This is a genomic window from Acetobacter nitrogenifigens DSM 23921 = NBRC 105050 (genome assembly GCF_000429165.1).
Lineage (GTDB): Bacteria > Pseudomonadota > Alphaproteobacteria > Acetobacterales > Acetobacteraceae > Acetobacter > Acetobacter nitrogenifigens.
On the sequence record NZ_AUBI01000006.1, the window covers coordinates 57337 to 115007 of the forward strand.

The window sequence follows — 57671 nt, forward strand, 5'->3', positions numbered from 1 at the left end:
GGCGAATGTTAGCTTTTTGTTCGCATGACCGAATGGCGCTTACAGAGTGACAAGATGGCGGGAGGTCACGTCTGGCGAGAGCGCCCGGCCCCGCCTTCTCCCAACGCACGCAACAGGCTTTCCTCCAGCGTGCGTGGTGAAAACTCGACCTCGATCAGCGCCCTGCCCCGGTCCGAGCGCTCTCGCCACAACGCGTCGTCTCGTAAAAGCGCGACGATGGCGTCTGCAAAGACTACAGAATCTTCAGTGATGGCGCAGACGTCATGAATGCCCGGAATCCCCTCGGCGCCGATCGGCGTCGTCACCAGAGGCAGGCCGTGATGCAGGGCCTCCACCACTTTTCCCTTCACGCCAGCGCCGAAACGCGGCGGCGCGGCGGCGACGCGGGCGCTTGCATACAGCGCCTCCAGTTCCTCGTCGGTGACGTATCCGGTCACCCTCACCCGCTCACCCGCCATAGCGAGGACCGCAGGCGCGGGTTTCGATCCGGCCAGAATCAGTCGCGCGTCGGGCATTGCGGCAAGCACACGGGGCATGACTTCCTCGACCAGCCATTTAGCTGCGTCGATATTTGGTGGATGAGCGAAGCCGCCGACGAACAGGATCGTCGCTCCGCTCGACGGCGCGCGGGCGGGGTAGTTGTCCCTGAAACAGAACGGCGTCACGGCATGGGCGGGCGCGCCGGGCAGGATTTCGCGCACCAGAGCGGCTTCGTATTCCGCGAGGTAGATGATTGAGTCGACCTGTCGCCAGAGATCGATTTCCAGATCGCGCATGTCTTCGGCGTCGTGGCGAAGTGCGTCGTCGCCAGTCAGATCGACTTCCCGCATCATTCGCAGAAAATGAATGTCGACTCCATAAAATGACAAAAATGGCCGTGGGGATGTCTTCAGATACGGCATGTACCAGCGCGCCACCGTGGGGCGCATGAGCATGACGTGGTCCAGATCCGCGCCGTTCACCGCAATCCACTCGGGAAATTCCGGCGGGCTTGTGTAGTCCAGTATTTCCACCCCCAGGCGTTCCAGAGCCGGGGAGTAGGGCGTGCGGGCGCGCGGCGCGTGCGGCCAGAACTTGACCAGCCACCCAGCGTCGAGCAGGGCGCGGATGACGCACATCGTGGCGCGCGAGCCGGCGTCCCGGTCCGGCTCCGGCACGTAGTGGTCGACGATCAGGATCGTGCGGCGGTGACGCGCGCGCGCAGTCGCCCGCAGAACATGCGCCCCGGGCGAGAAGTGATCGGCCTCCAGGGTATCTTTCCACCGTGACAGCATGATCTCGCGGTTGCGCGCCTGATAGGCTTTCACGCCGCTCGCCTCATCCGTTCCGTGAGATAGCCCCTCGTGGTGGATCACGCGCGACTTTGGCTCGAAAATAACGCGGTAGCCTGCCTGTCTTACGCGAAAAGCGAGATCGGCGTCCTCGTAATAGGCAGGGGCGAAAACCTCATCAAAACCGTCGAGCGTTTCGAAAAGGTCGCGCGGGATGAGGATCGATGCGCCGGAGATGTAGTCGACCTCGTGCGGCCAGTTGTAGGCGGCGCGTTCCGGGGCGTCGTTTCGTCCGACATTCCAGCCCGAGGCGTCGTTCCAGATGACGCCGCCAGCCTCCTGCAATCGCCCATCGGGGAATAGCAGTTTCGATCCCGTCAGGCCGACGCCGGGATCGGCTTCCAGTCTCGCCACCAGCGCGTCGAACGCTCCCGGCAAGACTTCCGTGTCGTTGTTCAGGAAATGCAGGTAACGCCCCGCCGCCTTCTTCGCCGCATCGTTGCAGTTTTTCAGAAAACCGAGGTTTCGGGGCTGTTCGATCAGGATCAGGCCGCGAATTTCGGCCAGCCGGGCGATTGCGGGGTCTCCCGACGCGTCCTCCGCCACGATTACTTCATAGGGCGCGGTCGGAGGGTTATCGACGATCGATTGCAGGCATCTGAGTGTGACTGGAACCTGCCCATAGGTCGGAATGACGATGCTGAGAACCGGTTCTGCATGCCGTGGAAAGAGCAGGGGGCGGGACGGCTGAAATTCCACCGGCATGGGCGAAACAGCCAGCGCGCCGGTTGCCGGGGGCTTTGGCCCGGACGCTTCGGATGTGGGGGGGGCAGGCATGGCGCCCGGGCCGGGCGGCAGTGTGCGGGGTGCGTTGATCAACTCTACAGCGCTAACGGCGGCAGGCGCCGTCATCGCTGGCGCTGTCAGTTCGGCGCTGGTGCGGATTTGATGGAGTTGCGCCCGGCTGAGACGGTAGAGCTGAAAACGGGTCGGGAATTGTCCGCTGGCGATCCACCAGACCGATTTGAGGGACAGGCGCATCAGCCGCGCCAGCCTAGGCGCGCGCTTCAGAGCGACGCGGGCAGGGTAGGTGATGCGCCAGAATGTGCTGTTTTCGAAGGAATCGACCTGCTGCCGCAGGCTTGCAATTGTGGCGTTCGCCTCGGCCAGAGCGCGCTCGACTTTGTGCAGATGGTCCAGTTGCTTATGCGCGGCGATGTCTTTCTGTGGCGTGGACTGCTCGGTGGAGACGTTTGGAGGAAACGACAATGAAGTAATCCGTCAGGCCAGAAAACTCGAAGTTTTTAACGTAGCGTCTGACGGCGGTGCGATAAAGCGCTCTGTTGCGCGGTCGTCCGCAGGTCGCGGCCACACCGGCTTGATGAGCTCGCAGCGCCTACAGGGGCGCCGTGCGCTCCGGCAGACGGGCGATCAGGTCGATTTCGATCTCGACGTCAGGCCGTTCGAACTCGGGAACGACAAGCAGGGTTGATATCGGCTGCCTCTCACCGAACGCGCCATACAGAAATGGCGCACAATGCGGGAGGCCTTCGGTGTCCTTGACGCGATAGATGACCCTGACCACGTCGGTCATTGATGCGCCGCGGGCGGCGAGCGCTGCCCGTCCGGCGGAGAACGCGAGACGAAGCTGCTCGCTCATGCGCGGAGGGAAGTGGTCAGCGTGACGGTCGAAGCCTCTGACGCGCCGGAGACTGATGCCGTCGCGCTCCTGCTCGCATACCATGGTCATTGCACGGCGCGCCGGCAGGCGTCGCTGTCGGTGGGCGTTACGATCGAGCCGGCATTCACGTCCCGCGCTCTCCCCTGGCTGTTCGAGGCGCGGGGTGCGTCTCGCAAAAACGTCTCGCGTCAGCCGGGTTTCCGGCGCCGCCACAATGTGGTCATAATCGTGAAGCGAGCAAAACGAAAGACGTTGCCGGATGGTAATGCTCACCCCGCGCGAACAGGACGCCGCCTTCCCAGCCCTTCGTTCGCTGCACGCCTGCTGCGCCGCCAGAAATGGGGCCGGGGTTTTGATTTTCGGGCCTTCCGGGGCCGGAAAATCGGACCTACTTCTTCGTCTCGTTCATGCGGGGTACGACCTTGTCGCCGATGATCGGGTGTTGCTCGCAGACGGGGTGGCGTCGGCGCCGGCGCCATTGCGGGGGATGATGGAGGTTCGGGGCTGGGGGCTGGTGCGCATGCGGTTTGTTGAACGCGTGAGCGCGTATCTCGCCGTTGCGCTTATCGCGCCCGGAGGCGATGAAACCGCGATGACCCCAGAACGGTCCCCGGAGCCGGAGACGCATGGACCGAGCGGGTTGCCGCTCTTGCGACTGAACGGGTTTCACGCTTCCGCCGTCGCGCGGATCGACGTCGCGCTGGACTGCATGGCGCCCGTGTCACTCCGTAGCCGCATTGGGGTTATGTCGCTTGGTGATATCTGAAGGCTACGAAATGTTGCCACCTTGCGGGGACGTACTGATATGATGCGTGCGAAAGCGATGATAGCGCGCAGGTTCGCCCGCGCCCCGTGTTTGCTCTGGGCCTCAGCCGTTATTCTCTGGGGCCTGCCCATTTTCATCACACAAGGCGCCTTTTCGGTTCCATGGTGACACTTAGTCCTTCTGAAGACAGCGTTACGCCGCGTCAGATTCTTCTCGTCACGGGTCTGTCCGGGGCGGGGAAGTCGTCTATCCTGCGGATTCTGGAGGATTTGGGTCACGAGGTGATCGACAATCCCCCGCTCGGCATGCTCGACGACATCGTGGCGCGCGCTGATCGCCCGATCGCTATCGGCGTCGATTCCCGCACGCGCGGTTTCGATGCGTCCGCCGTGCTGGAGGCGCTGGCCCGGCTTCGCGTCAATCCCCATCTTCATGCCGAACTGATCTATGCGGCCGCCGAAGAGGCGACGTTGCTGCGTCGTTATACGGCCACCCGGCGCCGTCACCCGCTGGCGCCGCATGGCAGCGTGAAGGAAGGCATCGAGGAGGAGATCGCCCTTACGGCGAGATTGCGTGGCAGCGCTGATCTGGTCATCGACACGTCAGACCTGTCCGCCCCGGAACTGCGCCGTCTTGTGGAGGCGCGTTTCGGCGCCTGGCTCACCGGACCGGATGAGGGCCTGACGGTCATCCTGATGTCATTCGCCTATCCGTCTGGCCTGCCGCGTGAAGCGGATATGGTGTTCGATGCACGGTTCCTGCGTAATCCGCACTACGATCCGGTCCTGGCGCCGATGACCGGTCTTGATCAGGCCGTGGTCGACTATGTGCGCGCCGATGCGGATTACGAGCCCTTTCTCGCCCAGATTCAGGCGATGCTGAAGCTGGTCTTGCCGCGCTTCGTGCGTGAGGGAAAGAAATACGCGACGATCGCGATCGGTTGCAGTGGCGGGCGACATCGCTCCGTCACGCTTGTGGAAGCGCTGGCGCGCCGCTTGACGGAAGAAGGCGTGCGCCGCGCCGAAGAAGACGAGGAGCGGTGTCTGGCGGCCGGCGACTGGCCCATAGCGGTGGCGCATCGGGAACTCGCCCGGCTGGGCGTGGGCGGCACGAGCGGCGGCTGGCGTTGGGCGCGCGAGCCGACCGATGGAATTTCGGATGCGCATGAATCGGGCGCTGGCGATGCGCCGTCCATAGACCGTGCGTCCGGGGAGGCCTCTCCCTCGGCTGGCGCCGACGTCGCATCGAGGCATGACGAGTCTGCAACGGCCTCTGCCGAACGATTGACGAGCGGGTCGCGGCGTGCTTCGTCCGAAGCAGACGCACTACGTTGCATAACGCAAGGAAACGCATGATCGGTATTGTTTTGGTCACGCAAGGATCTCTTGGCGTGGCCCTGCGCGAGACGATGGAGCATGTGGTCGGTCCGCAGACGCAGATCGCAACGGTCAGCGTTGGCGCGGATGACGATCTGGCGGCGCGTCGGGCTGAACTGAGCGCGCGCGTAGACGATGTGAACACTGGCGATGGTGTGGTGCTGGTCACCGACATGCTCGGCAGCACGCCGTCCAATCTGGCGGTGGCGATGAGCTGCGCGGGTAAAATTGAGGTTCTGGGCGGCGCCAACCTGCCCATGCTGGTGAAGCTCGCCAAAATGCGCGACCACCGCAACCTTACTGAATGCACGACGCTGGCGGAGCAGGCTGCCCACAAATACATCGCGTGTTCCTCCCACCTGCCGCAGCAATGTCTGGAAGGTGCGCGGAGATGCGCGGAGAGCGCGACGGTCAGGCTTGTTTCGGACGCCCCGGTTGAGCAGGCGGCCGGTGTGCCCGACTGCGTTCAGAAACAGCCCGTGTTACAGTCTCCTGACGCAGGGGCGGCTCTCCGTCCGTCGCTGCGGTCCGTCGACCGTAAGGCTGGATGATGCCCGACGGCGCGGTGGGCGAGGTGACGCGATCCGTTGCCGTCGTCAACGCCAAAGGCCTTCACGCCCGCGCTTCAGCCCGCTTTGTCGCCCTTGCGGAGACCTTCGACGCCCAAGTCACGGTTGATTATGGAGAAGAGAGCGTTCCCGGCCAATCGATCATGGGATTGATGATGCTCGGTGCCGGCAAGGGCGCGGAAATTCAGTTGCGCGCCACCGGTCCTGATGCATCAGCCGCGCTGGACACGTTGGTGGCGTTGATTGCCAGCGGCTTCGGAGAAGACGACTGACCCTGTAGACAGGCGCGCGGCGTCTGGCGCAACATGGCGTTACAAACACAGATCGCGGCCATGAAACACTCGAAACAAGGGACGGAACGGGCGACAGCGGATAGCGGTCGACGAGCTCACACGAAGGAGCGCCCGCATTCGCTGGAGACCAGAACCGAGCAGGTTCTGACCGGCGAGTCGATCGGGGTCGGCGTTGCGATAGGGCCGGCGTTTGTCGTGCGAGAAGATCCGGCTCCGGATCTGCGGGAGCGATTAAGTTCGCTAGACCGAGACGAGGAAGAGGGGCGTTTCCGCGACGCCGTCATCCGGTCGATCTCGCAACTCGGAAAACTGCAGGCGAGACTGGCGTTGTTGCCGGAAGACAGTCAGTTCGAAATCGGGTCACTGCTTGACGTCTATCGGCGGATGTTGGGACCGTCGCGTCTGCAACGCGGGGTGATCCGGCGCATCGCGGAAGGCCTGTCTGCAGAGGTGGCGGTCTTTGAAGAAACGGAGGCTCTTGCGCAGGCGTCGCATCCGCCACAGGGCGCAAGAGCGGGCAGTGGCGAAGACGCTGCTGCTGCCAGAAGGCGGGCTGACGAGTTTCGCGAAATCGGGCGTCGCCTTCTGCGCAATCTGACGCGGACGCCTTTTCTGACGTTGCGGGGCATGCCTGACGGCGCGATCCTGGTTACTGAATCGTTGCGTCCCTCTGACGCTGCGTTGATCGACCCGTCGCGGGTCGCCGCCGTCGTCAGTGAAGAGGGTGGCGCGACCGGCCACACGGCGATCATGCTTCGGGCGCTGGGCATTCCCGCTGTCCTCGCCGTAGCGGGGGCGCTCGACGCGGTGGCCGGTGGGGCGCAGGTGGTGGTTGATGGAGATCGCGGGCGTATCGTCGTCGATCCGGCCCACGACACTCTTGTGGAGGCGAGAGGGGCTGTCGCGACCTATGCACAGGATCGGCAGAAGCTTGGACGGATGCGCCGACTTTCGTCCAAGCTGGCGAGCGGCGAGAAAGTCTTGTTGCAGGCCAATCTGGAATTACCCGCAGAACTGCCGTTGATTGCGCAGTCCGGCGCCGCGGGGATCGGTCTGTTGCGTACGGAGTTTCTATTCATCAACTCCGAAGAACTACCGGATGAAACGACGCAGTTCGAGCTTTACGCCAGTCTGGTCGAGGCGATGGGCGCGGATACGACCACGATCCGCGTGCTCGACTGGGGCGGTGAAAAACCGAGTGAGGCGCTGGAGCGGGCGGGGCTGTCTACGCTGGGGGAGACGCCGAATCCGGCGCTCGGGCTGCGGGGGATACGCTTGTTGCTAAAGCATCCGGCGCTGCTGGAGACCCAGCTTGCCGCGATCCTTCGCGCGTCGGCGGTCGGCCCGCTGCAGGTTCTGTTACCGATGGTGACGGTTGCGGAGGAAATTACGGCCGCGCGGGATATTTACGAGCGCGTGGCCCGCAGGCTGCGGCGCAAAGGGGTCGCCCTCGCGGAAACTCTGCCGCCGTTCGGCGCCATGATCGAAACGCCTGCCGCAGCGCTTACGGCAGGCGTGCTTGCGCATCACGCCGATTTTCTGGCGATCGGAACCAATGACCTCACCATGTACGCCCTGGCGGCCGACCGTGCGTCCGCCGATGCCGCGTCGCTTTATGACGCGCGGCATCCTGCCGTGCTGCGCATGATTGCGGACGTGGTGAACGCCGCCTTGCAGCACCGCACGCCCGTTTCCCTGTGTGGGGAGATTGCCGGGGACCCCGCTCTTGCGCCATTGCTGGTCGGGTTGGGGTTACGGTCGCTGTCGATGACGGCCTCGGCCGTGCCGCGCGTCAAACAGGTCATCCGCTCCGTGCGTTACGAAGAGTGCGTGCGTCTCGGGCGCCGCGTGTTGGCGGAAACCGACAGTAGAGCGATCATGAAAGTGTTGCAGGAATTCGGAAACGCCGAGGTAGGGTAGTTTTTTGTGATTGTTTTCTGAAGAGAAAAGAGTTTTTCTAAATTTTCTTGATCGGCGGGCTAACATCCGGGCAATGAGTCGGAGCCGTAGCCGCGAGCCAGTATGAAGGGCAAAGTTTCAGTCGAGTCGAGTGGCGTGGCTTTCGTCCAAAAACCAAAAGCGCACCGGACAGGGGGGAAAGCTGCAAGCTCGTCCGGGCCGACGCCGTGGGGTCGTCAAATGGACAGTTAATCGTGTTTTGAGGATTTTCTCCGATTTGCAATGAGATTTTTGCCGTTAGAAAGGTAATTTCCAAGGAGTCTATCGCTAAATAGGCGCGGTTTTCTGGTGGCGGACGGAGGCTCAGCGCTGATGCGAGGTTTGTGATGCGCCTCGATTTCAAGACGAACTTTCTTCGGCGTGCAGCCCTCAGCATACGCCACCCGGTCCGAGGCGCAGCTTACGCCGCTCTCGTAACCCACAGGCTATGATGGCGGATATATCAGACGGCGGCGTTCGTATTGCCGCCGTCCGGGCGTTTACGCCCGGTTTGTCCGACGCCTCAGTGCTGCTGAGGCGCCGCGGTCGGGACTGCGCCGTATGAATTATCTGCACGATTGACGTCCGGAATGGCGCGGTCCGGATCGAGAACCGCAGTGCGGATCTGTTGTGAACCGGGGATCTGCAGCGTAATTTCGTTGCGCAGCATCCATGTTTCCGTGGGCAGCGTCATACGTGCGGAGCTTCCGTCCGCCCAGGTGATCTGTAGTACGACAGGCAGGGGCAGCCATCCATGGTTGGCGACCTGAACAAGGGCGCCCTTCTTTGGATCTCCATCGACGTAGCTAACTTGTTTGACGGCGTAGTCGGGCGCCCAGTTGTTAAAGTACCAGCCGCGCCAGAACCATGAGAGGTCCTCGCCTGCCTCGCTGTCCATCAGACGGAAGAAATCGGATGGCGTGGGATGGTGGTACGCCCAGAGTGAGATATAGCGTCTGAACGCCCGGTCGAAACGGTCGGGGCCGAGAATCTGTTCTCTCAACAACGTCAAACCGTAAGCGGCTTTGAAGTAGGTGATGGGATGGCGATATTTTTCCGACACCACTTCGCTGGGCGCCATCAGGACCGGGGCGTCAGGGTCCTTAAGAACTTTGATGATGTCGTCTGCTGGTTTTCCTGTATCCGGCGCGTATTCAGAATCATGCTTTGGCGCGAATTCGCCGTGGTTGAAGTGATCCGACGCAAGGGCATCGATAAAAGTGTTGAAACCTTCATCCATAAACGCATTGCGGCGTTCGTTCGAGCCGACAATCATCGGGAACCAGCCGTGGCCGAGTTCATGCGTGGTGATCCAGAAAAGCATCGGGTCGCGATCCTGCATGCCGTCGAAGACGATGCCAGGATATTCCATGCCCGCGCCATGGCCGCCGACGTTGATGGCGTTTGGCCAAGGATACGGGTACCACTTTTCGGAGAAATATTCGATGGCGTGCTTGACGTAACTGGTTGAGCGATCCCACCCGTGCGACCCAATGCCCTCGACCGGATAGACTGACATGGCGAGGCGTGGCGCAGGAGGTTTGCCCGGCGCCGGCGCGACGGGCGGCAGGTCCAGCTTCGCCGCATCCCACAGAAGCGCGGCTGAGGCGACGAACGCGACGTCGCGGCTATCGCTCATGTGGAAGCGCCACGTCTTGGTCGTGGGGGCCTTGTCAGGTTTGGCCTCGGCCTTTGCGTCCGGTTTGGCAGGAGACGGGGTCGCGGTGACGGGAGCAGGCGGTGGCGCTATTGCGGCTTCTACGTCCGCCTGCGTGCGGATCATCACGCGCTGGTCGCTCTTCGACGCCGTCACCAGACGGTCGCGCTGCTCCTGCGACAGGACCTCCGCAGGATTGGCAAGGGCGCCGGAGCCAACGACGATGAAATTCGCCGGGACCGTCACACTGTAATCGAAATCGCCGTAATCGAGGTAGAATTCCTGACCGAGATAGGGCGCTGTGTCCCATCCGCGAATGTCGTCATAGACAGCCATACGGGGATAGAACTGGGCGATCTCGTAAATGTCGCCGTTCTTGCTGGGCGTCACTGATGTACGGCCGCCCCATGGGCCCGGCACGGTGTAGTGCCATGTGATACGGAGCTTGATCTTGCCGCCCTTCGGCAGAGGCTGGGGCAACGGCGTCTGCATGCGGGTGTCGGAGACGAGGGGTTGGATCGGGGTCGTATGCCCGTCGTCGCCGACTGAGACGCTTTCAATGGAAAAACCGTCCGTGTGGTTCGCGTGCCGTTCGGGCGACGAGAAATCCGCACGAGCGCCCTCCTTGTAGATATTCTGGTCGAGTTGCACCCACAGCGTATCAAGATCGCCTGGGCTGTTGTTGGTGTACGTGATGACCTCGCTACCCGTGACGGTCTTGTTGGTCGGGTCGATCGACACCTTGATGTCGTAATCGGCCCCGTTCTGCCATGCCAGCGGGCCGGGAGCGCCGGAGCCGGACCGGTAAGCGTTGACTGGCTGAGGGGAGGCGAGTGGCGCGAAGATCCGTGCAGGTTCAGGCGGAGGAGCGCCGGCGGGCGTCTGATCCGCTGCGCGCGCCGAAAGCCCCGGGCATGTGGTCGCGACCAGCGCGGCGCAGGCGAGAAGCGCCAGCCGTTGGCTCACACGCCTTCCGTTCGGATGTCGTTGATCGGGTTCAAGATCGAAGGGAGCGGTCGTCGGGATGATGTGCCGGGGCAAGGAGCATAACCTTTCGCAATCGGCGCCCATAGCGGCAGGCGCTTCGTTCGTCATGGTGGTGTAAGGTGCAGCCGAACCAGCCTTCGCCGTCAAGCCGCCGCCCGTCTCGATCAGCATTGCCAAGCTGTGCGGGAGAGAACACGATACCGCAATGACGATCCGAAGCTCGCTTTTCGCCCTCGCTCTCTCTGCAACGCTTGCTCACGCCGCGTTGGCTGCTGCTTACGCTGCCTCTCCTGCGTCGGCGGTCTCGTCGGCGGATCACGATTTCGACGTAACGGCGTCGCGTTTTGACGAAATCCGCACTAACCCTGCCCGGCTGCGCCCTTTCATGCAGGCGTTTCCCAAGGGCGCCGACCTGCATAACCATCTCGTCGGCGCGATCTACGCCGAGCATATGCTCGATTGGGCGGCGCGCGACCAACTCTGCGTGTCGGTCGGCGGCGCAATCACATCCGCGCATTGCGCCGCCGGCGGCCATGACGTCAAAAGCGGTGGTTTGCCAGCCGCTGCCGTAATTGCAGATCCAGCACTCTACGCGCGCTCCATTGACGCCCTGTCGATGCGGGATTTCGTGCCGACCCCGGAAGACCGGTCGGGGCATGACCATTTCTTCGCAACGTTCGATCGTTTCATGCCCGCCACATACGCGCATGAGCCGGACATGCTCGCCGATGCGTTGAACCAGGCGGCCATGGATCATGTCCGCTATGTTGAACTGATGATTTCGCCGCAACTGATGCCGGTCGCGGGCCTTGGTGCTAATGCTCAGGTCGAGGACGACGCCGCGCTCAACCGCACATTGGCCTCGGTGTCGCCACGGTTTGCGTCGCTCGTCTCCGCCGCCAGCGCGGAGACCGACAAGATGGAGGCAGGCGCGCGGCAGATCATGCGGTGCGGGTCGCCAGACGCTGCGCCGGGATGTGGCGTCAGCGTCCGTTACCTGTATCAAACGGTGCGTGTGCTTCCGCCCGGTATGGTGTTCAGCCAGCTCGCCTTTGGCTATGCGCTGGCGGAGGCTGATCCACGTTTTGTCGGGATCAACATCGTGGCGCCGGAAGACAATCCCGTGGCCATGCGCGATTATGCGCTTCACATGCGGATGTTCCACTTCCTGTCCGCCCGCCATCCAACGGTGAAGCTGTCTTTACATGCGGGCGAATTGACGGGCGGTCTCGTACCCCCGGAAGGTTTGCGCGACCATATCCGCCAGGCTGTCGAGGTCGCTGGCGCCAGTCGCATCGGTCACGGCGTTGATGTTCTGTCGGAACGCGATCCGGACGGTTTGCTGGCGGAACTGGCGCAGCGTGGCGTCATGGTCGAGATCAATCTGACCAGCAACGATCAGATTCTCGGCGTGCGCGGCGATGCGCACCCTTTCATGACCTACCGGGCGCATGACGTTCCGGTCGCTTTGTCCACGGATGACGAAGGCGTGTCGCGGGGATCGCTGACGAACGAATATCTGCGTGCGGCCCTGACTTACCCGCTGTCCTACACCAACCTGCGCGACCTTTCCCGTACGGGGCTGGAGCACGCCTTCGCGCCGGGGCGGAGCCTCTGGGCGCAAATGACGCCGTTCAGGATCGAGAGCGCGTGTGCGGGAATTGCGCCCGGTTCCGATGCCGCCGCCGGGCCTTGTCACGATTTGCTCGCCAGTAGCGAGAAGGCGCGCCTGCAATGGGCTCTGGAGGGCGATTTTATTCGTTTCGAACACAACGTGGCTGCTGAAAAGCCGCTCTGATCCGTCCTGCTCGACAAAGGTTTTGTTCCATGCGTTTTCGTGCCGCTCTTTTTTCCGCCGCAGCGTTGTCAGCGGTAGTTTCATCCGTCGCAAGCGCCGCGGAGCCTCAGCTTCCGGTTCGCGTCGTCGTGGTGACGACTTTCGAGATCGGTAAGGATTCGGGCGATGTGCCCGGCGAATTTCAGACATGGGTCGAAAAACTGCCGCTCAGCCAGGAACTGGCTGCGCCCGGCACCGATCATGGTCTGATGCGCTACAATCCAGACCTTCAGGTGTTGGGCGTTGTCACGGGAGAGGGGCCTGAGCATATGGCGTCCGCGATGACCGCGCTCGTGCTCGATCCGCGTTTCGATTTGCGAAAGACCTATTTCGTATTGGCGGGAATTGGGGGCATCGATCCGAAATTCGGTTCGGTGGGGTCTGCCGTCTGGGCGCCGCGCGTGATCAATGGCGGTCTCGCGCATCTGATTGACGCCCGGGAGATACCGAAAAGCTGGCCAGACGGTTTCACCCCTGTGATGGGGGCGACGCCGACGGATAAACCGACGCCGCCTTTGCATTCGCAATGGGGTGACATGGCCTACACGCTGGACCCTGCTTTGGTCTCGTGGGCTTATGGTCTGACGCGCGACGTGGCGCTGCAGGACACGGACGGCTTACGGGCCAGCCGGGAGCGTTACCGTGGTTATGCGCACGCCCAGAAGCCTCCACGGGTCATGCTGGGCGACACTCTTTCGTCCGAGACGTTCTGGATTGGCGCGCGTATGAACGCCTGGGCGGAGCGCTGGGTGGCATATTGGACTGAAGGCAAAGGTGTATTCGCCACCACGGCAGAAGAAGATGTTGGCTTTATGCAGGCCCTGACGGCGCAGGCCCGAGCTGGGCGCGTCGATATCAACCGCGTCCTAATTCTGCGTACGGCCAGTAACTACGACATGCCTCCGCCGGGTAAAAGCGCAGCCGATTTGCTGGCTGAGGAGGCGCATGAGTCAGGTTTCTCCGGCTTCCTCCCTTCGCTCGACGCCGCATACCAGGTCGGTTCGGTTGTGGTTAGGGAACTGGCCATGCATTGGGGCAAATATCGTGACGCAGCGCCAAAAGGGAACTGATAGACCGAAGAAGCGCAATTGATCGTCAGTGAGATGAGATTGCGCCGTTTTAGAGGCCTTCTCGCTATGCCAGGCGAAAGGTGTGGTCACGGGCGCCATTGCGTTCGTGACGCTTGAGTTCGTCTTCGGGGCAGTGGAGAGGCGCCAGTTTTTTAGCCTCCACACCCTACGATGAGAACGTCGCCGCCTGTTCTTATCCCCGGGAAATGCGCTGCCGTCGCTTCTGCTCATGAACTTTGAAGTTCATGACCAACTGCATCAGGTGAGTGGAATTTCTTGCAAGCTCGTGGCTTACCCCCGTGGTTCGTCGCATCATGGCTGCGTTACTTCTCATCTCGCGCTCCAGCGTAACTACACCGGCATTGATCTCGTCAATTCGAAGGGCCTGCTCCTCGGCTGCCTCGGCGATTTCGCCAACCAGCCCTCCGGCGTCCACAACCGATCGCGAAATACTCTCGAGCGCAACGCCGGTTTCGTTCACCAGCTTTACACCCTTTGTGACGTCTTCACCGATAGTTGTGATCAGGGCTCTCGTTTCTTTTGCCGCGCCTGCCGAGCGTTGCGCCAGAGCGCGGACCTCCTTTGCGACGACCGAAAAACCCCGCCCAGCGTCGCCCGCGCGCGACGCCTCCACTCCCGCATTCAAGGCCAGGAGATTGGTCTGAAGCGCGATTTCTTCGATGAGCCCAATTATTTGGCTTATCTTTCCACAAGATTCGGCGATCTGATCAACCGCTGCTATCGTTTCCGCAACTACCGTCCGGCTTTGTCGCGCCTCCCGACCGCAAAGAGAAACAGCAGCATCGGCGCTCTTTGCTCGTTGAGCAACAGATTTTACCGAATCCGCCAGTGGGCCGATGGTGTTGCAGACCGATTGAGGGCCTGTAGTTTGCTCAGAAATTCTCTGCAATACCTCTTCACTCGCTTTGCGAATTTCGCGAGCGCCAACCTCTACCGATTCGGAGGAATGTCTTACTTCAAGGATGATCTCGCTGAGGCCGTTGATGACGTTGGCGAAAGCCCCTTCCAAACGCCCTCCGTCATGTGACAAGGCCTCATAGTCGCCGAGTAGAAGGTCTCCCTCCGCGACGCGATCCAAAGCAGAGGCGAGCGTGTCGAGACTTGCTATCCTGGCTTCCTGCGCTCGAACTCTTGCGCCCTCCAGATTCTCCAGATAGGTCGAAATCGCTAAATCCATATCCAGAAGGACAACCTTGATCAGAAGCGCGATTTGCTCGCCCAGTTCCTCCCCTTCGCTCTTCGGAACGGGCGCGGAGAATAAGGATCGCTTGGCGGACGGCCATGCGTTTTTGATCGCGCTGCGAACGACTTCTCCCAAAAGGACACTGTAGCCGGCAATATACCAGCCGGGATTTAATCCAAGCTTGGCATGCATGTTCCCGATTGCGGTAACTGCGGAAATGTAATCCGATCCGAATTTTGCGTCGGTGACAGAATGCCAATGGCTTTTTTGGCGTCCTTTTGCAGATTTTATATGTTCTGAATTCTCAAAAAAATTTGAAAGTTCGGAAACTTGTAAAATTTTTTCATAGAAGAGATCCAGACCTGCTGGTATTGCTTTCATAATGTCTGGTTGGGCGGAGCGAATGATATCGCACTCGCGTGTTCCTAACCCTAAGAACTGAAGCTTGCGTTGTATGTCGTCATGTAAATTATTCACGCTGGAATCCCGTCGAAAAGGCAATAAAACAGATTAAAGACCATAATTTAAAAATAATGCCGAATATATTACCAAAAAGTTGACGAAGGGTGCCGACGCTCTTTAATGCGTCTGGTAACCATTTTTTATCAAAATAGGGCGTTTACTACGTTCGATGGGGCCGTGTGAACGGGATTAGTATTGCGGAGTCAATTCATTTTTCGGCCCGCCAATGAAAGTGGAAAAATGCGCCTGTTTCGTTCTTCTTTGGAGAGTTTTGTTTCGGCGTACATAAGCTGTATGATAATTTTCTTTTGTGCTTTTTCTATGATGTTGCGGTTAGACGGTAGTGAGTTTTCGCCATTTTTAATTGGATTTACGTGTCTCCTATTTTTATTTTCTACTTTCCCCGTGGTTGTTTTTGTTGTCAAAAAAATAATATCGCCGATTCGTGAAATAATTCAGTCTATTAATCAGGTAAGTTCCACATCTAAAATAAATATTTATTCCACCTCTGTTAAATTTGGTATAATAAAAGATTTGTGTCAAGCTGTAGATTGCGCTAACTCGAAGTTCGCCGATCGCGTGGATCATTTAAAAAAAGAATTGAAAAACGAAAATGTAGCAAAAAATAATATTCAACTACGTTTGGATTTAGCAGAGAAAGAGAGGGATTCAGCGAACCACGCTCTGGAGCAGATGGTGGACGCGATGAAGAAGCTCGCCTCTGGTGATTTTAGGTGCCGTTCTTCAAATATTATAGACAATAAATATCAAATTCAAAGAAATATATTCGATAAGTCAATTGAAAAATTAGCCGAAATATTTGGGAGAGTTGCGTCAAGTGTAGCGACTATAGCGTCGGGTTCATCGGAAATTGCGCTAGCGTCTGATGATCTGGCCCGTCGCACTGAAAGGCAGGCCGCCAATCTCGGTGAGACAGCCGCGTCCGTAAATACAGTTACTGTTGGGGTCCAGAAAACAGCTCAGGCTGCCCTTGACGCTAGAAAAGCGGCGGGCGGCGCTCGTGACGAGGCCACGGAGTCCGGTGCGGTGATGAAGTCCACTATAGAAGCGATGCGCGAAATAGAGGATTCTTCAAAAAAAGTCGCAGATATATTGGGAGTTATAGACGAAATTGCATTTCAAACAAATCTACTTGCGCTAAACGCGGGGGTGGAGGCGGCAAGGGCCGGCGATGCAGGGCGTGGCTTCGCAGTTGTTGCGACGGAGGTTAGATCGCTTGCACAGCGCTCTGCGGCTTCCGCAAAAGACGTCAAGGAACTTATCCTATTATCAGGACGCCAGGTTTCACGCGGGGTGACGTTGGTGACACAGACCAGCGCGGCGCTGTCGAAGATATCACACAACGTAGGAACCATATCGTCCCTGATCGAAGACATCTCGTCGTCTGCACATCAACAAGCGGAGAATTTGACAGAAATTAACAGAGCTATTAGTGAAATGGACCAGACGACGCAGCAGAATGCCGCGATGGTAGAGCAAACAACGGCAGCAAGCCACAATCTTACCAGAGAAACGAGGGATCTTGAAAATCTCGTGGGTGATTTTCATATGAAAGATCATATTCGCAACCTCAGTAAAAAAACACAACAAACAAAATCTTTGGTTTCTTTCGATAAAATAGAACAAAAAAACTATCAAAATACAAAAAATAAGGAAAATAAAATATCGTCAGATGAGGGATGGGAAGATTTTTGAAATTCACAGATTTATGGAAATTAAAAAAATGTCGAATATTATTGTCATAGTTGACGACTCACGCACTATAAGAAATTTATTAAGTAAAACTCTGCACGCTGCGGGCTATACAGTGCGGCAGGCGGCCGACGGCGTAGAGGGCGTTCAATTGGTAAAATCGCTCGTTGAAGCTCCCGCCGCAATAATAACAGACCTTAACATGCCCCGCATGGATGGGTATAATTTCATAAGTAAAATTAGAATATTGGAGTTAACAAAAAGAACTCCGATACTCGTTCTTACGACAGAAACGAGTCAAGACAAGAAAATTCTTGCGCGAAATGCGGGAGCTACAGGTTGGATAGTCAAGCCGTTTACTCCTGAAGTTCTTGTGCGGGTTGTCAATCGTATAATTTTCGAAAAATAGGAGTAAATTTATGGATGATTTCGATTCCATAAAAAATATATTTTTCGAGGAGTGCCACGAACTCCTAAGCGAACTTGAACGAAGTTTGGAGATAATTGAAAGTGGCGACTTTACCGACGAAATTGTCAATGCGGCATTCAGATCTGTTCATTCTGTAAAAGGTGGAGCTGGCTCATTCGGGATGCCGGACCTCGTGCGCTTTGCGCATGTATTTGAGACGGCTCTTGATCTTTTGCGTTCAAAAACGCTCCATATTGATTCCGGCGTCATAAAAATATTTCTTAGAGCAACCGATGTTCTTAGTGATTCATTACAAGCGGAGCGCGAAGGGGCCGCCCACCCCTTTGAGAGGCAGAATCAAAGTATCAAAGAGCTTATCTCTCTTGGTTGCGATAATTCATTAAGTGCAGATAAATTTCTGAATCGAGATGATAACCTGCGAGAGTTAGACGGGGAAGAAAAGTCTTTATCTTTGTTTTCCCCGGTTTCCATAGAGTTGTCAGATATTGATAATGCCTCTGGTGAGGAATTGGATATTGCTTTTGAAATATTCGAAGATAGTGAAGGTAATTCATCGCCTAACGGCGCGGACAAATCAGAAAAATCCCGGAAAAAAAATCTCAATAATGAAATTAATGAGGGAGAGTCAGAAAACGCTCCGACCATAATTAAAGTAAGTCCACAAAATAATAATGTAACTATTAGAGTGGATCTGGAAAGAATAGACAAGCTTGTAGATTTAGTAGGAGAGTTAGTAATCGGGCAAGCAACATTGCGAGAAAGGTATGAAAAAAATCATTGGGGACGAGCAGAGCCGGTATCGATAGAAAACGCGTTGAGTGATATTGATCAACTCACAAGAAACATCCAGGATGCCGTAATGGCTGTCAGAGCGCAACCATTGCGCACAGTTTTCCAGAGAATGCAAAGAGTTGTGCGTGAGGCGGCTCACGCGACTGGAAAATCAATTCAGTTAGTGATGGATGGCGAGGATACAGAAATCGATCGAAGTCTGATTGAAAGATTAACAGATCCTCTCACGCATATGCTTCGGAATGCAGTTGATCACGGAGTAGAGTCGACGGAAGATCGGTTAAAAAATGGAAAAAGTGCCGACGGAGTAATTCGCCTATCTGCAATTCAAAAATCTGGAAGAATTATAATTACGGTCGCGGATGACGGTGCTGGGATTAATAGAGAGCGAGTAAAATCAATTGCAATCAAGAAGGGAATTATAAATTCCCAGGCGAATTTAAGTGAAAATGAAATAGATAATTTGATATTTTTTCCCGGCTTTTCAACATCGTCGACAGTCAGTGATTTGTCCGGTAGAGGAGTGGGTATGGATGTCGTAAAAAAAGCGATACTTGATGTTGGCGGGCGTGTGACGATCTTTTCCGAGAAAGGTGTCGGTTCTACTTTTCTCTTGAGTTTACCATTGACGCTTGCGGTAATAGAGGGAATGGCGATAACCTCCTGCGAACAGACGCTTATTCTTCCAGTTTCGTGCATAGTGGAAACTATGTTGTTTAATTACAAAGATGTATTTGTGATGGGTGACGGCGTCTCTGCCCTTTCCATACGCGGCGTATTTATGCCGTTACTCGATATAAGCGTTGTTTTAGGATTTTCAACAGGTGAAAATTTCCAGGATCGTGAAGTTATTTTAGTTGTTGAAGATGATGATGGAAACAGGGTCGCGTTGTTAGCTGATGGCATAGACGGACAGATGCAGGTTGTAAGCAAGAACGTAGAGAAGAATTTTCGTGCGACTCGAGGCATCTCAGCCGCGACTATTTTGGGAAACGGCAATGTCGCACTGGTTTTGGATGCGGCGTCGATAATTCACATGGGCTCGGAAAACGTATGTAGATTGCCATATCCGAGTGGACTTGCGGGCATTGAACGTCGCTCGCCGGAGTGGGCGACATGACAGGCTTTTTGCGACAAGAAATCGATGATGGAGCAAATAAAGTAATATCTTTTCAGGTAGGAAAACAAGAATATTGCATTGACATATTGAAGGTAAGAGAGATACGCGGTTGGCTCGGGGCGACGCCGATCCCATTCGCTCCCGATTTTGTCAGTGGAGTGATCAATCTTAGAGGGATTGTGCTTCCCGTTATAAACATGCGTCAGCTTCTGGGCAACTCCGTAGATCAAGACGGGGGACGTGACGTTGTTATGGTAGTCGAGATTTCTGACAAAATTTTTGGATTTTTAGTGAACAGTGTCTCTGATATAATCGATGTCAAAAAGTCGATGGTTCAGGGCGTTCCAAATGTTGCTTCCGATAGGGAGAAAGGATTTGTGTCTGGCCTCATCTCGATTAATGATCGAATGGTGGGAGTTCTAAGCTTGGAGGTGGTCGCAGCGACGATACTGGAGTCGGTAGCGTGAGACATAGCGTCGGATTCGACGATGAATTTTCTGATGTGCCTTACTGCCAGGACGACATAAGAAATATACAGGATATAGTTTGCGAAAAGTGTGGGTACTCCAGAGATAGATTAAGTAAAACCTTAGTCTACTCACGAGTGTCTCGACGCGTTCGGTTTTGTAATTTTTTAGATTTCTCGACTTACATAAAATTTGTGACCAGCCCGACAGGAGTTGATGAACTCGATCGAATGATTGACGCGCTGACGACAAATGTTACGGGTTTTTTTCGAGAAAATCATCACTTCAAGCATATGAATCGCGTAGTAGTGCCAGAGCTAATTTCCCGCGCTCGACGTGGCGTTCCAGTCAGGATATGGTCCTCGGCATGCTCATCAGGCGAAGAGGCTTACTCGATTGCAATAACGATATTAAGCGCATTTCCTGAGGCTCACAGTTGCGATGTGAAAGTGTTGGCAACGGATATAAACACGGAAATGATTGATATTGCGAAAACAGGTATGTACTCTAGATATAAAGTAGAAAAATTATCGGACGATACAAGGCGACGCTGGTTCTTTCCAATAAACGAGCATTTTTCTGTTGTTAAACAAGTGAAAGATATAGTCAGTTTTCGACGTCTCAATCTCCTGTCAAATTGGCCGTTTAGTCGAGATTTTTTGGTTATATTTTGTAGGAATGTCACCATATATTTTGATGAAGATAGGAAAAATTTTGTGTGGAGTAGGCTCTTTTCCTGCCTTTCCCCGGGTGGATATTTATATCTCGGGCACTCTGAGAAAATTCCGGAGCATTTGCTTATCGCAGCACGGAGCGATTCTTGCCCGACTACCTATCGCAAGAGCGTGAAATGAGCGGGATAATTCGTGTTTTAGTTGTTGATGACTCACGTACTGGCAGAGCGTTAATTGCTGCTGCTCTTCGGCGTGACTCAGCCATCAGAATAACGGGAATGGCGAACGACCCGCTGGAAGCGCGCGACATGATAATCGCCGACCAGCCGGATGTAATCACGTTGGATGTCGAAATGCCAGCGATGAACGGCCTACAATTTCTCGAGAAAATCATGCGTCTTCGTCCCATTCCGGTTGTAATGGTGTCGGGTTTTACCCGGAACGGTGCTGATCTTTCGATAGAGGCGTTGCGTTTAGGTGCCTTTGATTGCTTCCCAAAACCCTCTGCCGGGGAAGGGATTGTTGGGTACGCGCGGTTGGTCCCGATCGTAAAGCAGGCAGCGGCTTTTGGCGTACCGCAAAGGCGCAATCCTCTCGCGGTGCCAAAATTGCGGAATGAGACTTTACCGAACATTTTGAGGCCTGAGATTGAGGCCATTTTTATTGGCGCCTCCACCGGTGGAGTGGAGGCGCTCGGGGAAATCCTCCCGGCGTTGGCGGTCGACGCACTGCCTGTAGTGGTTACGCAACATATGCCACGGCTTTTCACGGCCAGCCTTGCCTCAAGGTTGAATCGATTATGTGGCGTTACAGTTGTCGAGGCGAGTCAAGGGGATGTCCTTCGTTCCGGCACGGTCTATATTGCGCCGGGAGGTGATCGACACCTTCGAATCGACCGCAGTGCGGGGAGATTTGTTTGTGACCTTGCTCCGGGCGGGTCTGTAAACGGTCATTGTCCTTCTATTGATGAGTTGTTTTATTCAGCGGCAGAAAATTTTGGTCCACGCTGCCTGGGAATCATTTTGACTGGAATGGGGTCTGACGGGGCCGCCGGATTGGGCGCGATGCGTAAAGCTGGAGCTTTAACTATTGGGCAGGACGAAGCAAGTTGTGTCGTTTATGGCATGCCGCGGGTGGCTGCGGAAAGGGGATCGGTGGCACGTGTGATGTCTTTACCTGAAATAGCGTCGGTGATGGCGGAGTTTCGATCCATTGAACCGGGAGTAGTGTGATAATGCCCGCCGCGTCGGCAATCCGAGTCTTGATCGTTGATGATCAGACATCAATACGTACTCTATTAAGAAATAGTCTCGCTCAATTGGGAGTATTTCAGGTTTCTGAACGACGTAATGGTAAGGAAGCTTTGGATTTTTTTTCAGAAAATCAGGCGCATCTCATTATTTCGGATTTCAATATGCCGGAAATGAATGGTCTTGATTTGTTGAAAAACATAAGAGCGACACCCAAAACAGCGAAAATCGCCTTTATTATTTTGACGGGGGAAGCGAGTAAAGATTTGGTGCAAGAGGCGATAAAGCACGGCGTGAATAATCTGCTGGCCAAACCCTACACTGTTGGAAAATTGAAAACCGCAATTGAGGCAGTATTCGGTGTCATTACGGTTTGACGTGATTTCACGTGGTGCCCTGCCGTATCAGATTACCGGCGCCATGTTGGGACAAATTCGGATATCTTGCGATTCTCGCGAGATATTCGTTGCCATTCTAGGATCATGTGTGTCGGTTTGCTTATTTGATAGGTGCGCCAAAATAGGCGGTATGAATCATTTTCTTCTACCGCACTCAGCGTTTATTCCCTCACAGTCAAAATTTTCTTCTGGCGTGTACGCCAAGGAGTCTTTGGTAGACGGCCTTCTTTTGTATGGCGCTCGCCGGGGCAATTTGCAGTGTAAAGTATTTGGCGGCGCGACGGTACAGCCGCGATTGGGCGATATTGGGAATCGAAATTCTGAATTCATTAGAGAATATCTTTCTTCTGAGGGAATTATTTGTGTGGCGTTTAGTCTGGGGGGATCAAAAGGACGTCGGATAAGATTTTGGCCGGTGAGTGGTCGGGCGCAACACGCCTGGATGCGTGACGCCGGTGACGGAATTATGGTAAATCATACAAATAGAAATAAAATTCCAGTTCCTGCGCGTGTTGCGGATATGTGATTATGGATTCTGACATATCTTTGAGCGCTGTGCTGGAGCGAATCAGTAAACTGACTTCGGCTTTGGGAGCTAAACTCGAGAGCTTGCAGGGGGTGGTGGAGGAAATCGAGGCTCCTGAAGGCAATGACGCATTGGCGATTGAATTTCAGGCGCTGGATTACGCTACTCAAATGGCGTTCGTGTTGGGGGGGGTCATCGGGCGTATTGCCAAGTGTCCAGCCGTTATCGAACGGCATGTAGAGCTCAATCTGTCTCCGATACTGGATTGCGTCACGCTTGGCGAAATTGCCATGTTCTTGCGCGAAGGCGAAACTGTGCGGCGTGATGAAGCATCGGTGGAACCGGAGATTTTTTGACGGTCCAGTTCCACGGAAATTCTTTTTCTTTATTAAGCGACATCGACCCCGAGATTTCGTAGGGCATCCCAGAACCCCGGATAGGTCTTGCCGACGCATGATGGATCAAGGATTTCTATCCCCTCGATCATCAAGCCTGCAAGAGCGAAGGCCATGGCGATGCGATGATCCGCGTAAGTCTCGATTTGCGTCGGGAGCGATGTCCCTGCGAGTGAGGGATCTCCGTTTACAATCAGATCGTCGCCCTCTTCGGATGCCAGACCCTGACGGATGCGGTTCAGTTCTGTGGAAAGTGCGTTGATGCGATCGCACTCTTTCACGCGAAGATTCCGAATGCCGCAAAAACGAACCGGCGTTGCATTGAACGCAGCCATGACTGCAAGTGTCGGAATTGCGTCCTGCATCTGAGAACCGTCGATCTGTGACGGCATATGCGGGAACGCTCGTATCATCTCGTAAGCGCGCGCATCGGGTTGTGAGAATGCTTCGGGCGCCAGTCCGACGTCGATGACGCCTCCCGTAAGCGCGCCAGCGGCCCACAGGTAAGTCGCGGCGGACGCATCGGGTTCAATGACAAGATCACACGCAACGTAGCGTGCTGGTTCGACACGCCAGCTCATAGGCCCGGTTTGTTCGACCGCACCGCCGAAGGCGCGCATCGCGGTCAACGTCAGATCCACGTAACCTCGGGCGTCAAGCCCAGAACCTTGCAACTGGATTTCGACCGGCGCATCGGCTTTGCCTGCAGCCATGAGGATCGCAGAAACGTATTGGCTCGAAAGTCCGGCGTCGATCGTCACGAGCCCGCCTGAGAGACGTCCAAAGCCCTGCACCGTTACTGGCGGACATCCCGTTGGCGCAGCTGCGTCCACGCCCAGCGCAGTCAGGGCGGCGATAAGTGGCGCAATGGGGCGCTTGTGCATATGTGCATCGCCATCCAGCACAACCATGCCGGGCACGTAAGGCGCTATGCCGGTAAGGAAGCGAACGGCTGTGCCAGCATTGCCCAGAAACAGCGGAGCGTCGGGGCGCTTCAGGTTTCCGGTTCCGGTGACGACGAAAGTCGTGTCGTCGGGTTCTTGCACGTCGACGCCCATTTGGCGTAGTGCGGCAGCCATATATCGCGTGTCGTCGCTCTTGAGCGCCCCGGTCAGACGGCTCACGCCCTCAGACAATGCGGCCAGAGGCAGCGCGCGGTTCGTGATCGACTTCGAGCCGGGCGGCGTGACGTGCCCAAACAGGGGCCGGTTGGGGGGCGTGACGCGCGCCGCAGAAGCGATGACCATGGAACCTCCGCCATTTCGTGGATCGCCGCCTTTACCACGAAATGGCGATGGCGCCTCCCCTGTCCGGGCGGTGTTGGTCAGTACCGTTTCGAGCGGTCGACGAGGCCCTCCGGAGGCTGACCGGAGCGATGGCGGCGGATATTGGCGATGATGCTGGCGACGCCGGTGTCCGGGCGGGTGTTGCTGGCGATATGAGGCGTGATGACGACTTGTGGGTGATCCCACAGCGGATCGCTCTCGGGCAAGGGCTCAGGGTCCGTCACATCCAGAATGGCCCACTTCAAATGGCCGGAATCAAGCGCCTCGATGAGATCCTCGCCGACGACCTGAGGGCCGCGGCCTGCGTTTATCAGGGTCGCGCCAGCGGGAAGTTTCGCGAACAGAGTTCGGTTGAACATGCCGCGGGTTTCATCGGTCAGCGGCAGAAGGCAGACAAGGATATCGGTCTGGGCAAGGAATGCGTCGAGGGTGTCGGCACCGTGAAAGACCTGAACTCCGTCAATATCGCGCGGACTACGATTCCAGCCGAGAGTCGGAAAGCCAAGGTTTGCGATCGCCTGCGCGCAAGGGACGCCGAGAGTTCCAAGTCCCATGATCCCGACCCGCGTTTGCGCAGCTTGCCGCTCTGGCCACGTACGCCACACTTGGCCGCGCTGCTGCTGTGCATAGAGCGGAAGATCGCGATGTGCGGACAGCACGAAAGCGACGACATACTCGATCATCCCCTGCGTCAGGCCGGGTTCGATCATGCGCACCAGGCCGACATGGTCGGGCAGCGTGGACAGGTCGAACTGATCGACCCCAGCCCCCAGGGAGAAGACGAGTTTCAGATTTGGGAAACGTGTGGCCAGGTCCGCTTCCGGTTTCCAGAGCGCGACATACTCCACTTGCTCGGGATCGCCGTATTCCGGCCAGTTATGGAATTCCATTTCAGGCATCTGTTCATGGAACAGCTCCCGCCACGTATTTTCGCGATCCTGAAAGGCCTTGAGAACGAAAGACATAATCGACGCTTCTTCCCCTGATGATGCGATGACGAAACGAGCAACATAGCCTCGTTCCGTCAAGGGCGCCTGTTTCAGGGAATGTCGAGGCGGAGGTCCCGGAACGTCTCCGAGCCCCTGCCGCCTTAGCGTTTAGTCTTCGTCGCTGTCTGCATCCGGGCCGGTCATCATGGCTTCAGCCACGACGCCCGCGTGCTCGCGCACTTTGCGCTCGATGTCAGCCGCCATTTCCGGACGGTCGCGCAGGAACTGCTTGGCGTTTTCGCGCCCTTGCCCGATGCGCTGGCTGTCATAGGAGAACCACGCGCCGGATTTCTCGACGACGCCGGCCTTCACGCCCAGATCGATCAGCTCGCCCATCTTGCTGACGCCTTCGCCATACATGATGTCGAATTCGACCTGACGGAACGGCGGGGCCATCTTGTTCTTGACGACCTTTACGCGCGTTTGGTTGCCGACGACCTCGTCCTTGTCCTTGATCGCGCCGATGCGACGGATGTCCAGCCGGACGGAGGAGTAAAACTTGAGCGCGTTGCCGCCTGTCGTGGTCTCGGGGTTTCCGAACATCACGCCGATCTTGAGGCGGATCTGATTGAGGAAGATCAGCAGCGTGTTCGAGCGTGCGACCGTGCCTGTGAGTTTGCGAAGCGCCTGACTCATCAGACGGGCATGCAGGCCGACATGGCTGTCGCCCATGTCGCCCTCAAGCTCGGCGCGCGGGACGAGCGCGGCGACGCTGTCCACCACGAGTACGTCGATGGCGCCGGAGCGGACCAGCGTGTCTGCGATCTCAAGCGCCTGCTCTCCGGCGTCCGGCTGGCTGATCAGGAGATCGTCGACATTGACGCCCAGCTTGCGGGCGTATCCCGGATCGAGCGCGTGTTCCGCGTCGATAAAGGCGCAGGTGCCGCCAAGCTTCTGGGCCTCGGCGATGGCGTGCAGGGCGAGCGTGGTCTTGCCGGAACTTTCAGGTCCGTAGATCTCGACAATACGGCCACGCGGCAGGCCGCCGACGCCAAGCGCGATATCGAGGCCAAGGGAGCCGGTCGAGATTACGTCGGCTGCTTCCTTCGGGCGTTGCCCGAGGCGCATGATCGATCCCTTGCCGAACGCGCGCTCAATCTGGCTAAGCGCCCCGTCCAGGGCCTTCGTCTTGTCCATTTCCACTCCTCGAACCCCGACCGCGACGACGGGTCGCGCCGTCGCCGCCAGTCTCGGCGCCTCCAGCGTCATAACTGCGCTGTCCGCTGACTCTCTCATAAGCCCAGCCCTCCTCGCAATGCGTCCGGCGAGAATTCATCCGCGTCCGCTGCGTGCGACATGCCTCGTTAACTATTTGTTCGCTTCTGTTCTCTTTTGGAACAAAAAAAGAACAAAGACAAGCGAAATGTCGATGAATGCCGAGCGTGGCTCAGCCGTGCTTCCAGGCCGCTCCCGTATAGAAAAACCTGCCCAGCCCGATGGTGAAGATCAGGCAGCCGTAGAGACTGTGTTCGATGCACGCCACCCGCAGATCCCGATGTCGCGCATAGTCTCTCGCGAACAGCAGGCCGCCGATCGTCGTCATGGCTATGGCGATCCAGTTAAGGAACAGAATATGGGCGAAACCGAACGCCAGAGCGCTGGCGGCGACTGTCCCCCTGTCGCCGCCAAACAGCCCGCCATAGCGTCGGAACAGAAACGATCGGTACAGCATCTCCTGCGGCCAGACGGACAGCAGCGGATAAAGAACCATGATCACGAGCCAGAAACCCGGCTTTTCTCGCGGGAGGATGAACAGGGTCTGTGGCGACCAGATCCAGGCGGCGCCCGTGATGAGCGGCGCGAGGACGATGAAACGCAGCAAAGGCGTACGCAATGCGGCGTCGAGTGTCTCATCAGACTGGGGGGCGGATGCACCGCGCTGGCCGAGCCAGGCGAGAGCTGCTGCAGCCCACAGCAGCCCGAACAGAACGCCCGCGCGATGAAGCGCGAGGATCGCCAGAGGTCCTCCGACGAACAGCAACAGGAATTCAGCCGCCCGGCGAATACGCCAGGGTATGCCCGTCATTGCCCGGCCGCCGGCGCAGCGTAATCATTCGCGTACAGGCCACACGAACACGTCCACACAATACGCCCGACCAGAGACCCAATTTCAGACGATCTGCATCGCGGCATCCCGAAGCTCTCCCGTTAAATTCTCCCCGACGCCCGCTCCGGCGTCTCGCCACGCGTCGCCGCCATCGCCCACCCAGCGATCAGGAACACCCACCCACCCGAAGGCAGCGAAAACAGGGCGCTGGTGCTCGCGATCGGCCAGATCGTCACGACGCAGGCCACGAACAGCATTGCGTTCTCTGGCGTCGGGGCGGCGGCGGGCGTGATTCTGGACATGCGCTCTGCGCCGCGTGAAGGCAGGAACGGACGTGCGATCAGGCGCAGCCAGCACAGGATCATCGCCACGAGCAACGCCAGCCCCGGAAGCCCTGCCGCAGTCGCGACCTGCAGATAGTAATTATGCGGATGGATGTTGCAGCCGTTTTCCGCAGGTCCGACGAAGGGAATGTCGAACTGCGGCAGGCCATGGAAATACTGCGGGTCAAGGCAATGAAACCGGAACCCGTCGAACCCGACGCCCAGCATGGGGTGCTCGGCGACCATCACGGCCGCGCGCGTATAGATCTGACCATAGGGGCTGGCTGTGAAGTGACTGATCTGATCGGCGAATTTTATGACCAGCTTACTATAGGTCGGTGGGGAGATCACCGGCAGCGCCGCCAGCACGACGCCGCCGAGACCGAGGGCGGCGATCACGGGCAGACGCATGCGACGTACGAGCAACGCTGTCAGCAGCAGCCCGGCCACCATCAGCAGATTCGCCATGCGCTGTCCGATCAGGATCATGGTGGCGATGAGCAGCAATAGCCCGGTGAGGCCGACCAACCTTGATCGCCATGTATCACGAGCCAGAAGCCGCAACATCACCGGCATCGCGCCGGGAAACATCACCATCAGCAGGGCGTTGCCCGCGCGCGGCTTCAGAAACGGCCCGGTCAGGGCTCCGTCGCCCCAGCGGCCGTAGCCAAGGGCATTGTACCCGGTCAGGTACTGCTGCCAGCATTCCAGCACGGTCCAGCCGGCCAGCGCCGCGCAGACGCCTGCCGCAGCGCCGCGCGCCCTGCGCCCGGCCAGAGTCCAGAAGGAAGCTGCTGCGGCGAACAGAAAGAACCGGACGCTCAGGACGCCCTGAATCGCTGAGGACGCAGGCCCTGCCAGAACCGACGACACGACGATCACGCCCCAGAGCGCCAGCCCGAATTGCAGCCAGCGAGCCCGCAGCCATGACCAGTCGCGCAAAGCTGCGCTTCGCAGTACGAAAAGAACGGTGACGACGGAGACTACCGCATCCGACAGGGCGCGGGTGCGAAACAGCAGGATCGGCAACAGGATTGTCGCTGGAATAGCGATAACCCCGAGTAACCGTGAGAGCCCGACTGCTATAGGGCCGGGCGAGGATCGATCTGGTCTGAACGTCGCTCTCATGACCGTTTGTCAGCCGCGATATCCGGCGCAAAAGAGAGCGAATGGATCATGGATAACGTGGCTCCGGCTGCGGAGAAATTGCCGAGACGCGGGACGGCGAAGCAACGCCATCCCGTCTAGGTGGAAAGTTTGCAGGAGAAAGGAAACCGAAAAGACGGCCGGCCTGTCAGCCGACGGTGCCGCCGACGGTAAGCCCCGTCATCTTCAACGTCGGTTGTCCGACGCCGACAGGCACGCCCTGCCCGGACTTGCCGCATGTGCCGATCCCGGGATCGAGCGCGACATCGGAGCCGATCATCGACACTTTGGTCATGGCGTCCGCGCCGTTGCCGATCAGCGTCGCGCCACGGACTGGGGCCGTCACCTTGCCGTCCTCGATCAGATAGGCCTCGGATGTGGCGAACACGAACTTGCCCGAGGTGATGTCCACCTGCCCACCGCCGAAATTGACGGCGTAGAGCCCGCGCTTGACCGAGCGGATCATGTCTTCGGTCGTCGCGTCGCCGCCCAACATCAACGTGTTGGTCATGCGCGGCATCGGGGAGTAGGCGTATGACTGCCTCCGTCCGTTGCCGGTCGGCGCGACGCCCATCAGACGCGCGTTCATGCGGTCTTGAATGAAGCCGGTCAGGATGCCGTCCTCGATCATGACGGTGCGCCCGGACGGCGTGCCTTCGTCATCAACGGTCAGGCTGCCGCGACGATCAGGCAGCGTGCCGTCGTCGATCACCGTGACGCCTGGGCTTGCGACGCGCTTGCCGACCAGTCCGGCGAACATAGAGGTGCCCTTGCGGTTGAAGTCGCCCTCAAGGCCGTGACCGACGGCTTCGTGCAGAAGAATGCCCGGCCAGCCGGAACCGAGCACGATCTCCATTTCACCGGCCGGCGCCGGACGCGCGTCGAGATTGACCAGCGCCATCCGCAGCGCTTCGTCCACCGCGTCGCGCCAGACATTGGGCGTGAGCACCCGCGTGATGTCGAAGCGGCCGCCCTGCCCGTGGGAGCCGCTCTCGCGTCGTCCGTCCTTCTCCACAACCACGGAGACGTTCAACCGAACCAGAGGCCGCAGGTCGGCCACGCGCTGTCCGTCGGCGCGGATGATCTGCACCGCCTGCCACTCGGCGCTGAGAGACGCCATGACCTGCACGACCCGGGAGTCCTTGCCGCGCGCATAAGCGTCGATCTCGCTCAGAACTCCGGCGCGCACGCTGAAATCGGTGTCGTGCAGCGGGTTAAGGTCGCTGTACAGGCGCGTGTTGGTGGCGCGCGGGGGATCGGCGCGGACGCCGGAGCGGCCTGCACGCACCGCGCGGACCGTCTCGCCCGCGCGCAGCAGCGACTCTTCACTGATTTCATCGGAATGCGCGAAACCGGATTCTTCGCCCAGCACGCTGCGCAGCCCGAAACCGGCGCTGGTGTTGAAGGATGCGGTGCGGATGACGCCATCTTCGAGCGATACGCCCTCGCTCTCGCGGTATTCGAGGAAGAGTTCCCCGTCGTCCATGCCTTCCAGCGCGCTCGCCGTGAGCGTTTCTGCGGCTGAACGATCCAGTCTGGCGCCTGCCCGCTCGAAAAACAGACGGTCGGTCGTGGCCAGCGCGCCGAGAGGGTCGGTTCGGTTCACGGAGCGACCGCTATCCGGGTTCGGGCTTGAAGATGCGGATGACATAGGCGAGACTCCCGAACTGCTGACCGACGCCGCGATCCGTCACGTCGGACGTCCGAGGCTGGGGGGCGAATGCAAATCATAGCCGCTTTCGCCGATCTCGGAAGACCTGTCGCGGAAAGCGCCCCCTGTATGCGCAAGCGAACCCGGCGCCGGCTTTCAGCGCTCGCTGGATGCAACTCTACGATCATCGACTCATTGTTTCGTAACATGCATATGAGCGGCGAGATCTCGCCATGCAAGATTCGGTTCTTGTTCGGGCTGGCGGAATAAGGAGTCCTTTTGACAGTCAGACTCTTCGGACGTTCAGTTCCCTCACAAACATGCGTATCCCCCGCCCGCATTGCGCTACGCGCAACCCTGCAGGCGTGCCTGCTGGCCGGGGGCGTTTTTGCGCTGGACGCCACCTTGGGATCGGTATACGCGAACGCCGCGCCGACAGACGACCCTAGCGACGCCCGGAATGCCTCTCGCGCCGACGTATCCGCCACGCCGTCCACAGACTTTTCTCAAACACAGGTCGCTCCGGACGGAACGCCCCGTTCGTCAAATGGTAACGATGCTTCCGGCAGGCTGACGCCGGGAAATAACCCGACAACATTCACTGCCCCCGAGATTGAGCCGCCCATGGAGCAAACCCGTGAGAAAGACAGCGCAACCGGGGACGGTCCCGCCTCCGCGTATCCGCACCTTTCGTCTCGCGGAGCTCCCTCAAGTCAAAACCAGCCGCCTTCCACGCAAGATGACGAAGTCCTGCTGATACATCCGACAATCATCCCCGCGCCGCAATCGACGACGCATGTCGATGCGCAGCAGGATTTGCGTCCGCCGTCCATCGCGCTGGACGGGCTGTTCGCCGCGATCGGTCAGGCCCGGATTTTCACTGACGCCAAGGCCGCCGCCGACGCTTATCCAAACCATCCGCCTTCAGAGATTTTGAAAGCCTGGCGTGAGCAGAGGGACGAGCCGGGTTTCGATCTCAAGACCTTCGTCGCAACCTATTTCACGACGCCGGAGTTCACCTCGGCGGCTTATCAGCGTACGCCGGGCGAAAACGTGCGGGATTATATCTCCGGCATGTGGAACGTTCTGACCCGCGAGCCAGACCGGCAGATTCCATGGTCGTCGCAGTTGCCGCTGCCGAAGAAATACGTGGTGCCCGGAGGGCGTTTCAGCGAAATCTATTACTGGGACAGCTACTTCACGATGATCGGCCTGTACGAGGACGGTCGGATCGATCTGATGCGCTCGACCCTTGAAGATCTGGCCTCGTTGATTGATCGTTACGGCCACATCCCGAACGGCAGCCGAACCTATTATCTCAGCCGCTCGCAGCCGGCTTTCTTCGCCATCATGCTGGATCTGCTGGCCGGCCATGATGGGCAGGTCGTTTACACGCGTTTTCTGCCTGAACTGCAGCGCGAATACGATTACTGGACAGACGGAGCTTCGACTTTGGAGCCCGGCCACGCCTGGCGGCATGCAGTTCGCCTTCCCGACGGCACGTTGATGGTGAGGCCGTGGGACGATCTCGACACCCCGCGCGACGAGAGTTACCCCGAAGACATCGCCACGGCTGCGTCTACGTCTCGTCCATCGCACGAAGTGTGGCGAGATCTTCGCGCAGGCGCTGAAACCGGCTGGGATTACTCTGCCCGCTGGCTCGCCGATCACCACACGCTGTCCACGATCCACACCACGGATCTGGTGACCATCGAGATGAACTGCACCGTGGCGCATCTCGCGCAGACGCTGGCCCACGCCTACGAACTTGCGGGCGATCAGGGAAAAGCCACCCGTTATGGCGCTGACGCCAAGGCGCGTGTCACCGCTCTCAGGAAATATCTGTGGGATCCGGAGCGCGAAGCTTTCTACGACTATGACTGGAAGCAAGGGAAGCGGACAGACGTTCTTTCAGCCGCGACCGCTATGCCGTTGTTCCTGCATCTGGCGACTGACGAGCAGGCTCACGCCGTGGCCCACACATTGCGGACGAAACTGCTGAAGGTTGGCGGCCTCGTCGCGACGGATATCACCAGCGGCCAGCAATGGGACGCTCCGAACGGTTGGGCGCCGCTGCAATGGATGGCGGTAAAGGGGCTTAATCAATACGGGGAAGAGGCGCTTGCGGAGGATATCGCCCGCCGCTGGATGGCCCGTGTAATCGGGACGTATGAAAAAAGCGGCGTTCTTTTGGAGAAATACGACGTCGTGGCCCCAGAGATCAGTCCTACTGGGGGAGCGGGCGGTGGTGAGTATCCCATGCAAGTCGGCTTTGGGTGGACCAACGGCACCCTGCTCGGTTTGATGAACCGCTACCCCCGGAACGCGCGGCAGGTTCTCGACAGGAATCCGCTGTCGGACCAGATGTCGAAAGCGGCTGAAACGTCTGGCGGCGTGGCGACCGAGACGCCGTCGATCAAGACCGAGGCCAAACCGACGCTCAAGAAGGTGGGGACGCCGGAAGAGCGGGCGCATGCCGAAATGCATCCCGTCGCAGGAGTTCCGCCCAGTCATGAAGCGCGGGAGAGGTTGGGTGATGGACCGTCCTCCGGTCCGTGATAGGCCTTTGTCCTGGATGAAGCTGAATCTGTAGCGATGCTCTCGCGATTCGGTTGATTGTCTGGTGAAGGTCGTGATCAGAAGTTATTTTTTGGTTTTCCCGAAAGCTCGACTGCGTATTGCAGTTGCATGAGGGCTGGAACGCCTGCAATGCGCTCCAGCCCATCTGCCTCAGCCCTTCGTCCCGTCGAAAAAATCCTTCACGCGACTGAAGAAACCTGCATGCTCGGGGCTGCCCTTCGTATGTTCGCCCGCCTCGGTCTCGAACTCCTCAAGCAGTTCACGTTGGCGTTTGGTGAGGTTTTGCGGCGTTTCCACCGACACCTGGATATACATATCGCCGCGCGACGAGGAGCGGAGCACCGAAAATCCCTTGCCGCGCAGACGAAAATGCTCGCCATTCTGCGTTCCCGCCGGGATTTTCACGCTGGCGCGGCCACCGTCGATCACCGGAACCTCTATGTCCGCGCCAAGCGCCGCCTGCGCCATGCGCAACGGCACGCGGCAATAGATATTCGAGCCGTCACGCTGGAAAAGTTCGTGCTGGGCGACGCTGATATGAACATACAGATCGCCCGGAGCGACGCCCTTGCCGCCTGACTCGCCTTCGCCGGTCATGCGGATACGGGTGCCGTCTTCGACGCCGGCCGGAATGGCGACGTCAAGCGTGCGGGCGCGCTGCACCGTACCGGCGCCATGGCAGGAAACGCAGGGGTCTTTCACGACACGTCCGGCGCCATGGCAGGTCGGGCAGGGGCGCTCGACAACGAAGAAGCCCTGCTGCGCGCGAACCTTGCCTGCGCCGTGGCAGCTAGGACAGGTTTCGACGCCTGCTTCGCGGTCTTTGGAGCCGGTGCCCTCACAGGCTTCGCACACCACGCGGGTGGTGACAGTGACAGTCTTTTTCACGCCAGAGAACGCTTCGGCGAGCGTAATTTCGACCTGAGTCTGGATGTCCGCGCCAGCGCGCTTGGCGCGGCGTCCGCCGCCCATCATGTCGCCGAACATCTGCTCGAAGATGTCGCCAAGGCCGCCTGCGCCGAACCCGCCGCCGCCATTGAAGTCGAATCCGCCCCCGCCGCCTTCGAACGCGGCGTGGCCATAGCGATCGTAGGCCGAACGCTTCTGGTCGTCTTTCAGGATGTCGTAGGCTTCACTGATCTCTTTGAAGCGATTTTCAGCCGATGCGTCCCCGGGATTGCGGTCCGGGTGGTATTTCATGGCCAGCCGCCGGTACGCTTTCTTCAGCTCGTCCCCGGACGCCTCTCGGGTGACTTCCAGAACGGCGTAATAATCCAGTTTAGTGGCCATAGGATCCTCGTGGGGTCCTCCCTCTTCCGGCTCGATACGGCGGCGAGGGATTGAATGGGATAAAAAAGAAGCGTCCGCCCCGACCGGAGCGGACGCCTTGAACCATGCCGTCGGCGAGCGTCGGCTGGGGCGGCCGACCGGGTCGAAACCCGGTCGATATCAAGACGAACCCGCTCAGGACTTCTTGTCGCTGACGTCCTCAAAGTCCGCATCGACGACCTTGTCGTCGGCATGCGGGGCCGCGCCGCCGGGGGCGCCCTGCGTTTCAGCCTGCTCCGCCTTGTAGACAGCCTCGCCGATCTTCATGGCGGTCTGGGTCAGACGCTCGGTAGCGGACTTCAGGGCCTCGTCGTCCGAGCCTTCCAGAGCCGACTTCACGGCGGCCACGGCGCTCTCCGCATCGGCGCGGTCGGCGGCGGGAACCTTGTCGCCAGCTTCGGACAGGGACTTCTCGACCTGGTTGACCAAGCCTTCGGCGTTGTTGCGCGCCTCGACCCGCTCGCGCTTGGCCTTGTCGGCCGAGGCGTTGGCTTCGGCGTCCTTCACCATCTTCTCGATGTCGGCTTCCGACAGACCGCCGGAGGCCTGGATCTTGATCTGCTGCTCCTTGCCCGTGGCCTTATCCTTGGCCGAGACGGACACGATGCCGTTCGCGTCGATGTCGAACGTCACCTCGATCTGCGGAACGCCACGCGGCGCCGGGGCGATGCCCTGCAGGTCGAAGTTGCCCAGCAGCTTGTTGTCGGCCGCCATCTCACGCTCGCCCTGGAAGACCTTGATGGTCACGGCGTTCTGGTTGTCTTCAGCCGTCGAGAAGGTCTGGCTCTTCTTCGTCGGGATCGTCGTGTTGCGGTCGATCAGACGTGTGAACACGCCGCCCAGCGTCTCGATGCCCAGCGACAGCGGGGTGACGTCGAGCAGCAGGACGTCCTTGACGTCGCCTTTCAGCACCGCGCCCTGAACAGCCGCGCCGATGGCGACGACTTCGTCCGGGTTCACGTTGCGGGCCGGGTCCTTGCCGAAGAACTCCTTAACTGCCTCGATCACCTTCGGCATGCGGGTCATGCCGCCGACCAGAATCACTTCGTCGATCTGCGAAGCCGAAACGCCTGCGTCCTTCAGGGCCGCCTTGCAGGGCTCCATCGTGCGGACGATCAGATCGTCGACGAGGCTCTCCAGCTTGGCGCGGCTCAGCTTGACGACGAGGTGCTTCGGACCGGACGCGTCCGCCGTGATGAACGGCAGGTTGATCTCGGTCTCCTTGGAGGAAGACAGCTCGATCTTCGCCTTCTCCGCAGCTTCCTTGAGGCGCTGCAGAGCCAGCTTGTCGGAACGCAGGTCAATGCCCTGATCGCGCTTGAATTCGTCGGCCAGGAACGAAATGATCCGGTTGTCGAAGTCTTCGCCGCCGAGGAACGTGTCGCCGTTGGTCGACTTCACCTCGATGACGCCGTCGGAGATTTCCAGAACCGAGACGTCGAACGTGCCGCCGCCAAGGTCGTAGACCGCGACGGTGCCGCCGCTCTTCTTCTCAAGGCCGTAGGCCAGCGCCGCCGCCGTGGGCTCGTTGATGATGCGCAGGACTTCAAGACCAGCGATCTTGCCTGCGTCCTTCGTGGCCTGACGCTGGGCGTCGTTGAAGTAGGCCGGGACGGTGATGACCGCCTGCGTGACCTTCTCGCCGAGATACGCTTCGGCGGTTTCTTTCATCTTGCCGAGGATGAAGGCGGAGATCTGCGACGGGGCGTAGCCCTTGCCGCGCGCTTCGACCCATGCGTCGCCGTTGTCGCCCTTGACGATGGAATAGGGGACCAGCCCCTTGTCCTTCTGGACGGTGGCGTCGTCGAAACGACGGCCGATCAGGCGCTTCACGGCGTACAGCGTGTTGGTTGGGTTGGTGACGGCCTGACGCTTGGCAGCCTGTCCGACCAGCATTTCCCCGCCTTCGGTGAAGGCGACCATCGACGGCGTCGTGCGCGCGCCTTCGCTGTTCTCGATAACCCGGTTTTCGTTGCCCTCGCGGATCGCGACGCAGGAATTGGTCGTGCCGAGGTCGATACCGATAACTTTGCTCATGAACTCAATCTCCTCTCAGCGGCGCCCTCCGGCCCGAAGCACCGGATGTCGCCCTTATGATTGCTGTGGCCCGTCCGTAATGCGGCGGACCGTTCAAGCTATTGCGATGTAAGATCGGTTGAGGGGCCTTGCAAGGGCGACGCCGACGGAAAACCTGTCGAAAATCGCCGCACGACGCCTCCAGCCGCTTCCACCGTGGGTGATTACTGCCCGGCTTCCGGCGTCGCCGGAGCGGCACCGTCGCCTTTCGCGACGACGACCATGGCGGGCTTGAGCAGCCGTCCATGGAGCGTCCACGCAGGGGTCCACGCCTGAATCACCGTACCGGGCTCATGCTCGGCGCTCGGCTGCTCGGCCATCGCCTGATGCAGGTTGGCGTCGAACGGCTTGCCAGCGGCGTCGTGACCGACCACGCCATGGCGTTCGAGGATGGAGATGAAGGACCGCTCCGTGCTCTCGATGCCTTCGCGCATCTTGGTAAGGATGCCGTCTTCGCCTTCCGTGGCCGGAGGCAGGCTTGCAAGCCCGCGCCGCAGGTTCTCCGCCGCCTCGACGACGTCGCGGGCGAATTTCTGCACCGCGTACTGCCGGGCGTCGTCCACTTCCCGCTTCGCGCGGGCGCGGAGATTCTGCATTTCAGCCTCGGAGCGGAGCCACTTGTCATGGGCCTCCGCCACTTCGGCCTCCAGCGCCTTGATGCGGGCGGCGGCGGCGTTCATCACGTCATCGCCTGTCTCTGCGGCGGCGTGGGGCTGATCATGTTCTGTGCGGTCGGATTCCGCCTGCTCGGCCGGAGAGCCGACCCCGAAGGTGTCTGCTGTGTTGGTCATGGTGCAAGAATTAGGCATCCTCACCGCGCTCGGCAAGGCGCATGAAGCTCCGAAAACGTGACGAATTCGCGGCGCTCCATTGCGATACCGTCGCGCGCCGCGTTCTCGGGCGCACTCCAAGGTTGCTTCTTAGTAACGAGGCCCCCCATGGTCCATGCGTCCGCGTGCGGCTATGGTCAACCGCAATAGCGGAGGATTGGCCGCGCGGTTTGCGGCCGGGAGATGAGGATACGTGACGGAGACGACGAAGCAGACGATCGCGCTGGTGGACGACGACAGGAACATTCTCGCCTCCGTGCAGATGACTCTGGAGGCGGAAGGATACCAGGTCCGCACCTACACCGACGGGGAGCAGGCGTTGCAGGGAATGGCGGCGCGGCCGGTCGATCTCGCCGTGCTCGACATCAAGATGCCGCGTATGGACGGCATGGAGCTCCTGCAGCGTCTGCGCGCGCGTTCGAATCTGCCGGTGATCTTCCTCTCTTCCAAGGACGAGGAAGTCGATCAGCTGATGGGCCTCAGGCTGGGCGCGGACGACTATATTACCAAGCCGTTTTCCCAACGTCTGCTGATCGAGCGCATCCGCGCGCTGCTGCGGCGCAAGGAGGTCAACCGCGCTGAGGCCGCCGGGGAGAGCGCAGGCAGCACGCTCGTACGCGGCAGCCTGACGCTTGATGAACTGCGTCATCGCTGCCAGTGGCGCGGCGCCGAAATACCTCTCACGGTGACGGAGTTCCTGCTGGTCAAGGCGCTGGCCGCCCGGACGGGTCTGGTAAAGTCCCGTGACCAGCTGATCGACGCCGCCTATGGCGACAATATCTACGTCGATGACCGCACTATCGACAGCCACATCAAGCGTCTGCGCAAGAAATTTCGACAGGTAGACGAGGATTTCAACCAGATCGAGACGCTTTACGGCATCGGCTACCGTTACAAGGAAGACTGAGGCATGGACGCGCCGCGCCCGGGCGGCGACGGCGCCGGTCCGGAGAGGGGCGAACTGGGCGCGCCGGTCCGATCCTCGGCGCGGTCGTCCTCTTTCACCGGGCCGCTTCGCGCCCTGACGAATCTGCTGCGTAAACAATTCTCATCGCGCTCGATAACGCGCCGACGATCGGACCGGCGGGCGGCCGAAGCGCTGGAGGCGTCCGAGCGTCGCCTCGTGTCTCCCCTGATGCGGCGAATACTGTTTGCGAACATGCTGCCGCTGGTCGTCTTTGGCCTGACGCTGCTGTTCCTGAATGAGTTCCGTAACAGTCTGCTGACGGGCGAGGTGCAGGCGCTCCGAGAGCAGGCGCGCATCTACGCTGGAGCGCTCGGTGAGAGCGCCGTCACGCACGCGCCGCGTCCCCGCGGTCGTGGCGGGCGCGACGAGGACGGCGCGACGCCGCTTGGCGAAACCTATCTGCTCGAACCATCTCTGGTCCGGCCGCTGTTGTTGCGTCTGACGGAGCCCAGCCCCAGCGCCGAGGCGCGTATCTACGCGCCGGACGGGCGGCTAGTGGCCGACAGCCGGCAGGAAAAACTGGCGCACCGCGCGCCGGGCAGTCCGCCCTTGCCGCCTGACGAGCAGGACGCGCCGCCCCTGCATCGCAGTTTGCTGGAACGGTTGATAAATTCGGTGATCGGAGAAGCCGACGACGGGCCGCTGACCGAAGACCGCGCTGCTGGAAAATCTGGAACTCGCCCCGGCGCCGACAGCGCGCATGACGAGGTGGAGACGCCGCCTTATATCAGACGCACCGCCAACCGCACGCTGGTCGTAACTGTCGCAGAGCCGGTGATGCATGAGGGGCAGACCGTTGGCGTGATCCAGCTTACCCGCACGGGCGAGGCGGTCGACACGTCTCTGTTCGAGATACGGTCGTCGATCCTGTCGCTGTTCCTGTTGGCGATGGCGATCATGGTGTTGCTGTCCTGGTATCTCTCCCTGACCATCGCGCGTCCGTTGTTGCGGCTGGCGGCGTCCGCGCACGTGATGCGGGAAAGTTCCGGTCGTGCAGGCGCTGTGCCGGGCTGGCTTCTGAACCGCGGCGACGAGATTGGAGACGTCGGGCGCGCCCTGCAGGACAGCGCGCAGGCGCTGTGGGCGCGGATGGACGCGATCGAGCGGTTCGCGGCGGACGTGTCGCACGAAATCAAAAACCCCCTGACCTCGATCCGCTCGGCGATCGAAACGCTCGGCCGCGTCGAGGATGCGGAGCGCCGCCGCCGTCTGCTGACCATCATCGGCGACGACGTGCGTCGACTCGACAGGCTGATCACCGATATTTCGGACGCCAGTCGGCTCGACGCCGAGATGTCGCGCGTCCAGCCTTCTCCGATCGCGGTGGCGCCGCTCCTGTCGTTGCTGGCCGAAATCAATCAATCGACCCGCAAGCCGGGGCAGCCGGAGATCGACGTCTCCGTGGTGGACGACGATCCGGCGCGTCCCCTGCGCGCGCTCGCCGTCGAGGATCGGCTGGTGCAGGTACTTCGCAACCTGATCGGAAACGCCATCTCCTTTTCGCCGCCCGACGGGCATATTCTTCTCGAGGCGAACGCAGCTGGCGCGATGGTGGAAATCGCCGTGTCGGACGAAGGCCCCGGCATCCCGCAGGCAAAACTCGACTCGATTTTCGACCGGTTCTACTCGGAGCGCCCCCAAACCGAGAATTTCGGCCAGCATTCCGGGTTGGGGCTGTCGATCAGCCGTCAGATCATTCAGGCGCTGCGCGGGACGATCCACGCCGATAATCGCGTCGCTTCGGACGGCCGCGTACTTGGGGCCCGGTTCGTCATCCGCTTGCCACGCGTGTCCTGAACTCCGGTGACTGGCCGTTCCGGTCAGCGTTACACGAGGCGACGCCGTGTCGTGCAGCCCTGAACGGCGCGCAGAACATGACGGCGGTGCCTCGGGCGCGGCTACTGTGCTGGTACCGGAGTTCCCGCTGTCCCGGCGAGGCAATATGGCGCTCTCGTGATGCGTGATCCTGTCACAGAGGGCTTGCCAGTCTCCTGAATTGCGCGAACGCTTCGCTACGTTCCGGGCGAATGAAGCCGAAGGCAGGGGATCCTCGTTTACGTTCAAGCCGTGCGGCGTGGTCGCGCGCCGCTGTTTGGCGGGTCTAACTGCGGACGCCGCGAAACGACGAGTGCGTACCGTCAGGACGGCGCTTTGAAGTCTCGTTCTGTTCTTCTTGTGGAGGTTGCGTTCTGACTATGCGCTGCACGACGATTCTTCCAGCCGGCTCCTGGGACGCCGCCACGGCGATCGATGTCTTCACCGCTGATTACGAGGGGCGTCATCGGCGGCGGATGATGCTCGATCTCGACTCAGGTTCTCGCATGTTGCTGGATCTGGAGCATACCCGCCACCTCAAGGACGGCGATGGTCTCAAGCTCGAAACTGGCGGGATAGTGCTTGTCTCGGCGCTGCCGGAATACCTGCTTCGGGTGACGGCGGATACGGCGCATGATTTGCTTCGGGTGTCCTGGCACCTGGGCAACCGGCACCTTCCGGCGGCCATCAGTACCGACGTCATCCTGATCCGCGACGACCACGTCATCGCCGACGTGATCCGTGGCTTGGGGGGCAAGGTGGAGGCGGTGGTCGGCCCGTTCGATCCCGAAACTGGCGCTACGCCCGGGCGCGGCGAGTCCGGGCAGGCGGTTTCAGGACCATGAGGCGAGTCTGAAGCCCGCGCCCTCAGGACGCGCGGCCGACGCCGCGCAGTGCGTGCAGGGTGAACACCGCGACGCTGAGCAGCACCGCTGCAAAAGTCTGGTGCAACGTCGCCACCGGAACCGGCACGACCAGCAGCAGGGTAGTTACGCCCAGCGCATACTGGGCCAGCACGGCCCAGCCCAGCAGAATGACGCCCCGGTGGGCGCGTTCGCCCAGATTGGCGCGAGCCCCGATCAGCAGGACAAGTCCGACGCATAGCGCCGTCAGGGTCGCGAGCAGTCGATGGTCGAATTGCACCGCCGGGATATTGGCGATCCAGTTGAACCAGAACGGCGAGAGCTTTCCATAGCCCTCCGGGATCAACCGCCCCTCCATGAGAGGGAACGTGTTGTAGGAGAATCCGGCATGCGTCCCGGCCGTGAATCCGCCAGCTATGATCGTAAGCGAGATCAGTCCGATGGCCACGGCAAGGATCGCACGCGCGCGACGCCCGGCCTGCCGGTCCGGAATGATCGACGGGCGCGGGAAGCGGATCGACAGCGCTGTCCACAGGATGGCGACGTAGAGGATGAACGCTGCGCTCAGATGCAGCACAAGCCGCACCGGCTCTACGGCCGTGCTGTCCGCGCGAAAGCCCGATGCGACCATGAACCAGCCGATGGCGCCTTGCAGGCCGCCGAGTACGAAAAACAGGGCCAGACGCAGGATCAGGGCGCGGGTCAGGACGCCTGTGGCTGCGAACCAGACCAGCCGAAGCAGCAGATACAGACCGATCATCCGCCCCCAGAAACGATGGGTCCACTCGGCCCAGAAGATTTTCTGGAAGCCGGCGAGCCCGAACCCGTCATGCAGGATTTTGTACTGGGGAATGCCCTTGTAGAGTTCGAACTGTCTTTCCCACTCGGCATGGCTGAGCGGCGGGAGAATTCCCGTGACAGGACGCCAGTCCATGATGGACAGACCGGAGCCCGTGAGCCGCGTCGCGCCGCCAAGCGCGATCATGCCGAGCAGCATGACGCAGATGGTTAACAGCCAGTTCGATACACGTCTTCGGTCGCGCGGCGTCATGCCGTCGAGAGGGATCGAGTCTGAGTCCTGAGCCTTCACGGAGAAGGCGGCTGCTGCGTCGGGCATGAGGCCCTTTACTCCCGCCTTGCAAGCGCGGGCAAGCCGATGCTACGGCGCAGCATGACCAGACCGCCCGACGCGCTCCGCGTCCCACGTCCGGCCGCAGGCCCCGCCGGTCCGCGCGTGCTGCTGCGTCCCGCTCTCATGCTTCTGGCGTTGACCGTCGGCGCGGTCCTGCTGCGTGAGTTTCCGTCGGCCCGCCATATTCTCGACAGTCCGGCGCTTCTGCGCGCCGGCGTCTCTGGACGCGTCGCATTCCTGCTATGCGGCGCGGTCTGGTGTGCGTTCGGGCTCCCCCGTCAGGCGCTCTGTTTCGCCGGAGGGGTCGCCTATGGCGTATGGGAAGGGTCCGTTCTCAGCGTCGCGGCGACTCTGGTCGGGTGCGTGCTTGCGTTTGGCTGGGCGCGCTGGGGCGGCCGGGAGGCTGCGGCGCGCTGGCTTTCCTCTCATGATCCGGCCGCTGCGTCGCAGGGCGGCGGCCTGCGCGCCCGCGTATCGCGCATGGATCGTGCGATCCAGACGCATCCCTTCACGACGATCCTAACGCTTCGGCTGTTGCCGGTCGGCTCCTCCCTTTTGCTCAATATTCTTGCCGGTCTCTCGGGCGCGCGGGTCTTGCCGTTCGCTGCGGCGACAGCGTTGGGGGCGGCGCCGCAAACCGTTGTGTTCGTGTTGCTCGGAGCGGGCGCACAGATTGGGGGCGGCGGTCGGATCGCCGTCGGCTGTTTCCTGTTTGCGGCGTCGGGGCTGCTCGGGTTATGGCTGTTGCGCAGTGTGGGCGAGACGGATCGTCGGGCCCTGAGTTCAGACGTCTGATCCCTTTGAGGCCGCCATCACTCGCGCCACAGTCTGGCGCGATAGCGTTTTGAGGCGTCCGGCCGCAGGAGAATCGATGAATCGGTTCATTGCATCCAGTCCGTTGGGGAGGCGTTGCGCGTGAAGTCTTGCGCTGTGTCCCTGCGCGGCTACGCCAGTTCGGCGCGACGGTAAGGCGCCAGCGTCCGCTAGTCGGCGGTTTTTCCGCCCGTCGAATACTTTCCAGCCATATCGCCCAGACCGAGATTATTCCGGAGCCTGTACATGGCCTCTCCCGTTCAGTCGCCATACACGAAGGTCGGCGGCGCATACGAGCCTCCGTCAAGCACGCCGGGATGGATGCCGATCCTGCTTGGCGTGCTGACTGCTGTTGGGCCAATCTCGACGGATATCTATCTTCCTGCGTTCCCGGCGATGGTGCGTTCGCTCCATACGACGCTGGGTTCAGTGCAGATGACCCTGTCGATCTGGTTCGTCGGTCTCGCCATAGGACAACTCACCGTGGGCCCGCTTTCCGACCGCTACGGTCGTCGCGCGCCCCTGGTCGCGGGCAACGCGATCTTCGCGCTGGCGTCCGTTGTGTGCGCCATTGCGCCGAACGTCGCCGTGTTCTCGGTCGCGCGCTTCGTGGCTTCCCTCGCCGCCTCGGCAAGCCTTGTCGTACCGACGGCCTGCGTGCGCGATCTTGTTCCTGATCGCAATGCGGGCGCGCGAATGATGTCGAAGCTGGTGATGGTGATGGGCGTAGTGCCAATTCTCGCGCCGATGCTCGGCGGGCTGGTGGTCACTTTCGCATCCTGGCGGACGATCTTCTGGGCGTCGGCCGTCTATGGCGCGATTTGCGCCCTGCTTGTGCTGCGCGTGCTGCCAGAGACGTTGCCGCGCCGCAGGCGCCAGCGCCTTTCGTCGATAATTCTGGTGAGCCGATATCTCCTGCTTCTGAGGCATCGGGGGTTCCTGACCCACGCGCTGATTGGCGGTTTTTCGACGTTCATGTCGTTCAGCTACCTGACCGCCGCGTCCCCGGTCTTTATCGTCGGTTTTGGGTTCTCGCCCCTGCACTTCTCAATGCTGTTTGGCGTTTTTGCGGTCTTCATGATTGGAGCCTCGCAGGTCAACGGCATGCTGGTCGGCCGCGTCGACGCCGGGCGTATCCTGACGGGATCGGTCCTGCTGGCGGTGGTCGGGGCGCTGTCCCTGCTGGCGGTCTCCATCTGGTCGCTGCACCTCCCGGCGCATCGTCACGATCATGGGGCGTCGTTGGTTGTCATTCTCACGATCTGCACGATGGCGGTGGCGCTGGGCGCCACCGGATTGATCTATCCCAACGCGACGATGGGCGCGCTTGCGGACCACGCGCACATGGCCGGCGCCGCGTCGGCGTTGACGGGCACGATGCAGTATGCGTTCGGGGCGCTCGCCGGAGCCTTGCTGGGCGTGCTGCCTTCTGGGACTGCGTTGCCAATGGCGGGGGGCATGTTGCTCGGCTCGCTCATGATGCTGGCGACGTTACCGTTCAGGCCGCGCTGAGCCTCGCCTTGATCGGGTGCCGCCGCAGGGACGGCTCAAGGCCCCCATTTCGCCCTCTGACGCTCTCCGCTGGATGTTTGCTCCGCTCTGTCGCCTGAAACGGGGCATGCAGCGCAGCTGACAGACGGCGCCGCGTCCGTGGCGAAGCTTTTCCTGTGGGTTGTTTCGCGTCAAAAAATAGTTGGGCGTCCAGGTTGGGCTTGACGTTCGGCGTGGATGAGAGCCGTATCTTGCCGCGAACTACCCCATGGGAGGAGCGATGGCGCGTCATCCGGCAAAGCGAGCGCATATGCTTGCTCTCCTTGGCGCCGCGCTTTTGATCGTGACGTTCGGAACATTGGCCATGCAGCTCGGCAACGAGATGGCGCGGCATGGCCAGCTCGACAGCCAGAGCGCGGGTTCCGACCAGTATCTTCGCAACCTTAATCGGCAAGTGAGCGACGCGCGGATCTGCCATTTCGCCTGGCTTGCCGAGCATTCCCCCACCGACGCTGCGTGTTTCGCCGACGCGGTGGGCAAGCTCTTGGCGGCCCGTGTCGATTTCCCCGATTTTGCGGCGACGCAACGTCGCCTCGATCCCGAACATGATCGCAGCGTCGAGCAGCTCCGACAGGCGCTGGGCCGTGTCGCGGCCTGGAAGCCGGACGCCGCCCACGCGCTGGGCGCCCCTGACGCCGACGCCACGCTTGTCTCCCTTGACGGCGCCCTGTCGCAGTTGAGCCACGCGGACACCATGGAGCGTGCGGGACGGCTGGCCGACATGCTGCGAAACACCAGCTGGCAGAAGCGCCTGGACGCGCTCGGCATTGTCATCGGCGTCCTGATCATGATCACCGCTGGCTGGATTCTTGATCGCACGTCGCTTGCGGCCGCGCGGGCGGAGGCGAGCAGCCGCAATCTGGCGGCGCAGATGCGCGCGGTGCTGGACAGCCTGACGATTGGCGTCGCCGTCTTCGGCACGGACGGTCAGCTCCGGCACTGGAACGATCGGCTGGGCGCCATACTGGGTTTGGAAGAGGGCGTCCTGCGGCCGGGTCTGCGGTACGACGATCTCAGCTCGGCCCTGATCGTTGGGGGAGCGCCGCTGCTTGAGCCGTTCGCGCATGTTGAACGGGCGCTTCGCCGGGGCGAGCTCGCCCCGCCGGTGATGGTGGAATGCAAGGGCGTTAACGGCGCGGATCTCGAATTGTGCCGCACGGTGTTCTTCGCGCCCGATGGCGCGTTGGGTTCGGAGGACAGGCGCGGTTTCGTGCTGACTGCAAACGACATTACCCTGCGCCTGCGGAGCGAGCGGGCTCTGGGCGAGGCGCAGAAGCTGCGGGCCGTCGGGCAGCTTACTGCGGGGATCGCGCACGATTTTAAAAACCTGCTGACCGTCATTCTTGGCAATCTGGAGCTTGCCGGGGAGGCTGGCGAGGTTGGCGATGGCGAGCGTGGCCGACGCTGTCTGGACTCCGCAGTTCACGCAGCGCGTCGGTCGGAGGCGCTGACCGGTCAGCTTCTGTCCTTCATGCGACGCGACAAACCCGCGTCGGACATGGTGGCGCTGGCCGATATATTTCTCCACGTCAGCGGCCTTCTGGCGCGTGTGATCGGTCCGCGCATCATCGTGGATTGCGGCGAGGCGACGACTGTCTGGCCCGTGCATGTGAACGCCGCGCAGCTTGAAAGCGCGCTTCTCAATCTTGCGATCAACGCGCGCGATGCGATGCCGAAGGGCGGGACTCTTGCAATTCGGGCCGCGAACGTGACCTTTCCGGCGGGCGTCGATTTGTTGAGTCTGCCGGTCGAGGAAGAGCGTGGGTTACGCGTGTCGTCGGAAAAGACGCCGCTTCCGGCTGGGTCGTGGATACGGATCGACGTCGCCGATAGCGGCTGCGGCATGGGGCCGGAGATTCTGCATCAACTGTTTGAGCCCTTCTTCACCACCAAGGAGGACGGCGCCGGGACCGGCCTCGGCATGGCCATGGTCGTCAGCTTCGCGCATCAGTCTGGAGGGCGCGTCGTGGTTTCCTCTGCGCCGCAACGGGGCGCGCAGGTCACGGTATGGTTGCCGCGCGCGAAAGCGGAGTTCATTTCCGCCCCGGTCCTGGCGACGCCTTCCTCCGAGCCAAAGAGCAGGCGGGCGCTTGTCGTCGAGGACGATCCCGCCATCCGTGACATCGTGGCTACGATCCTGGGTCTGGCCGGGTATCGGGTGCGGGAGGCGGCGGATGGGGAGTCGGCGTTTGATGCATTGGCTGACGCTGGAGACGGCATCGATCTTCTGGTGACAGACGTGCAGCTTCCAGGACCGCTCGACGGTTTCTCGCTCGCGCGGGTGCTGAAGGAGCGTTACCCGGAGTTGGGCGTCGTCTGCATGTCCGGTGATTTTACCGCCGACGCGCCGCGACCTGCGGCCGCTCCCCCCGATGCGCGCCTGCTGCCGAAACCGTTCCGGCGCGACGGGTTTCTGAAGGTTGTGGCGTCTGCGATGGGCGACGCTATTCCGGTTTGACGAACCTTGCAGGGCGGCGGCGAGCAAGTTAGTGTCCCGCCCGGTTTGGCGGCAGGCGATGTTTCCCGAAAAAAATACAGTTCTATCAAGTGGATAGATGAATTTCGGCGCCGGTGCGGCTGGTATTCCTACGCGGGCGGGGACACAATGCAGGACATCGATCTCAAACAGTATATTCGTGGCATTCCGGACTTTCCGAAGCCCGGCATCCTGTTCTACGACATTTCGACGTTGCTGCGGAACGCCGACGCTTGGCAGCTTGCTACGGCGCGTATGGCGCGCGCCGTAGGTCCGTGGCAGCCGGATCAACTGGCGGCCATCGAATCCCGTGGCTTTCTGACCGCCGCTCCGCTTGCGACGCGCCTGGGCTGCGGCATTGTCATGCTGCGCAAGCCCGGCAAGCTGCCAGGCGACACGATTTCGCTCAGCTATGATCTCGAATACGGCACGGATAGTCTGCATATTCAGGCGGACGCAATAAAGCCTGGTCAGCGTGTGGTCGTCACTGACGATCTTCTTGCGACGGGTGGAACGCTTGCGGCTTCGGTCGCATTGCTTCGCAAGGCAGGGGCCGACGTTGTTGGCGCATCGGTGCTGATCGAACTGACGGCGCTGGGCGGGCGGAACAAGCTGGACGTGCCGGTCCACTCTCTGCTGTCTTATGAGGAGTAGTTTTCTTTCCACGATTGGCGACGCTCTCCGGAGCGCATGGCCGCCGCGCGTTTGAGATCGTTCAACCGGGCGCGCAATCGGTCATGTGGGTTTTTAAAGCCGCCATCCGCGGGTTTTCGAATGAAGCGGGAGACGGGGAGTGCGCGCATGCCGGACCGGGAAGAGAGTTATTCGCGGTCGTTCGAGGTTTATCCGCGCGTTCTGTTCTAACCGGAAATAATGACGTTTCGTGCAGGCAGAGCCGCCGGATTGCACCGCCTTGTGGCGGAGGCGTGGCAGGCAGTTTCGCGACTTGGCGGACATGGGGCGACCGCATGCGGCCGTCGCGCCCTTGCCGTTCTTTCCGGCGAGGGCGTTTTCAACCGGGTGCGCTGGCTGATCGCCCCGGATGCAATGGCTTTCGGCTATGCGCTGAGAACCACGCTCGCTTCCCTTCTGGCGCTTGGTATAGCCCTCTGGTGGGAACTGGGCAGCCCGCAATGGGCCGCGCTGACTGTCTGGATGATCGCACAGGGCACGCGTGGCAAGTCGATCGCCAAGGCGCGATGGCATCTGTTCGGTATGGTCGTCGGTGGAATAGCCGGCGTGGCGCTGGTCGCCGCGTGCCCGCAGCAGCCTGCGCTTTTCATTCTGTTGCTTGCCGCGTGCGTAGGCGGTTTCTGCTTTGTGGGAACGCTGCTTCCCGGTCCGCCGACGATGACCAATTACCGTATTCACGGAATGCGGGCGAGCGGCTTCACCTGCGTGATTATCTCGCTGGACGGCATCGCCGCCCCTGAACGGATTTTCGACGTCGCCATGGCGCGCCTTACGTACATCACGCTGGGCGTGGTCATCGAAACGGTTGTGTCATCCCTGTTCCAGTATCGTCTGCAGGATCGCGCGCGATCGCGGCTGGCGGACAATTTCATCACGGCGATCGGGCGCACGACCGGCCTGCTCAGGCGCATGTTGTCGGGCGAAGAGGCGGCGTTACGTTCATCCGCAGACCTTTTGGCGACGCTTGCTTCGATGGGCGATCAGGTCGAGTTCGCCGAAGTTGAACTCGGCGGGCGCCGTGGCCACGAAGGCGACCATGCACGGGCTGCGATGGCGGCCGTGACAGCTCTTTTCGCCCGGGGGCTGGACCTTCAGGCTCTGCTTGCCGACCCCGCTTCTTATGGGGAGGCATGGAAGCGACTTTCGGCGCAGACTTGCGATTTTCTTGAGCCGCTCGCGGAACGCCTGCACGCGGCTGACGGCTTTGCGGCAGTCATGGCCGATCTCGCGGCCTTGCGCGCTGCGATTCGTATCGAGGCGGCGACCTGTCTTGAAGCGGAGATGAAGATCGTCACCAGTCCGCCGGTCGATGTCGGGCGGGAAGTTTCGATCACCAGGCAGGGGCAGGCGCTGCATACGCTTGGCCAGATGTGCGACGAACTCGACTACGCGCTGACCCAGTTCGACCTGAGTCGTAATCCGCAACCTCACGACACGTTCCACTATGCCATGCGCACCTGGCGTGACTGGCGGGTCGCGGGCGGCAACAGTTTGCGTGCTTCGGTCAGCGTGTTCATCGCCGGCATGATCTGGGTGGCTACGGCGTGGCCGGACGGGCTGACGTTTCTGATGTTCGTAGGCATCGTCTCAAGCCTGTTTTCGACGCTGGAGACGCCAGCGATGGCGACCCGAGCCTTTCTCCACGGGGCGCTCTGCGTGTCCGTCGTGGCGATGGTCGTCGCGTTCTATGTCGTTCCTGCGGTCACGACGTATGAACTTCTCGCCGCAAGTCTGGTCGTGCCGATGATGGTTGGAGGGCTGGCCTTCGCCAATCCCGCGATGGTCCTCGGCGCTGTCGCCTACAACCTCTTCCTCACTATTCTTGTCGGTCCGCTGAATGGCGGTCGTCTTGATGAAATTACTTTCTTCAACACTGCTGTCCCGCTGGTTCTGGCGATGGCATTCTGCACCTGGATGTATCGGGTGTTTCTGCCGCTGGATCCGGACGGGGTGCGTTGGGATATGCGGCGTCGCATTCTGGGCACCCTGCGTCGCCTGGCCAGTCGTCGCCTGCCGATGGCTCGGGCTGATCTGATTGGCCTGACGGTGGAGCGGATGCTGAAGCTGCTCAATACCTCAGGAGGCGAACGGGGGCCGGTGGTCGACGCCTATCTTGGCGGGGTGCTGTCCGGAATGACGGTCGGCATGGCGATCATCAACCTGCGCGCCATTTTGGCGCGCGGCATGACGCCGCCGGACGTGCAGCGCGCCCTGCGCCAGACATTGGCGCGCATGGCGCGTTTCAGCGGGCGCTATGGCGGGCAGTACGGGCGGACGGCGCGGGCCACCGATCTGGCGGTGGCGCTTCTTGTCCGAAAGGAGCAGCACGAGGCGAACCTGACACAGCGGGTCGAGATCCTGCGTGCGCTGGCCAGTCTTCGGGTCATTGCAGCGGAGCTGCAGTCCAGCCGATCTTTCTTCGACGCATCCAGCCCTTATCTGGACCGGGTCTATCGGTGACGATCGCCCGCCGGACGCCTGTCGTGTCGGCGGGCGTAAGGTTCACATCTTGTCGAGTTCACGGACGATGGCCTCGCCCATGACGTCGGTGCCGACGCGTGCGAGTCCGGGGCTCATGATGTCGGCAGTGCGCAGGCCTGTGGCGAGGACCGCCGCGACCGCCGCCTCGATCATGTCAGCTTCGGTCTGCAGGTCGAACGAATAGCGCAGCAGCATCGCGAACGACAGGATCTGTGCGATCGGGTTCGCAATCCCCTGCCCTGCGATGTCGGGCGCGCTGCCGTGGATCGGCTCATAAAGCGCTGGGCGGCGACCGTCTTCCTGCACCGCGCCGAGCGTTGCTGAGGGGAGCATGCCGAGGCTGCCGGTCAACATGGACGCCAGATCGGACAGCAGGTCGCCGAAAAGGTTGCCGGTGACGATCACGTCGAACTGGGCCGGGTTGCGGACCAGCTGCATGGCGCAGTTGTCGGCCAGCATGTGCGACAGCTTCACGTCGGAATATTCGCGGGCGTGGAGATCGGTCACGACCTCTTTCCATAGCAGGCCGCTTTCCATGACGTTGCACTTCTCGACCGAGCAGACCGAGTTGTTGCGCTTGCGAGCCAGATCGAAAGCCACGCGCGCGACGCGCTCGATCTCGCTGGTCGTATAGACCTCGGTGTTGATCCCGCGCTTTTCGCCGTTGGGCAGGGTCTCGATCCCGCGCGGTTCGCCGAAGTAGATGCCGCCCACAGTCTCGCGGACGATCATGATGTCCAGCCCCTTGATGACGTCGGCCTTCAGGGTGCTGGCGTCCACCAGCGCGTCGAAGACCTTGGCGGGACGCAGGTTGGCGAACAGGCCCAGTTCCTGACGGAGCTTGAGGATCGCCACTTCCGGACGCTTGTCGAAGCCGACATGCGACCACGCCGGATCGCCCACGGAGCCGAACAGCACGGCGTCGGCGGTGCGCGCTTTCTCGATCACCTCGTCGCGGATCGGCACGCCGTATTCGGCGAGAGACGCGCCGCCGACAAGGTCTTCATCGATTTCGAAGGTGATGTCCCGCTTGCGGCTCAACCATGCCGTGACGCGCGCGACCTCGCGCATGACTTCGGGGCCGATGCCGTCGCCGGGCAGAATCAGTAGTTTCTTGGTGCTCATGATCGTCTCCGGCCTTGGCTGTCCCGCTCGGGATCGTGGTCCGCGTCCGACGGCGGTCGGCGCGCACATTTCGTTCTTTCTGGAAACGCATCTTTCGCCCGGAAACATGGCGTCTCCGGCCCGCGCGAACAGACGGTTTGAAGTCCGCGTGCTTACCAGCGGTCACCCCAAGTTTCAATGTGCAGCGGCGGTAGGCCGCCGCGCGCAGAGTTTGTGGCGCGAAAATCAGGGTGGCGGTGGCGGGGTCCGGCTGGTCGGCAGGAACGGGTCCGCGTCGAGCGGCAGCGCCCCCGGCGCGTCGCCGCCGGGCAGAAAGCGGGTCTGGGGGAAGGCTTCGGGACAGTTCTCGCGGATCCACGAGACGATCCCCTCGCGCAGCGCGCAGCGGAGATCCCAGCTTCTTACGGCGGTGCGCGCGCCGGCCGTGATGCGGATCATGATCGTACGGTCCGTCGCGTCGGCGACCTGCACGCTGAAATCCTTGCCGTTCCATTCGGGGCATGTCCGCACGATTTCGGCAAGTCGCGTGCGGATGCGGTCCATCGGGGCGACGAAGTCGAGATAGAGATAGACCGCGCCGACCAGTTCGGCGGAGTTGTAGGTCCAGTTCTCGAACGGATTATCCAGGAAGTAGGAAAGCGGGACGATCCTGCGGCGCTTGTCCCAGGCGCGCAGCACGACATACGTGGCGTTGATTTCCTCCACCCACGTCCAGTCTCCGTTGAAGGAGATCATGTCGCCCATGCGAATGGGCTGCGTCACCGCGATCTGTACGCCGGCGATCAGGTTGGAGAGCACGGAACGGGCGGCCAGACCGACGATGATCGAGGCTGCCCCCGCCGAGGCCAGCAGGCTTAGTCCGTATTGGCGCACCGGCTCGAAAGTCATCAGCGCCGCGCCGACGGTCAGCACGCCGATGACGATTTCCGCCATGCGCTGCATCAGGCGGACCTGCGTCAGGTGCTTGCGTCCCTGGATATCTTCTTCCCGGTCGTCGCCCGAGGCGCTCCAGCGTGTGGTGTAGGCCGAGGCGGTGATGCGCGCGCCGAGACCAAGGCCGAGGCCGAGCGAGATCACCAGCACGACCCCGAGCAGATGCGCCAGTCGCTCGAGCATGATCGCCGAGAAATCCAGCGCCGGCAGCGCCGAGAGCATTACTGTAGAGGCTATGACAAGCTGGATCGGGCGGCGGAGCCCGTTGGCGAAGGCGTGGATAAACGCGCCTCGGCGCTGACCCTTCAGGCGGGCGAGGATGCGGTTGGCGACGACGCCGCAGGCCAGCGCGGAGAGGCCGCCGAGACCAAAGAGGATGAGGAGGGAGGCGAAGACGGGAGGAAGCCAGTCGAACATGCGGCGAAGATCTGTAAGCGCCGAGATGTAGTCATGCCTCACGCAATCGCTCTCCTTGACGGGGCCTCAACAGGCGGTGGTTTGCTGTGACGCCGGAAAAAACGGCCTGGCGTCGGCGTCTGTCCCGCACTCGGCTGCGGGTTTTCATCAGGCGAACGTTACGCCTGTCAATCGCTCGGATACGTCCCATAGGCGGCGGGCGATCGCCGTGCCCCTCGCCGAAGGCGGGATAATCGCGAGGCCCGGCGGTCCGCGCCGTTCGCCCCGGTCGGTGGGGCCGTAATACAACCCGTCTTCTGCTTTTGGCGACGCCGCAGCATAGATGAGGGGGCGGGCGCCGTCCCCCGCCGATTGGCCTAACGCACTGAACGCGAGCGAGATCACTCGCTCCGACAGTTTCGCCCGCAACGCTGTCGCGCCGAGCGAAGGGCCGTTGAGGCCGATGCTGGTGCGTGACCACCCAGGGTGCGCCGCCCGTACGTGCAGGGGCAATCCGTTTGCATGGGCCTTGCGCGCGAGTTCTGTCGCGAACAGGAGGTTCGCCAGCTTGCTTTGGCGGTATGCGGTGAAGGCGCTGTAGTTATAGCGGGATTGCAGGTCGTCGAACTGGATGCGTCCGCGCCATGCGGCAAGGCTCGCGACCGGGACGACCGTGGCGCCGCCCGATGCGGCGCGTAGAAGCGGCATCAGACGTGCGGCCAGCGCGAAGTGCCCCAGGTGGTTGACGCCGAGTTGCAGTTCGAAGCCGTCAGCGGTTTCCTGCCGCACCGGTGGAGCCATGACGCCCGCGTTGTTGACGAGGATGTCGAGCGCGGCCTCTTTCCCGGAGAAAGCGTTGGCGAAGGTCGCCACGTCCTCAAGCGAGGCCAGGTCAAGGAAAGCCGTCTCTGCCTGTGCGTGCGGGATCCGGGCTTTCAGGCGAGCCAGCGCTTCCTCGTTACGTGTCGGATTGCGTGCGGCGAGGACCACGCGAGCGCCCAGAGCAGCCAGGCCGCAGGCGACCTCGAAGCCGAGGCCGCTGTTGGCGCCGGTCACCAGAGCCAGCTTGCCGTCAAGGCGCGTCATCTCGGGTTGCATCATCGCCGCACCTCGTCGTGTGGCGCCGTGAGCGCCGCCGTTATCCGTCGCCGGACGGTCTGTCAGTGTTTCAGGCTGGCGTCCTTCTCGGCCGCCTCCTGGGCTTCTGCGATCAGCCGATGCTCGTTCTTCTTCAGAAAGAAGAACCCTCCGGCGATCCCGGCGACCGCGAGGGCCGCGGCGCCATAAGCGATCGGGCCGGACAACTGGAGCACTTCATGCCCGAGGTAGTATGTGCACAGCGAATAGCCGCCGGCCCAAAGGATGCCGCCGAGAGCGTTGTAGAACAGGAACGTATGCCAGGGCATGTGGTTCGCCCCGGCGAGCAGCGCGACGAAAACGCGCAGCACGGCGATGAAGCGGCCAAAGAATACGACCACGCCGCCGTGCCGTCGGAAGATATAACGTCCGACCAGCAGACGCTCAGGCGTCAGACCGACCTTCCCACCGTATCGGCGCAGCATTCTGAAGCCGAGAGCCTTGCCGATGAGAAAGCCGAAATTGTCGCCCATGATGGCGCCGATCACCGCAGCCCCGGCGACCCAGTAAATGTCGAGCTTGTGCGTCGTGGCGCAGTAGAGCGCAGCGGTGATGATCAGGCTCTCGGCTGGCAGCGGCAGGCCCATGCTCTCCAGCATGACGACGACGCCTATCACGCCGTAGCCGTATTGAGAGAAGAGCGAATCCAGAAAATGTAACAGCGTCAGGCGCCCCGTGCTGGTCGAGCGAAGCGCCTGAGGAACCTTCTGCGCTCACCCGTGTCAAGTCCGGACAGCCTTTCTGCGGAACCGGAGGTGGCGAGCCAGACGCCCGGAACGTTGCGCGGCGGATAGAGTGTGGCGGCCTGAGCGAACTGATCTGGCCCGCTTGTGGGTCATCGGCTGTGGAAGGCGCCGTCAGCGCCTCCGAGACAGGGCGGCTTGCAGGAACCACTCCCCATGGCCAACCATAGGGGGGATCCGGGGGGCGTCGCCCGACCTGCCGGAATGAAGGAGGCCCGATGCCAAAACACCCGACGCCCTGTGGCGCGTGGCCGTCCCCGGTGACGGCGGCGCTGGCTGCGGGCAAAACCGTGACTCTCTCCTCCGTGACCGCTTGCGCGGGCGGGGTGTTCTGGCTTGAGCGGCGACCGGCCAATGGCGGGCGAACGACGCTCGTGGGCTGGCGCGAGGGCGAGGCTCCTCGGGATCTGACCTCACCCGGCTTCGACGTCGCGACGCGCGTCCATGAATACGGCGGCGGCGCATATAGCGTCGCCGGGCGGCGGGCGGTTCTCAGCCATCGTGGCGACGGCGGCGTCTACATGCTGACGCTGGAGGAAGGCGGAACGACGCCGAATCCTGTGCTTCTCGCCGCCGGCGATGAATTGCGTTACGCAGATTTTGCGGTCGACCCGTGTGGCGACTGGATTGTCGCGGTGCGTGAGGATCACGGCGTCGAGGGCGAACCGGAGAACACGCTGACGCTCCTGCCCGCGTCGCCGAACGCCGTCGTTGATGGCGGAACGGCGATTGCGCGTGGCGCGGATTTCTACGCGTCGCCCCGATTTTCGCCCGACGGTCGCTATCTGGCGTGGGTCGAGTGGAACCACCCATCCATGCCGTGGGATGAAACGCGGCTTCGGGTGGCGTGGGTGGTGCGCGCAGATGGAACGTTGCGGCTCGAAAAAATGCGGACACTGTCTGGCGACGAAGAATCCGTCGTCGAGCCACGATGGCTGGACGACCGGACGCTGCTCGCGGCGACAGATCGTGACGGCTGGTGGAACCTTCACCGCTTTGATGTCGCGACTGGAGAGAGGCGCGTTTTTTACGCTGCGACGGAGGAAATCGGGCAGCCGCACTGGGTGTTCGGGCAACAGAGCTTTTCTATTTTGCCAGATGGCCGTGTCATCGCGCTCAGCGTTCGTGACGGTCGGGCGCGCATGCTTCTGCTTTCCCCGGGGGCGGAGGACGATGCGACGGCGCGTGAAATGGATCTTGGCGCTCCGGAACAATGTCCGGTCCTCGTCGCCGATGGGTCGCCGCCGGTTTTCGTCTGGCTGGACGCGCCCCCCGACGGCCCGGCGGCGGTCGTCGTCGGGCGCGAAGGTGAACGGCCGCGCCTGTTGCGGGCGGCGACGACGCTGCCATTCGAAGCGGACGACATTGCCGTCGCGCAGGAGATTCGTTTTTCGTTGCCGGACGGCGTCAAAGGGCATGCGCTGTTCTATCGCCCGACCAATGCGCGTTATACGGCGTCCGAGGGCGAGCGGCCGCCGATGATCGTCACGGCGCATGGCGGTCCTACGGCGCGAGCGAGCGAGGCGTTCTCCTTCAAGGTTCAGTGGTGGACCAGCCGCGGGTTCGCCGTGCTTGACGTCAATTACAGTGGGTCGACAGGGTTCGGGCGGGCGTATCGCAAGCGGCTTGATCTGGAGTGGGGCGTCCTGGATGTCGCGGATTGTGTGGCGGCGGCCCGGCATGTTGCGAAGAGTGGCGTGGTCGATCCGGAGCGGATCGCGATACGGGGCTCCAGCGCAGGAGGGCTGACCGTTCTGGCGGCGCTGGCGATGTCCGACGTCTTCGCTGCGGGCGTCAGTCTTTACGGCGTGACTGACCTGCGGGCGCTGGCGCAGGAAACGCACAAGTTCGAGGCGCGTTATCTCGACGGGCTTGTCGGGCCGTGGCCGGAGGCGGAGGCGGTGTATCGTGCGCGTTCGCCTCTGTTCATGGCTGATCGCATTCGCGCGCCGGTTCTTCTTCTTCAGGGGCTGGAGGACAAGGTGGTGCCTCCGGGACAGGCGCGTGCGATGGTTGAAGCGTTGCGTGCTGAGGGCACACCGTGCGCCCTCTATGAGTTTCCGGGAGAGGGGCACGGTTTTAGAGACGAGGCCACGATCGCGAGAGTCTTTCAAATCGAGCTGGATTTTTACGGGAGGGTTTTCGGTTTCGAGCCTTCGGGGCTTACGCTCGCCGTTGAGGATAGGGTCGCGCTCTAGAGGGGCGTCCCAGTGCGCCGGATCAGGATCGCGCATCCTTGCCGTATGTCCATCTTTTTTCTTCAGCAGGATAGGGTTTTATACGTTTGCTCCTGCGGGTGTTGTCGTCTGACCGGAGATTTTCGCCTGAGTAAGGCGCTGTCTGGCAAGGGGACCATTGGGCTGCGGAGGAGAGGCTTTTTGGAGGATCAAAGAATCCGGCGCTTTGTCGTTTGAAGTGGTGTTCAGTCATTGACACTGGATGGTGCTCGGAAAATTCTTTTCGTTCCTTTTTCCTCGAAAAGTCAGCACTGTGGTGGCGCAGGGGCGCCTGAAGCTTCGCGCGAAAGGCTGGCGCGGTAAGGTCGCCGCAACTCTTTCGGAGGGAGATTTTTCTTTTCCTTTCCCGCTTCCACCAAAAAGAATCTGCAGTGGAAGTTCTGTTTCGACGCGGAAAGGACGTTTCGTTGTAGCGAAGCATCGGCATGTTTTCGTTACGATCAATAATAGCGAACGCACGGCGTTGCGTTTAGAAAAAGATCGGATTCTGGACGGATGAATGACAGTCTTCTCGTCGGAGTGATCGCCGTCGTCGCGGCTACCGGCGGTCTTCTTTTCGGTTACGACACCGGGATCATCTCGGCAGCGTTGTTGCAGATCACCCACGTCTTTTCCCTGTCCGTGCCCGGACAACAGATCGTGACGGCCGCGATCGTCGCCGGGGCGTTGGTCGGGTGCGTCGGCGCGGCGCCGTTTTCGGACCGGTTTGGTCGGCGGCGGACGATCATGCTGGCGGCGGCGATCTTTCTTGTCGGAACCATCGGCGCGGCTGCTGCGCCGGGCACGACGGTCCTGACCTTGTCGCGTTTCGTGCTTGGTCTGGCGGTTGGCGCGTCGTCTCAGATCGTGCCTGTCTACATCGCCGAGATTGTTCCAGCCAACCGGCGTGGGCGGCTGGTCGTCCTGTTTCAGATGGCGGTGGTCACGGGCATCACTGTGTCATTCGTCGCCGGGTATTTCCTGCGCGATCATTCGTGGCGGCTGATGTTCGGGCTTGGCGCCATTCCGGCGGTCGTGCTGCTGGTCGGGATGCTGTTCCTGCCGAACAGCCCTCGCTGGTCGGCGCTTCGGGGCGACTTTCCTGCGGCGCGCGCGGTGTTGAGGCAGGTTCGATCCACCGATGACGAGGCCGAGCGCGAGCTTACGGAGATCATAAACGCGCATGATGCGGAAGCT

Annotated in this window: 45 protein-coding genes and 1 pseudogene (1 of these 46 running past the window's edge); 28 read left to right on the forward strand and 18 right to left on the reverse strand. The window is 60.8% G+C overall.

The features are described 5' to 3' along the window. Positions 1-65: 65 nt before the first annotated feature. Positions 66-2540 (reverse strand): glycosyltransferase, encoded by a 2475-nt coding sequence (locus G442_RS21730; RefSeq protein ID WP_051292182.1) that lies wholly within the window; start codon positions 2538-2540, stop codon positions 66-68. Positions 2541-2667: 127 nt separating this feature from the next. Then, the gene (locus tag G442_RS21735) at positions 2668-3021 is read right to left on the reverse strand and encodes a Rid family hydrolase (RefSeq protein ID WP_051292183.1); all 354 of its coding nucleotides are present in this window, start codon (positions 3019-3021) and stop codon (positions 2668-2670) included. Positions 3022-3211: 190 nt separating this feature from the next. Between G442_RS21735 and G442_RS21740 the strand changes: the two genes are divergently transcribed. From G442_RS21740 to ptsP, 5 genes and pseudogenes are all read left to right on the forward strand, one after another. Next, positions 3212-3718 carry an HPr kinase/phosphorylase gene (locus G442_RS21740; RefSeq protein ID WP_307188548.1) on the forward strand — a complete coding sequence of 169 codons (507 nt, stop codon included), beginning with the start codon at positions 3212-3214 and terminating at the stop codon, positions 3716-3718. Positions 3719-3879: 161 nt separating this feature from the next. After that, positions 3880-4866, forward strand: a pseudogene (rapZ, locus tag G442_RS21745) (RNase adapter RapZ); the annotation flags it as partial. Positions 4867-5069: 203 nt separating this feature from the next. Then, positions 5070-5645, forward strand: a complete 576-nt coding sequence (locus tag G442_RS21750) for a PTS sugar transporter subunit IIA (protein ID WP_084440497.1) — start codon at positions 5070-5072, stop codon at positions 5643-5645. Next, positions 5645-5935, forward strand: coding sequence for an HPr family phosphocarrier protein (locus tag G442_RS0110110; protein WP_026397907.1), 291 nt, complete (start codon positions 5645-5647; stop codon positions 5933-5935). Before G442_RS21750 ends, G442_RS0110110 begins: the two co-directional genes overlap by 1 nt. Before the next feature lie 60 nt (positions 5936-5995). Next, a complete protein-coding gene (ptsP, locus tag G442_RS0110115; protein WP_026397908.1) occupies positions 5996-7876 on the forward strand; it encodes a phosphoenolpyruvate--protein phosphotransferase in 1881 nt (626 codons plus the stop codon). A gap of 541 nt (positions 7877-8417) precedes the next feature. On the opposite strand, the gene G442_RS21755 is transcribed toward ptsP, so the two are convergent. Continuing rightward, complete coding sequence (locus G442_RS21755; protein ID WP_246789405.1) at positions 8418-10709, reverse strand: M1 family metallopeptidase; 2292 nt, start codon at positions 10707-10709, stop codon at positions 8418-8420. 34 nt (positions 10710-10743) lie between these two features. Between G442_RS21755 and G442_RS0110125 the strand changes: the two genes are divergently transcribed. Both G442_RS0110125 and G442_RS0110130 read left to right on the forward strand, forming a co-directional pair. Next, positions 10744-12336, forward strand: coding sequence for an adenosine deaminase family protein (locus G442_RS0110125; RefSeq protein ID WP_026397909.1), 1593 nt, complete (start codon positions 10744-10746; stop codon positions 12334-12336). Between the two features lie 29 nt (positions 12337-12365). After that, positions 12366-13445 (forward strand): purine nucleoside permease, encoded by a 1080-nt coding sequence (locus tag G442_RS0110130; protein ID WP_026397910.1) that lies wholly within the window; start codon positions 12366-12368, stop codon positions 13443-13445. A gap of 193 nt (positions 13446-13638) precedes the next feature. Here the strand turns inward: G442_RS0110130 and G442_RS0110140 are convergent, their stop codons facing one another. Further along, positions 13639-15126 (reverse strand): globin-coupled sensor protein, encoded by a 1488-nt coding sequence (locus G442_RS0110140; protein WP_026397911.1) that lies wholly within the window; start codon positions 15124-15126, stop codon positions 13639-13641. A gap of 225 nt (positions 15127-15351) precedes the next feature. Between G442_RS0110140 and G442_RS21760 the strand changes: the two genes are divergently transcribed. The 9 genes from G442_RS21760 (at position 15352) to G442_RS21780 (ending at position 22837) form a co-directional block, all read left to right on the forward strand. Next, positions 15352-16827 (forward strand): methyl-accepting chemotaxis protein, encoded by a 1476-nt coding sequence (locus G442_RS21760; protein WP_084440499.1) that lies wholly within the window; start codon positions 15352-15354, stop codon positions 16825-16827. 28 nt (positions 16828-16855) lie between these two features. Then, positions 16856-17233 (forward strand): response regulator, encoded by a 378-nt coding sequence (locus G442_RS0110150; RefSeq protein ID WP_026397912.1) that lies wholly within the window; start codon positions 16856-16858, stop codon positions 17231-17233. A 10-nt stretch (positions 17234-17243) separates the two neighbouring features. Then, complete coding sequence (locus tag G442_RS21765; protein ID WP_051292187.1) at positions 17244-19166, forward strand: chemotaxis protein CheA; 1923 nt, start codon at positions 17244-17246, stop codon at positions 19164-19166. Continuing rightward, positions 19163-19633: a chemotaxis protein CheW gene (locus tag G442_RS0110160; RefSeq protein WP_026397913.1), complete on the forward strand. Its 471-nt coding sequence runs from the start codon at positions 19163-19165 to the stop codon at positions 19631-19633. The genes G442_RS21765 and G442_RS0110160 overlap by 4 nt, the downstream gene beginning before the upstream one ends. Positions 19634-19827: 194 nt before the next feature. Further along, positions 19828-20487: a CheR family methyltransferase gene (locus tag G442_RS24385; protein ID WP_211229135.1), complete on the forward strand. Its 660-nt coding sequence runs from the start codon at positions 19828-19830 to the stop codon at positions 20485-20487. Continuing rightward, the gene (locus tag G442_RS21775; RefSeq protein WP_246789406.1) at positions 20454-21539 is read left to right on the forward strand and encodes a protein-glutamate methylesterase/protein-glutamine glutaminase; all 1086 of its coding nucleotides are present in this window, start codon (positions 20454-20456) and stop codon (positions 21537-21539) included. Before G442_RS24385 ends, G442_RS21775 begins: the two co-directional genes overlap by 34 nt. Before the next feature lie 2 nt (positions 21540-21541). Next, a complete protein-coding gene (locus G442_RS0110175) occupies positions 21542-21934 on the forward strand; it encodes a response regulator (RefSeq protein ID WP_026397914.1) in 393 nt (130 codons plus the stop codon). Positions 21935-22085: 151 nt separating this feature from the next. Next, the gene (locus G442_RS24390; protein WP_161628350.1) at positions 22086-22481 is read left to right on the forward strand and encodes a chemotaxis protein CheD; all 396 of its coding nucleotides are present in this window, start codon (positions 22086-22088) and stop codon (positions 22479-22481) included. A gap of 2 nt (positions 22482-22483) precedes the next feature. Continuing rightward, complete coding sequence (locus tag G442_RS21780) at positions 22484-22837, forward strand: hypothetical protein (RefSeq protein ID WP_035376461.1); 354 nt, start codon at positions 22484-22486, stop codon at positions 22835-22837. A gap of 32 nt (positions 22838-22869) precedes the next feature. Here G442_RS21780 and aroA read toward each other — a convergent pair whose 3' ends face one another. The 6 genes from aroA to tldD form a co-directional block, all read right to left on the reverse strand. Beyond that, on the reverse strand, positions 22870-24123 hold the full coding sequence (gene aroA / locus G442_RS0110185) for a 3-phosphoshikimate 1-carboxyvinyltransferase (RefSeq protein WP_026397916.1): 1254 nt from the start codon (positions 24121-24123) through the stop codon (positions 22870-22872). Between the two features lie 77 nt (positions 24124-24200). Next, positions 24201-25127: a 2-hydroxyacid dehydrogenase gene (locus G442_RS0110190; protein ID WP_026397917.1), complete on the reverse strand. Its 927-nt coding sequence runs from the start codon at positions 25125-25127 to the stop codon at positions 24201-24203. A 132-nt stretch (positions 25128-25259) separates the two neighbouring features. Further along, positions 25260-26288, reverse strand: coding sequence for a recombinase RecA (gene recA, locus G442_RS0110195; protein ID WP_026397918.1), 1029 nt, complete (start codon positions 26286-26288; stop codon positions 25260-25262). A gap of 250 nt (positions 26289-26538) precedes the next feature. After that, entirely contained in the window at positions 26539-27177 is a 639-nt protein-coding gene (locus tag G442_RS0110200; protein ID WP_035376462.1) for a CPBP family intramembrane glutamic endopeptidase, read from the reverse strand. A 122-nt stretch (positions 27178-27299) separates the two neighbouring features. Further along, positions 27300-28649 (reverse strand): O-antigen ligase family protein, encoded by a 1350-nt coding sequence (locus G442_RS0110205; protein WP_084440502.1) that lies wholly within the window; start codon positions 28647-28649, stop codon positions 27300-27302. Positions 28650-28815: 166 nt separating this feature from the next. Next, positions 28816-30318 carry a metalloprotease TldD gene (gene tldD, locus G442_RS0110210; protein ID WP_035376463.1) on the reverse strand — a complete coding sequence of 501 codons (1503 nt, stop codon included), beginning with the start codon at positions 30316-30318 and terminating at the stop codon, positions 28816-28818. Positions 30319-30942: 624 nt separating this feature from the next. Between tldD and treF the strand changes: the two genes are divergently transcribed. After that, positions 30943-32877 carry an alpha,alpha-trehalase TreF gene (treF, locus tag G442_RS21790; protein WP_084440503.1) on the forward strand — a complete coding sequence of 645 codons (1935 nt, stop codon included), beginning with the start codon at positions 30943-30945 and terminating at the stop codon, positions 32875-32877. A 171-nt stretch (positions 32878-33048) separates the two neighbouring features. On the opposite strand, the gene dnaJ is transcribed toward treF, so the two are convergent. The 3 genes from dnaJ to G442_RS21795 form a co-directional block, all read right to left on the reverse strand. Next, positions 33049-34188: a molecular chaperone DnaJ gene (gene dnaJ / locus G442_RS0110225; protein ID WP_026397922.1), complete on the reverse strand. Its 1140-nt coding sequence runs from the start codon at positions 34186-34188 to the stop codon at positions 33049-33051. Between the two features lie 174 nt (positions 34189-34362). Beyond that, the gene (dnaK, locus tag G442_RS0110230) at positions 34363-36264 is read right to left on the reverse strand and encodes a molecular chaperone DnaK (RefSeq protein WP_026397923.1); all 1902 of its coding nucleotides are present in this window, start codon (positions 36262-36264) and stop codon (positions 34363-34365) included. Positions 36265-36467: 203 nt separating this feature from the next. Next, positions 36468-37094 carry a nucleotide exchange factor GrpE gene (locus G442_RS21795; protein WP_051292189.1) on the reverse strand — a complete coding sequence of 209 codons (627 nt, stop codon included), beginning with the start codon at positions 37092-37094 and terminating at the stop codon, positions 36468-36470. Between the two features lie 232 nt (positions 37095-37326). Between G442_RS21795 and G442_RS0110240 the strand changes: the two genes are divergently transcribed. The 3 genes from G442_RS0110240 to G442_RS0110250 all read left to right on the forward strand — a co-directional run bounded on the left by G442_RS0110240 (position 37327) and on the right by G442_RS0110250 (position 40760). Beyond that, a complete protein-coding gene (locus tag G442_RS0110240; protein WP_026397924.1) occupies positions 37327-38040 on the forward strand; it encodes a response regulator transcription factor in 714 nt (237 codons plus the stop codon). Between the two features lie 228 nt (positions 38041-38268). Continuing rightward, complete coding sequence (locus G442_RS0110245; protein ID WP_035376499.1) at positions 38269-39897, forward strand: stimulus-sensing domain-containing protein; 1629 nt, start codon at positions 38269-38271, stop codon at positions 39895-39897. A 398-nt stretch (positions 39898-40295) separates the two neighbouring features. Next, positions 40296-40760: an urease accessory protein UreE gene (locus G442_RS0110250; protein WP_026397926.1), complete on the forward strand. Its 465-nt coding sequence runs from the start codon at positions 40296-40298 to the stop codon at positions 40758-40760. Between the two features lie 22 nt (positions 40761-40782). Here the strand turns inward: G442_RS0110250 and G442_RS0110255 are convergent, their stop codons facing one another. Next, a complete protein-coding gene (locus G442_RS0110255; RefSeq protein WP_035376500.1) occupies positions 40783-41829 on the reverse strand; it encodes a COX15/CtaA family protein in 1047 nt (348 codons plus the stop codon). A gap of 120 nt (positions 41830-41949) precedes the next feature. Here G442_RS0110255 and G442_RS21800 point away from each other — a divergent pair, with 120 nt between their 5' ends. The 5 genes from G442_RS21800 to G442_RS21805 all read left to right on the forward strand — a co-directional run bounded on the left by G442_RS21800 (position 41950) and on the right by G442_RS21805 (position 49903). Further along, a complete protein-coding gene (locus tag G442_RS21800; RefSeq protein WP_051292213.1) occupies positions 41950-42705 on the forward strand; it encodes a TVP38/TMEM64 family protein in 756 nt (251 codons plus the stop codon). Positions 42706-42969: 264 nt separating this feature from the next. Continuing rightward, the gene (locus G442_RS0110265) at positions 42970-44235 is read left to right on the forward strand and encodes a multidrug effflux MFS transporter (RefSeq protein ID WP_026397928.1); all 1266 of its coding nucleotides are present in this window, start codon (positions 42970-42972) and stop codon (positions 44233-44235) included. A 289-nt stretch (positions 44236-44524) separates the two neighbouring features. Continuing rightward, complete coding sequence (locus G442_RS0110270; RefSeq protein WP_246791233.1) at positions 44525-46732, forward strand: ATP-binding protein; 2208 nt, start codon at positions 44525-44527, stop codon at positions 46730-46732. Positions 46733-46879: 147 nt separating this feature from the next. Then, a complete protein-coding gene (locus G442_RS0110275) occupies positions 46880-47404 on the forward strand; it encodes an adenine phosphoribosyltransferase (protein ID WP_026397930.1) in 525 nt (174 codons plus the stop codon). Between the two features lie 219 nt (positions 47405-47623). Beyond that, entirely contained in the window at positions 47624-49903 is a 2280-nt protein-coding gene (locus tag G442_RS21805; protein ID WP_084440505.1) for an FUSC family protein, read from the forward strand. A 42-nt stretch (positions 49904-49945) separates the two neighbouring features. On the opposite strand, the gene leuB is transcribed toward G442_RS21805, so the two are convergent. The 4 genes from leuB to G442_RS0110305 form a co-directional block, all read right to left on the reverse strand. Continuing rightward, positions 49946-51049, reverse strand: coding sequence for a 3-isopropylmalate dehydrogenase (gene leuB, locus G442_RS0110290; protein WP_035376503.1), 1104 nt, complete (start codon positions 51047-51049; stop codon positions 49946-49948). Between the two features lie 225 nt (positions 51050-51274). Then, positions 51275-52441 carry a mechanosensitive ion channel family protein gene (locus G442_RS21810; RefSeq protein ID WP_084440506.1) on the reverse strand — a complete coding sequence of 389 codons (1167 nt, stop codon included), beginning with the start codon at positions 52439-52441 and terminating at the stop codon, positions 51275-51277. A gap of 105 nt (positions 52442-52546) precedes the next feature. Further along, positions 52547-53464: an SDR family oxidoreductase gene (locus tag G442_RS0110300; protein ID WP_456303705.1), complete on the reverse strand. Its 918-nt coding sequence runs from the start codon at positions 53462-53464 to the stop codon at positions 52547-52549. Positions 53465-53538: 74 nt separating this feature from the next. After that, complete coding sequence (locus G442_RS0110305) at positions 53539-54114, reverse strand: DedA family protein (RefSeq protein WP_051292190.1); 576 nt, start codon at positions 54112-54114, stop codon at positions 53539-53541. 362 nt (positions 54115-54476) lie between these two features. Here G442_RS0110305 and G442_RS21815 point away from each other — a divergent pair, with 362 nt between their 5' ends. From G442_RS21815 to G442_RS0110320, 3 genes are all read left to right on the forward strand, one after another. Then, positions 54477-56456, forward strand: a complete 1980-nt coding sequence (locus tag G442_RS21815; RefSeq protein WP_035376466.1) for a S9 family peptidase — start codon at positions 54477-54479, stop codon at positions 56454-56456. A 241-nt stretch (positions 56457-56697) separates the two neighbouring features. Beyond that, positions 56698-56994: a hypothetical protein gene (locus tag G442_RS0110315; RefSeq protein ID WP_026397934.1), complete on the forward strand. Its 297-nt coding sequence runs from the start codon at positions 56698-56700 to the stop codon at positions 56992-56994. Then, positions 56991-57671, forward strand: the 5' portion of a protein-coding gene (locus G442_RS0110320; RefSeq protein WP_026397935.1) for a sugar porter family MFS transporter. Its footprint extends 663 nt past the window's final position; 681 of the gene's 1344 nt are visible here — the first part of the coding sequence; the start codon lies at positions 56991-56993; its stop codon lies beyond the right edge, outside the window. Before G442_RS0110315 ends, G442_RS0110320 begins: the two co-directional genes overlap by 4 nt.

Bases quoted from the DNA above. Each gene is read 5' to 3' on its own strand.
- G442_RS21735 (WP_051292183.1), bottom strand. From the start codon at position 3,021: ATGACCATGGTATGCGAGCAGGAGCGCGACGGCATCAGTCTCCGGCGC.
- G442_RS21740 (WP_307188548.1), top strand. From the start codon at position 3,212: ATGGTAATGCTCACCCCGCGCGAACAGGACGCCGCCTTCCCAGCCCTT.
- G442_RS21750 (WP_084440497.1), top strand. From the start codon at position 5,070: ATGATCGGTATTGTTTTGGTCACGCAAGGATCTCTTGGCGTGGCCCTG.
- G442_RS0110110 (WP_026397907.1), top strand. From the start codon at position 5,645: ATGCCCGACGGCGCGGTGGGCGAGGTGACGCGATCCGTTGCCGTCGTC.
- ptsP (WP_026397908.1), top strand. From the start codon at position 5,996: ATGAAACACTCGAAACAAGGGACGGAACGGGCGACAGCGGATAGCGGT.
- G442_RS21755 (WP_246789405.1), bottom strand. From the start codon at position 10,709: ATGCTGATCGAGACGGGCGGCGGCTTGACGGCGAAGGCTGGTTCGGCT.
- G442_RS0110125 (WP_026397909.1), top strand. From the start codon at position 10,744: ATGACGATCCGAAGCTCGCTTTTCGCCCTCGCTCTCTCTGCAACGCTT.
- G442_RS0110130 (WP_026397910.1), top strand. From the start codon at position 12,366: ATGCGTTTTCGTGCCGCTCTTTTTTCCGCCGCAGCGTTGTCAGCGGTA.
- G442_RS21760 (WP_084440499.1), top strand. From the start codon at position 15,352: ATGCGCCTGTTTCGTTCTTCTTTGGAGAGTTTTGTTTCGGCGTACATA.
- G442_RS0110150 (WP_026397912.1), top strand. From the start codon at position 16,856: ATGTCGAATATTATTGTCATAGTTGACGACTCACGCACTATAAGAAAT.
- G442_RS21765 (WP_051292187.1), top strand. From the start codon at position 17,244: ATGGATGATTTCGATTCCATAAAAAATATATTTTTCGAGGAGTGCCAC.
- G442_RS0110160 (WP_026397913.1), top strand. From the start codon at position 19,163: ATGACAGGCTTTTTGCGACAAGAAATCGATGATGGAGCAAATAAAGTA.
- G442_RS0110175 (WP_026397914.1), top strand. From the start codon at position 21,542: ATGCCCGCCGCGTCGGCAATCCGAGTCTTGATCGTTGATGATCAGACA.
- G442_RS24390 (WP_161628350.1), top strand. From the start codon at position 22,086: ATGAATCATTTTCTTCTACCGCACTCAGCGTTTATTCCCTCACAGTCA.
- G442_RS21780 (WP_035376461.1), top strand. From the start codon at position 22,484: ATGGATTCTGACATATCTTTGAGCGCTGTGCTGGAGCGAATCAGTAAA.
- aroA (WP_026397916.1), bottom strand. From the start codon at position 24,123: ATGGTCATCGCTTCTGCGGCGCGCGTCACGCCCCCCAACCGGCCCCTG.
- G442_RS0110190 (WP_026397917.1), bottom strand. From the start codon at position 25,127: ATGTCTTTCGTTCTCAAGGCCTTTCAGGATCGCGAAAATACGTGGCGG.
- recA (WP_026397918.1), bottom strand. From the start codon at position 26,288: ATGGACAAGACGAAGGCCCTGGACGGGGCGCTTAGCCAGATTGAGCGC.
- G442_RS0110200 (WP_035376462.1), bottom strand. From the start codon at position 27,177: ATGACGGGCATACCCTGGCGTATTCGCCGGGCGGCTGAATTCCTGTTG.
- G442_RS0110205 (WP_084440502.1), bottom strand. From the start codon at position 28,649: ATGAGAGCGACGTTCAGACCAGATCGATCCTCGCCCGGCCCTATAGCA.
- tldD (WP_035376463.1), bottom strand. From the start codon at position 30,318: ATGTCATCCGCATCTTCAAGCCCGAACCCGGATAGCGGTCGCTCCGTG.
- treF (WP_084440503.1), top strand. From the start codon at position 30,943: ATGGAGCAAACCCGTGAGAAAGACAGCGCAACCGGGGACGGTCCCGCC.
- dnaJ (WP_026397922.1), bottom strand. From the start codon at position 34,188: ATGGCCACTAAACTGGATTATTACGCCGTTCTGGAAGTCACCCGAGAG.
- dnaK (WP_026397923.1), bottom strand. From the start codon at position 36,264: ATGAGCAAAGTTATCGGTATCGACCTCGGCACGACCAATTCCTGCGTC.
- G442_RS21795 (WP_051292189.1), bottom strand. From the start codon at position 37,094: ATGACCAACACAGCAGACACCTTCGGGGTCGGCTCTCCGGCCGAGCAG.
- G442_RS0110245 (WP_035376499.1), top strand. From the start codon at position 38,269: ATGCGGCGAATACTGTTTGCGAACATGCTGCCGCTGGTCGTCTTTGGC.
- G442_RS0110250 (WP_026397926.1), top strand. From the start codon at position 40,296: ATGCGCTGCACGACGATTCTTCCAGCCGGCTCCTGGGACGCCGCCACG.
- G442_RS0110255 (WP_035376500.1), bottom strand. From the start codon at position 41,829: ATGACGCCGCGCGACCGAAGACGTGTATCGAACTGGCTGTTAACCATC.
- G442_RS21800 (WP_051292213.1), top strand. From the start codon at position 41,950: ATGACCAGACCGCCCGACGCGCTCCGCGTCCCACGTCCGGCCGCAGGC.
- G442_RS0110265 (WP_026397928.1), top strand. From the start codon at position 42,970: ATGGCCTCTCCCGTTCAGTCGCCATACACGAAGGTCGGCGGCGCATAC.
- G442_RS0110270 (WP_246791233.1), top strand. From the start codon at position 44,525: ATGCTTGCTCTCCTTGGCGCCGCGCTTTTGATCGTGACGTTCGGAACA.
- G442_RS0110275 (WP_026397930.1), top strand. From the start codon at position 46,880: ATGCAGGACATCGATCTCAAACAGTATATTCGTGGCATTCCGGACTTT.
- G442_RS21805 (WP_084440505.1), top strand. From the start codon at position 47,624: ATGACGTTTCGTGCAGGCAGAGCCGCCGGATTGCACCGCCTTGTGGCG.
- leuB (WP_035376503.1), bottom strand. From the start codon at position 51,049: ATGAGCACCAAGAAACTACTGATTCTGCCCGGCGACGGCATCGGCCCC.
- G442_RS0110300 (WP_456303705.1), bottom strand. From the start codon at position 53,464: ATGACGCGCCTTGACGGCAAGCTGGCTCTGGTGACCGGCGCCAACAGC.
- G442_RS0110305 (WP_051292190.1), bottom strand. From the start codon at position 54,114: ATGCTGGAGAGCATGGGCCTGCCGCTGCCAGCCGAGAGCCTGATCATC.
- G442_RS21815 (WP_035376466.1), top strand. From the start codon at position 54,477: ATGCCAAAACACCCGACGCCCTGTGGCGCGTGGCCGTCCCCGGTGACG.
- G442_RS0110315 (WP_026397934.1), top strand. From the start codon at position 56,698: ATGGTGCTCGGAAAATTCTTTTCGTTCCTTTTTCCTCGAAAAGTCAGC.